Here is a 57,671-nt window from a genome sequence, read left to right as displayed (position 1 = left end):
GGAAGGAAGTTGATTTTCTTGAAGAAGCCGTTTGTTACACTAGAACAATTAAAAAAAATTACTGAAAAATACCCCACTCCATTTTATCTCTACGACGAAAAGGGAATTCGGGAAAATGTGCGAAGGCTGCAAAAGGCTTTTTCCTGGAATCCCGGTTTCCGGGAATATTTTGCGGTAAAGGCAACCCCAAATCCTTTTTTGCTTCGCCTGTTGAAGGAAGAAGGCTGCGGTACGGACTGTTCTTCTTTAACAGAACTGATGCTTGCGGACGCGGTGGGCTTCCACGGAAGCGATATCATGTTCTCTTCCAATGACACGCCTGCGCAGGAATTTGTGCTGGCAAAAAAGCTGGGCGGAATCATTAACCTGGACGATTTTACGCATATTGACTATCTGAAAGAAGCCACGGGTATTCCGGAAACTATCTGCTGCCGCTACAATCCCGGCGGAACCTTCCAAATCAGCAACGCAATTATGGATAATCCGGGTGAGTCAAAATACGGGTTCCCCTACGACCAGTTGAAGGAAGGGTTTCTCAAGCTGCGTTCGTATGGAGCGAAACGGTTCGGTCTGCATGCCTTTCTGGCAAGCAATACAACGGATGACGCGTATTATCCGACGCTGGCGGGTATTTTATTCCGTACGGCGGTTGACCTGTACAAGCAGACGGGAATTGCCGTGTCCTTCATTAACCTGTCCGGCGGAATCGGCATTCCGTACCGCCCCGAACAGAAACCGGCGGATATTGAAAAAATTGGCGAAGGCGTCCGAATGGCCTACGAAGAAATTCTGGTTCCGGCGGGACTTAAAAATGTGGATATTTACACCGAACTCGGGCGTTACATCCTCGGGCCATACGGCTGCCTTGTCACAACGGCAATCCATGAAAAACATATTTACAAGGAATACATCGGCGTAGATGCCTGCGCTGCAAATCTGATGCGCCCGGCAATGTACGGGGCGTACCACCATATCACGGTTATGGGCAAAGAAAACGCGCCCTGCGACCATCGGTACGATATTACTGGGAGCCTGTGTGAAAACAACGACAAATTTGCCATTGACCGTATGCTTCCGAAAATCAATAAGGGCGATTTGCTGGTAATACATGACGCGGGAGCACATGGGCACGCCATGGGGTACAATTATAACGGTCGCCTGCGTTCTGCGGAGCTGCTCCTGAAAGAGGACGGGCCTGTTGAATTAATCCGGCGTGCGGAAACCCCGATGGATTACTTTGCAACCCTTGATTTTTCGGAAACATTTCAAATATTGAAAAAGCGTGAGAAAGAACTGGGGATTGAATAGTGTGTTCAGATTGTCTCCGAAATACATTGACATTTTATTGGATTATGATAGAATACTTACTGGGAATGAAGTTCTCCCATAGCGAATGCTAAAATTGCTTTTAAAGCTGATGACTTCTGTGGCATACACAGCAGGCATCAGCTTTTTTGTTTACTCCGGGGAGGGGGAAAGAGGGGCGGCTTCTCGGCTCTCCGCTCAGACTAGCTATAATAGCCATACTCAAACCCCGTTTGAAGGGGGCATCGAAAAGAATATTGGAGGGGTATTTTTGAACATTTGGCACGATATCTCCAAAGAAAGAATCCAGACAGACGATTTTTGCGCGGTCATTGAAATTCCGAAAGGTTGTAAAACGAAATATGAACTTGATAAAGGTACGGGTACGCTCTATATGGATCGAATTCTTTATACTTCCGCGCATTATCCCGCAAATTACGGGTTTATTCCTCGCACGATAGCGGAAGACCGTGATCCTCTGGATGTTCTTGTGCTCTGTACTGAGGATATACAGTCTCTTTCTCTTGTTCGGTGTCGCCCGATCGGTGTCATTGCAATGCTGGACAGCGGGTTTGTGGACGAGAAAATTATTGCCGTTCCCTTTCATGACCCTACCTATAACGCCTATCACGATATAACGGAACTGCCGAAACATGTGCTTGAAGAAATGTCGCACTTTTTCTCCGTGTACAAGCAGCTCGAAGGAAAAGCTACGGCTGTTGAGCATATACAGGACGCGCAGGAAGCGAAGAAGATCATACGAGTATGCATTGAAAGATATGAAAAAGAGTATGGCGCAAAAGAATGAACGCAATTAAGGAACGCCTGCCGTTTTCGGCAGGCGTTCCTTAATTTTGCTTCATTAGACTGTTGAGCTGATCGGCAATATGAACGGATTCTTGTATCACGGCAGAAACCTCCTCCATTGCGCTTGACTGTTCCTGGGTCGTATGTAAAGTGATATTAGAGTTGTTTACGGTTTCTTGGATGGATTCCTTGATCTTCTTTGTTAGCTTCATGATATGTTCGGCCGTATCGTTGGAAGTTTGGGACAAGGTCTGAATTTCCTTTGCAACGACGTCGAATCCTCTTCCAGCCTCCCCGACGCGAGCCGATTCTATGGATGCGTTGATGCCCAGAATCTTTGTATAGGATGCGATTTGGGTGATGGATTTCAAAACATCATTAATTTCTTCCGTAATGGTTTCCACTTGCGAAATCTCTTCGTTCAGGTCCTGTTGCCGTTCCGTAATATTCTGCGCGGAGGACGCAAGTTCTTCCAGAGTGGACGAAATCTCGATGAATTTATTTGCCAAAAGCTTAGCGAGATGTTCAAGCTCAATTTTTGCATAGCCGTTTTTGGCGAGTGCATTGACGACAATAAACAAAACTTCCGCGGCGGCGCTGATGCTTTTCATATCCGTAACCTTGATCTTTTTTACCGCCTCGACCAACCCGTCCCCACTAACATCAATTTCATTTGCAACTTTGCGGTAATGCTCCTCCCGGGGGTTTTCCGAAAGTACCTGTCCGCCCAAAACGGTTCCGATCAGTTCGCCGTTAATGATGATCGGTGCGGCAAAATCAATCAGACCCGCGTGGCATTGTCCGACAAACGGCCTGCCGGAGCGGGCGGCCATTTCGCCCATGCGGTGGTGGGATTCGGCACAGCGGCGGTCACCAATTTGAGACTGGTGGACAAATCCGTCGCAAAATCTTGTATAGGAACTGGGATTTGTTACCGGGGTGCCGTTACGGTCTACGGTCACACTAGCACAATTCATACCGATTGCAAAATTATCCTGGAATTTTTGCAACAAAGAGATGTCGATGATATCGCTTATTTCGAGCACCTTCATGTCAAGCGTGCCGTCTTCGTTTGTTTTTATCATACTTTGTTCGTCCTTTTTTGTATTTTGTTTGGCGGTGAAATACGAGTATCTTAATCGTCAGATTTCGTATTTATGAATCCGGATAACGCTTTTCAAGAAGGGAAAGAAAAGCTTTCATATACCCCGGTAGATCCTGCGGCCGGCGGCTGGAAACGATATTGCCATCCACAACCACGGGCTTGTCCAGCCACTTTGCTCCCGCGTTTTCCATATCGTCTTTAATACCCGGCGTGCTTGTGACGTTCTTTCCATTCAGTATTTTTGCGGAAATCAGAACCCAGCCTGCGTGGCAAATCTGACCGATTGGTTTGTTTTCTCTGTCTATTGCGCGAACCATCTCGATCACTTCCGGAAAACGCCGGAGCTTGTCCGGAGCCCAGCCGCCCGGAACCAGAAGTGCGTCGTAATCCTCGATGGCGATGTCCCCAAACGCATAATCGGAAGTGGCAGGTACGCCGTATTTCCCGATGTATTTTTCGCCGGCTTTTTCTCCGACCAGATGAACGGTTACACCTGCTTCCCGAAGCCTTAGAACGGGGTACCACAATTCCAAATCCTCAAAATTGTTTGCAATGAAACAGACCACTTTTAATCCTTTTTTCACTAAATAATCCTCCTTTCATTTTGCTTTTATATATGATTTGAATTTTCTCGAAATTTTATAAAATTATTATATCATAATTCTAGGATGTGGTATTCTAATTTTACAATTTTTTTTATTGTATGATTTTTTATGAGGTTTTTACGCTGTTGCGGAGAAAATATTGCCTGTGTAAATACGGAGGTGCGTAAAGGAGCGCCTATCACAGAGAAAGCACCTTGTCTCCCCCGCAGAGCGCAGGAAGAAGTTACTTCAAAAAAAGATGGCATAAACCGGGAATTTTATAATAAATTCTGAAAAAATACAAAGTACTAAAAAAATTAAAAAAAAAACTTGCATTTTACTGCTGAATGTAGTAGAATATATCTCGCTGACACGTTAGCCCCCATTGCGATATAGGTTAGGTATTGACGGGGTGAACGGAATACAATATATGGTGTGACAAAGCCATAAAGTCATTATAAGTTGCCGATATTTTGATGCGGAATTGTGTAAGGGTAGCACGACAGACTCTGACTCTGTTTGTGAGGGTTCGAATCCTTCTTCCGCAGCCATGGCCCCAAAGAGGGCCGATTTTTCGAGGTGTGGCTCAGCTTGGTAGAGCGCTACGTTCGGGACGTAGAGGCCGCTGGTTCGAATCCAGTCACCTCGACCATGAATGATAAAGGGTAAAAGTATATGCTTTTACCCTTGTTATCAAATAATTTTTATGTATCACAAAGGATTGTTGGCGCAATCACATAGGAATAAAGATTCCTCTCCCAGGTTCTCTGGAAGCTGCCCCCAATACAGTAACGTTGGAAAAACAAAAATTGCAAGGAAAATTTAACAATATATCGTTTGAAAGACCGTATTTATTCCGGTCTTTTATTTTATTCTAGTGTTTTTGTATTCTCTGCATTCAGATATATCGCTATATCGAAAAATTTGATATTAGTGCTTTTAAATCATAATTGTGCTAGCAGCCGCACGTTCAAACAATAATAAAATAGCGCAAAAAGTGGCTGGAAACTGAAAATAAAAAGTAGCCTAATTCGACAATTTTTAGTGGCTTTGCAATGTGCAAATGAAAATCAGCACGAATATATTGCAATCTTTTTCGAACGTATGTATTTACTCAAGTACCAAGCATCCATCTTCAAATGCGGTCGGGTAAGTTAGTGGCATCATACGGTTTTTGAATACAATGATATAGGCATATACATAAAATCTACCTCCTGAATTCAACCGGCTTAGTCAGCCGGATAACGCGTATAAGGGTTACAAAAATCACAAGAGCCGTAATAGACAAGGAAATCTTCCCCTTGGTTGTGCAAAACAGAAACCCTTTCCAGTCATTATTCAAAGCGCATGCGGCCAGAATAATCCCTCCAATGATTGCAAGTACAGATAAATACATTTTTATTTCTTTATACATTTCATAGTCGAGTTCCCCGGAAACCGTACGCATTTTGGAGAGCTTCGCCACAATAGGATAGGTTGTTTCATTTTCTTCCAAACGATAGCCAATAAGACTGATCTCGTCCCCATATGGTACGGAATATTTTAAGATGTCTGTCTGGGAAATCCGGGACTGTGACAACAATTCACCTAAAGAGGGGTGATTCTGCTTCCCGGCAGGAGTCAGGACTGGAAGCATGGGCGTTTCTTCATCACAGGTGACGATCGCAACGCTCCGTTTTATTGCTTCCAGTCCTTTTGTGATCTTCACAGAAAGGGTGGTTTTTCCACTATCCGGGCTGCCCCAAATCGCAAGAACCTGATTATTGTTCATTTGTTTTTCCTCCCTGTTTGGATGCAAGGTACTGGTCCTGTGCGTCTATAAATTTCCGCGCTGTTTTCTTGTCTCCCCGGTAAACAAGGGATGCGTGGATGGTGCCGTTAGCGTTATAATCGATGAGGTTTTTTTCTGCTCCGGTGTGACCAATACGGTCAAGGTGGTAGGCATTTCATTCTTTGTGGAAGTACTGGTATTATCTTTTCTTCCTGTTTTTATGTATTTATGGATCCTGGCGAATAACCCGATGGCTAACCCGAGTTATACGGAACGGATTTCGGCTCTCGCTTTGCAAGGCAATTCTTATCGAGAACCAGACGAACGGGAATCCCATCCTGAGCTAAAAGAGCAGATCGAGTACGATTATTTTGAGGAAAACTTCCCTGATGACCTAGGCATCATTTCAGACATGATCATCCGCCTTCCATTCTGTGGCAGCCCACAATCCACTTTGCTGGAATAATACCGCGATAAATATACCATTTGTCGCTGCCATCCCATCCTGTCACAATCTGTTGAGCTTCTTCCGGCATATCTGCCACAAAATCAATCGCCCGTATAAGCTTTTTGCGATAGTTGTCTGGTATATTAACGGTCAGCCTATACGCGGTGCGGCTATAATCGATTAAGTTTCGGGTTGCCCAGCTTTGCTTGCGTGGGTCAGGCTCTGTAGTGAGCCATTGACAACGCGGTATGAGCTTATACACGCCGTCTACAAGTTTCGGAAATTGCCCCAGCGTAAGTCCCTCGTGCATGATGCTGTCTTTGTGCTGTGCCGCACAAAAATGATATATGTTCATTTTCGTCTCTCCTGCATTGACATTTTCATTTCTACTGTAAATTGTAATCCCATAACGGCTCCTCCTTTTCCTGCCCTAACTGGATGAAATAATTATGGCAGAAGGCCGGTTTTAATTTGTTTTCCCTGATAATTAACAGGGAAGCCTCTGTGTCATATTTTAATCCACCAGTTTAGGTCCGATATGCCAATCGTCGTAAGTTTCCGTATGCCCAGCGTACCAAGCAATACGGAACGGACCGCAAGCTCGTGGGGCATACTCCCGATCGACCTCCGCTTCGCGTCCCTCCTGCGTTATTGGTAAGTTGTACATGCAGGCGTGCAGAAATTCCTCTGATTCCGGGATATCAGTTGCGTCTAAACCGTCCGACCCGTAACATAGTCTTTCCTTTGCCATAAAAATCTCTCCTTTTTTAATTTGATATCAAGGTATAGAAAATTCGATGTAATAGAATTGCCTTGGCTCTGCGGATATCTTATGAAAGATACAGTAGGCAGAATTCGGACATTTCCTATACCGGTTAAAAAATAAACATTTTTGAATATGCTTTAAGTTTCTCTGATATGCCGGTTTGCTGGTAATAATCTTGATTTTTCCAATTTCCTGCATTCTTACATATTGTACCTTATGGAGCATAAAAGCTAACCGTTTAACGGACGATTCGCTTCCTGTGGCTGCTTTTTGTTTATCCGCAGAGACCCAGGCTTTGGCGATATGGAAGTACCGGGAGTTTCATACAATTCTTGTGCCGGGCAATTTGATTCCTCCTATTGTTTATTTTTTTTAGCTGCTCTATTGAAAACGATAAAACCTCTGCGACAGGGAAGACAGTCCCGTTACAGAGGTTTCATTAATTTCGTTGTTTGCTTTTTGTATCGTATAAAGTTTTGGATTTCAGGGCGCATTGTCCTCCCATAGGTATTCCCATCGAGGATTTTTTAACCATTAAGCACGGCAATAGAAAAGATGTGCCGTATTCAGCACCAAGCATACTATGGTTCACGATTTGACGGTGACAGAAATGCGGCTTTTATTATTTTGTTTTCCTCACAGTTCCAACAAACGGTCACCTTTGATATCCTCAGGATGCCATGAAATCAGTACGAATTTCCCATTTGCGTGTTCGTTGATGTGGTTGAGCCATTCTATTTCGCCAGCAGCCTTAGCTGTCAGTATGGGACTCGAAGTATCCGTGCCATAAAGTGACTGATTGACCACCCACCACTTGGCGGCAATGCCTGCACGCTTTAAATCCTCCTCAAGACGAAGAGCCTCATAGACCGGAGTTGCTTCGGGTAAGGTTACTATAATGACCTCAGTTTCGTCTGATTTCAGCCGTGGCAACAGCCGTGCTACCGATTCGGGTATTTCGCCTTTAGTGCGCTCAATTTCATGATTATAACTCTGCGTTGACTCCAATAGGAGCAGAGTGTGTCCCGTGGGAGCTGTGTCTATGACAACCACTCGATCGTCTGCCATGTTAACTATCTCCGCAAAAGCGCGGAAAACAGCTATCTCCTGCGTACAGGGTGAACGGAGATCTTCTTCGATATAGGCAACATCCTCGTCACTCATACCGGATGCGCGCGCTTTGGAGAGCACCTCCTGCTGATACTTTTTGAGTTCCTTGGTTTCATCAATATGGCTCATGGATATACCGCAGGTTTCGTCTATCACAAATTTTAGATGCGCAGCCGGGTCAGTAGTGGTAAGGTGGACTTTCTTACCTCGCTTTGCAAGGCCGAGCGCAACAGCAGCCGCAACGGTTGTTTTACCAACTCCGCCTTTGCCCATCGTAAATATGACGCGCTTGCCCTCTGCTGCCAGTTCATCGATCATATTGCTGAGTGAGGGAATATGGTCAGTATTTAACTTCCGTGGCTTAGTGGACACATAATTGGTAGTAAGCAAAGCACGCACATTTTCCAAGCCGGTTACGTTATAGGATCGCAACGGTACCATAAAGATTGGTAAAGTCTTTAATTTTTCCGGTATAGCCGAAATAGCTGTTTGCTGTTTTTCGTAAAGGCTGGAAGAAAGGGTATCTGTATGTTCCAACAATAGTCCATTGATAACCAGTATTTGATTGTTAACACCCAATGCAGACAATTCACCGGAAGCCCGTTCTGCTTCTTTAAACGGTGCGGTTTCGGGACGGGTAACAAGAATCAGAGTGGTCAGGTCCCCGTCTGCCAGCGTTTTCACGGCTTGCTTGTAGATCGCTTTTTTGCTCTCTAAACCGGAAAGTTGGCCGAGGCAGGATGCGCCATGAGTGCTTTCACTTATAAAATTGCTCCAAGCAGAAGGAAGCTGAAGCATTCGCAGGGTGTGGCCGGTAGGAGCAGTATCGAAAATAATATGGTCATACTCCTGCTGAACCTTTGCGTCTGTTATGAAATTGGAGAACTCATTAAACGCCGCTATTTCTATGGTGCAGGAGCCGGAAAGCTGCTCCTCCATATTTGCGATAACGGATGCTGGCAGCTTGCCCCGATAAGGTGCGATTACGCTCTCCCGATATTCAGCTGCGGCCTGTATAGGGTCAAGGTTGGCCACATATAAATTTGGTACACCGGGGATAGGAGTACCCTTGTTAGACAGTTCCATAGAGAACACGTCCTGCAGGTTGGAAGCCGGGTCGGTGCTGATAAGCAGCACACGTTTGCCGCTATCCGCAAGTGATACGGCGGTGGCACAGGCGACGCTGGTTTTACCAACCCCGCCCTTGCCGGTATAGAAAAGGTATTTCGTTAATTTGATCTTTTGCGGGTCGAATAAATTCAATTTAACAGCAACCTCCCTTGCAATTACAACCGCCGGAATTTTTCTTAGTAACCTTTACCTTAATAGGCTGGCTTTTGGCTTCCAACACATCTTCGGGAAGATCTAGCAGCTTCGTAAATTCTTTGTTAGTGGGGTATCGGCCTGTAATGACAATCTTGCCGTCAACTATTACTGCTGGCAATCCCCTTGTTCCTTTTTCATTGATATAGGCGTTAATGGTTTTGTCTTTGATAAATTCGGCAGGTGCGCTGTTAAGGTTGAAGCGATCAACAATTACACCATGCTTTTTTAACGTGTCAAGCACTGTAGAGATACGCATAAGTTCTGGGTCGACGCCCACACCGCAGAGTCCGGTTGGGCAGCACATGGCTGGTTCGAATATTTTCATTTTTTTCATAGTAAATAACTCCTTTAATATCATTTATTTGTTACCAACCGCCGGTCGGGAAACCAATGGCGGGTGATAAATGTACTAGCGTACATATTATCGGAACTTCCGTCAATACGCCAACCGCGCAGGCCAGCACAACAGGTGAATCGGGGCCGAACAGAATTCCTTGTGTTTTTTCTCAGCTCATATCATATTACCGCTTTTTTCATACAGTTCAGTTTCATCCTTATGTGCCTTGGATATAAAATATTTTTCAAGATTTTCAGGAAGCTGATAGGCTTTGCGCTCAGGCTCATGTTGTCCAGCGTTATATACCTCGCGCAGGATTGCGTCTACAATCAATTCCTTTGTAGGGGATGTGTATTCGACTCCATTATATACCCATACGCGGCAGTCAACATTCTCTCCACAAAGCGTTCCACAATCCTCGCAAAGTGATTCTCTAAGCTCTACAGCGATATCATTTCCATTTACGCGGATGGTCGGCGAACTGATAAATTGATATTGAATCGCCAACTCTTTCGTTGCAATATTTACTTTGTTTACCTTGACTTTATATCCCGCCGCATTAAGCACCACGGCTATACTGGAAACCGCTTCGTCCAGTACCTTTTCAGTATTCTGGCATCTGCCGCATATGGTCGTGGTCCAGATATAGAAAATCGATGTTAATCGGCTTTTTCGGTTGCGGCTGGCAACAGTTTTCGGATGAACAACAACATTTACTCATTTTCATTACATCCCTTACAACAGTTTGCGTTTTCTCTGCAAATACAATTCTCCTTATCGGATGTGATCGCACAGAAAAATTGCTTCGTTTTACGGATAGTATCATCATCCAGCGAGTAATACGTCCATTTACCTTCTTCCCGCGCTTTAACAATCCCACATCCACACAGAGTTTTCATGTGATGAGACAATGTGGATTGGGACATTTCAAACTTCTCCAGAATCTTGCAGGCACAAAGTTCCCCGCAGGAAAGCATATCTACGATCATCGCTCTTTTGGGATCTCCCAACGCTTTAAACACTTTTGTGTTATCCAAATAGTAGTCCATAGCACTTCCTCAAATCTAAAGTCTTCGATATGATACATTATATGCTTCAAATCGAAAAGTGTCAATATAAAATTGTAAAAATTTGTGACTTACCTGTCATTACGATTAGGCATGTACCTATTAGAATTTTATGTTCTGGTATTAATCTATCACTACAAGTTTGCTTGTCAATCAGGTATGTCGGAAAATGAACAGAAAGAATTCAGCCGCCTTCTTCGAATTGCTTTGGAAAACATGAATCATATTGGAAATAAATAACAGGTGGGATCAGCGTCTTCCTTAGTATTTCTGATAGGTAATGTCTACACTAGTAGCGTCAAAGCCTGAACACACATCTTCGGTGGTAGTGATACAAGGCATGTGAATACGAAAGCTCTTCTGACCTTATGGCACAGCCGGTGGTATTTGTTACACAACAAAAAGGGAAACTAACCGCAAAAGCAGGTAGTTTCCCTTTTTTCGGTAGTACCATTGTGCTGGTGAGCGAGCCGGGCACAATAAAAAGACTTATTAATTTAGCGAGATAAAATGAGCCGTTAAAAAGTCCTTTTATGGAAACCACGACTATTCGACTATGATGATTTACTCCTATCGATTTATATAACCCAATAGGACAAGACATGATCTTCGCTTAGGATACATTGCCAGGTTTCAATAGCCCCTTTAATTGAAAATATTGTTCCATCTCCTCTTTTATCTTCTCCGGGCTATCATTGACAGAATAAATAAATTCTTTTTGATCCGGCATATTGATCCAATTATTACCGTCGAACCGTTGCGGGACGGCTGATACCCAAATGCTGTAAGCTTGAAGTGTATCGTAATTGGCAAAAGCAACGAATCGCAATTCATAACCAAGTGTTTCTGTCAGGCTATAATGAAGCTGTGCGTGAAAATAAAAGGCTTTAGGATCCGGAGGATCCTGGTCAAAATAGGGAAGAACAGGATGTTCGATTCCGGCACGTTTGCTTGCCGCTCGGGCTGCTTCTTTCTGGGGTTTGCTATCGTCCAAAAGAGGCTTCATGCTCCACTTCGAAATTCCGTTCTGAACAGGGATCTCTTTCCATTGTGGTTGGGAAAATAGTTGGCGTAGCTTAATAGAATTCTCAGATTTGCTTTTGTTGCTTTGATTAACAACCATAGCAGCGATCCCTCCAATAGTTATAAAAAGACAGGTAAACACAACTAAGATTTTGCGTTTGTTCAAATGTACTATTATGAATCTCCCCCTTAATAAGTCGGCAGCATCTCATGTAAATATGATGATGAGAGCCAGACATAATTTTTCCATCCATCATTAATATAAAGCTGATTGTTACTAGGATCCCCATCATCCGCATACCCAACTGAGATCACATAGTGATAATTATACTTGGGTGTTCCGGGTTCAGTTGATAGTAATGTTGGTAGATTATCATCCACTCTTTTACAAACGCTAGCCCAATCATACGGGGAATCTACTGCATAAAGATAATAACCGTTTTGACCAACACTTTTCGAATATGCTGTTATTAATGATGCCATAAGTCTCTCACTGATTCCAGTAGTTGGGTACCCACTAGATATACATGTATTATAAATTGAACGTTTAATTTGTTTTTCTGAAGATAAACTACTTGGCAAATAATTGTTACTTACATATTTATCATACCATTTCTCAAGCATTGCCAAACCATTAATCCCACAGTCCCCATAGTAACTTCCGGCATTAAAAGCCCAAGAGGGATCCCCAGCGCCGGGTATAGATACTCGTGTAGCGGATCTGGGATTATTGGATAATTTTTCAATCATAGTTTGTTTTATTGCATTATCTATCGTTCCGGATTTAGTTTGTGGGCCGGAAGACAATTCCGCTAACGGTATAACGTGATTTGTTCTAATATTAACTCCTTTACCGCCTTTAACCTTGATATAATCTAACGGACCCATATAAATAATATCATCGGCAATGCTAAATGGTGTGCTATGGTTTAATGATAATTCTATGATTTTCAAGTCTGCTAAATTTACAATTGCATATCCGTCCTTTTGATTTGCCTTAAATGTTACACACAGAAATGCATTATGACCATTGCCATCTTTTAGTGTTTTACCACCAGAAATGCTAATATCGGTATTATGCATATGTTTTACAAAAGCTTTAACATAATCATTTTCGATTTGAAAGCTAGTATTATTAACCACCGAATACTTAGAATTCGTATCAACATCTTTTGTTGCAGCAAAAGCACTTGACGACGCCGACAGGAGAAGGACAGCAACCAAAACTAAGCTTAATAGTTTTTTCATAGGGGTAGAGCTCCTTTCAATATTTTATTTCTTAAGACTTCACGAAAGTGCTATCAATTTTCTAAAGATGGCAAGAAAAACAATGTTGGTACCAACCAACTTTATTCTATATTAAAATTCTAATTTGTCAATACTAAAATTGTAAATATTTTCCATCTATGTAATAGAGCTTTATCAAACGAACGCCTGACGTTATGAACACCACAATTAGGACAAAATTTAGTTTTTTTTCCACAATGTTTTTCTTTGCATACAGAACATTGAATTTCATGAAACCATTCATCGCTCCAGCCAACCCAGTACCATGCACTTGCCGGGCGAACGGGTCATACCGATAATTTGCACTCTGGAAATATCTTTTGTGTTATAGCGGAATAATCATTATATGATGTATAACATGTGGTAAAATAATGAAAAATGATTTTGAAATGAGGTAGGGGAAAATGATGGATAACGGATTTATTACATTTACCATTGGAAAACAAAAAAACATCGCGTTAATTGCCCATGATGGGAAAAAGCGCGAACTAATCGAATGGTGTGCGGAAAATCAGGATATCCTCAGAAACCATTTCTTATGCGGAACCGGAACAACGGCAAGGCTGATTGCGGAAAAAACCGGACTTCCCGTAAAGGGTTATAACAGCGGCCCTTTGGGTGGCGACCAGCAAATCGGGGCCAAGATTGTAGAGGGTGTAATCAATTTCATCATATTTTTTTCCGACCCATTGGAGGCACAGCCGCATGATCCGGATGTAAAGGCGTTGTTAAGGATTGCTCAGGTTTATGATATTCCTATTGCAAATAATAAGGCAACTGCCGATTTTATGATCCGTTCTCCGCTGATGAATCAGGAATATGAACATAAGGTCATTAATTTCAAACAGAAAATTATTGACCGTGTGAACGATAGCCAGCTGATTAAGTAGAAAAGTAGGGGATATAGTATGATTTCTGTAAAAATACGAATCGATAGCGTGGATAAAGTAAAAAAATTCTCCTCCATTATTACGAAGGAGAATCTCAATTGCGAACTCGTCGAAGGAGTTTATATTCTTGACGCAAAGTCTATTATGGGAATTTTCAGCCTGGATTTAACAAAGCCGATTCAACTAAATATTCACTCCGACGACAAGGAGATCCTGAATAAATTGCAAGATTTCATTGTCAATGAATGATAAGCCGTCATGGCTGGCGCAGAAAATACGGTACTTTTTGCTTTCATCCTCGAATGGTAATCGGCTGGCTTGTGTTTGGGCATTCCGCAGGAAAATGGTATAACGTTGCTTCCTGCTGTTATTAGAATTCAGATAGGCTTTTAAAAGGATTGTTTGCCCATGAATCCGTTTCCTATGGTTTCGATCAGGACTTTCTTCATATACCGATCCATTCCCCTGCCGTCGGAGTAGATAAGCGGCCAGGGGAATGTTGTGGATTAGTGAAGATTATTATAAGCCGCAGACAGCAGCGTGTTATTTCGGTCGTAGCTTAGTTCCCACGCCGCCACGCCTTTCAGACCGTGCGAAGCGGAATACTGCGCCTTTAAGGCAATTGAGGAAACATCGTCGTAGCTAATAAACGTACTGCCGCCGGACAGGGTCGGAACCTTCGCTTCGGACGGATAAAAACTCGACAGCAGTCCCTTTGACAGGTAATTCGAAACAATCGAATCATAACCGATTGCTTTCGCGCTTGTGAACCGGGAATAAAGCCCGTTGTTTTCTGCGCTTACTCCGTTGTATAGATAACCGTAGAACGGCAATCCCATGACAAGCTTCTTTGCGGGGAAGCCCGCGTTTTGCCACGCCTGTAGGGAAGAAACAACGCTAGCCTTATACTGCGGGGAGGAATCCGTCGGGGTATAGAGCGGTGCGTTCAGATCAGAGTAGGTATCCCACGGCCCGTGCATATCGTAAGTCATATCGACCGCGTAATCGACACAGCTTGCAAGCTGCGAAAGCTGAACATTGCGGGTATAACTGTCCGAGGAACCGCCCGCAAAGGTCAGGTAATAGTATTTGCCGTCGGTGGCCGCCTGGGCGTTCAGCGCGGAGCGCAGGGCCCGCATAAGCAGGGTGAAATTTGTTTTATCCGCAGCCCGGCCGGCAGCGCCGCCGCTAACTGGATATTCCCAGTCAATATCCACTCCGTCGAAACCGTACTCCTTAATAAAAGCTACACAACTTTTTGCAAAGGCTTTGCGCCTCGCATCGGTAAGGGCGGCATCCGAAAACCGGGCGGAGCCGTCCCACCCGCCAATGGTGATAAGGGTTTTCAGACGGGGATGTTTCTTTTTAAGAGCTGTGAGCTTTCTGAAATTCGCGTAGTCAACAGAAGGGTCATTCACCGCGATTTTCAAATTTGCGTCAATATCGGCAAAGGCATAGTGTACGACATTTATCATGGAAGCCTTGATTTTATCGGGTGTAAAGCCGCTGTGGGCCGACCAGTTGGCATAATAACCTGCCGTTATTTTTGACGGCAGCGCCGAAGCCGGCAATTTTGCCGCCGGTTTTGAGGAAGTAGCGGATGATCTCGATGTGCTTGCGGCGCCGCTCGATGTTGGTGCGGAGGAACCGGATGAGGAGGAAGAACCGGTTGCAGAAGAACTGGGAACGGAACTCGACGGGCTGTTCACCGCGTGAATATTTTTAAGGTATGCCCCGTAAACCCAGCCTGTTCCGTTGTTGAATGTAATTTTGTGCCATCCCTGGTAGCTGTTCATTATGTATGCGGTGACGCCTTGCGGAAGGGAACCAATAACCCTGGATGTTTCGGCATAGGTTTCGTGAACATACAACGGGTTTGCCGTAACGGTACCTGCGCGGGTCGTCTCGTTTGTCTTGGTGGATGTTCCGCTTTTCACCGCCCCTCCTTCGGCGAGCTGCGAACCGGAAGTGATACTTACCATCAACACAAAAATGAGTAAGGCGGAACAACCCTTTTTCCATTTTAGCACTACTGAATACCTCTCTGTCATCAATCATTCCATCTATTTTCCAAAGCTGGCTGGCTTGGCTTAGCGTTTTCCTAGTTATTATAAAAGATTTGTATCGCCGGAAACAATGAATAAATAATGGAAACCCGGAAGGTCAGGGAATGGGGGCTGTGGTATTGCCCGGTGTGTTCCCATGTGGAGTTATGGCGGTTGATGCGGAGATTTTGCTATAAGATAGAGTTTTATTTAAAGGCTGGATGTGAATCCGGCCTTTATTTTTTTAATTCGAAAACCCCTGGATATGCCGGAAATAAAAAAGTTTTAGCGTTGAGCGAAAATGCGGACTAAACCTTACCCGAAATTCTGTCATATCGGTTTCAAAGAGAAGCCAGACAGCTTCCGTGAACAATTGGTAGGGAGGGGGGAAGCCCCAAAATGCTTTCGATTTTTAATTTGCTTTTTGCGCGGGAGAGGGCAGGGGTGAGAAGGATTGTTGCAAGCGCATGCTCATATGGCATAATGAGTGATGAAAGTGGTTATACTGCCAGCGGTTTTAATGGTGTTCACATAACCGGACAATTTGATTGTTTTGAATTATGAAAAGAAGAATGTTATTTGTTTCATGAAATTACATGCGTTTTCTGTGTTATTTAACAAAAAATATTGTCGTTATTTATGCTTTATATCTGTTGACTACAATTGAAATCTGAGTATAATGAACTCGTAACTGGTTATGATGACATGATGTCATGATTAGGAGGAGCGCTTATGGACCAAATTATGCTTCCAAAATATTATATTTTGAAGCAAAAATTGATTGAAAAGATTGATCAAGAAGAGTTTAAAGCAAACGAGATGATTCCAAGCGAACGGGAATTAATCCAGCAGTACGATGTAAGCCGCATCACCGTTCGCAAAGCAATCGATGAGCTGGTGAATGAAGGATACCTGTACAAGGTGCAGGGCAAAGGAACGTTTGTGAAGTCGGATGCGTATAGCCAGGACTTAATTTCGATTACAAGCTGTACGCAGGATGTTATCAATCTGGGGATGACACCCAGCAGGAAAGTCATTTCGGCCTCTGTTCTTGAAGCGGATAACAAAAGATGCCGCAATTTGGAACTTGGAAAAAACGAAAAGGTATTCCGGCTGGAAAGGGTTTACTATGCGGACAGCGAACCCATCAACCATACCGTAACCTATCTTCCCTATAAGCTGTTCCCCGGCATTGAGAAGTACGATTTTTCAAAAGAATCCCTGTATAAAGTACTGGAAGAAAAGTATGATATTAAAATCACGAAAGCGAAGCGGTCCGTCGAAGCCATTCTGGCGAAAGACAAGATTGCCGAATATCTGGATGTGGAACCCGGAAAACCCATTCTTCTGTTTGGCTGTATTACGTATGGCATTTCAAATGGAAAAGAAATCCCGATTGAAAATTTTAAATGCTGCTATCGCAGCGACAAATTTAAATTCTATATCAATCAGGTAAAGTGAGCCCCTTTCATATGTCCCCCTATTTTTTTATTTAAATAAAAGGAGAATCGCAATGAAAAGAACATTGAAAAAGGTCTTATGTTTTGCAATGGCGGCAATGATGGGCCTGTCAGCTCTGACCGGCTGCGGCAGCAATACGTCTGTTTCAAGCGGCGTGGCTTCCACACCCGCAAAAAGCGACAAGAAAATCGCAATTGTCTGCGATGCCGCAGGGCAGAACGATAACGGCTACAATCAGGCCGCTGTAAACGGCGCAAAGGAAGCAGCAGAGAAGTTCGGCATTCAGTACAAGGTAGTGGAACCCACAAACGGTGTTCCGGCAGCCTTGGAAACGCTGGCGGACGACGGTTACAATGTAATCTTTAGCCTGGAATATGATTTCGACGCTTTAATCAAAGGCGTGGGCGGCGCGAAACCGATCGCGGAAAGCTATCCGGACACCACATTTGTTGTATTCAACGATAATCCGAATGTGACTTCGAGCGGTGATGTAAAATACAAAAATGTTATTTCCGTTATGTTCGACGTTCATGAAGCTTCTTTCCTTGCAGGCAGCTTAAGCGTACTGGTCAATGAGAATGCCAAAACACTCTTCGCGGACGGATACAAGTTTAAGGATCCGGCCAGCGGCGGTCGTGCAATCGGCTTTATCGGCGGCACAAACTCCAACGGTATTACCGTATTCTCCTATGGCTATATCCAGGGTATCAACTATATGGCCAAAGAGCTCGGTGTAAAGTATGACTATTATGCAAAATACGATGCGGGCTTTACGGATTCCGCGCTCGGTAGCACAGTAGCGGGCACGTACTATGATAAGGGCGCCAACATCGTTTACGGTGTGGCAGGCGGCGTCGGCGAAGGGATCACCTCCAAAGCAAAGGAAGTAGGCAGACTGGCGATTCAGGTCGATGCGAACAAAGACAATCAGCAGCCCGGTTACGTCCTTACAAGCGTTCTGAAAAATACCAACGTTCCGGTTGTGACAATCTGCACCGCGTTGGTTGAAAACAAACTTTCTTCTATGGAAAACTTACAGTCTTATTCCCTGTCTTCGGGTGCCACCGGCATTACGGATTTGTCCGAAATTAGTAAGCATATCGCTTCCACCGACGCGGCAAAAGCCAAGTGGGACGAAATAAAAGCAAAGATTGCCCAGATCGAAAGCAAAATCGGTTCGGAGATCAAAGTAGTCAACGCACAGGCCGGCGAGAAGTTTGACGCGTCCGCCTGCCCGAATGTAAATATAAAATAACGAAAACGATGCAAGGGGCGTAGATTGAAATGAGCATCATTAAGACGATCGATCTAACCAAAAAATTCGGTGATTTTACTGCAAATGACAGGATTAACATTTCAGTAGAAAAACAGGAGATTAAATGCATAGTAGGTGAAAATGGCGCGGGGAAATCCACTTTGATGAATATGCTTTATGGATTGCTACGTCCCACAAGCGGAAAAATATTGCTCCATGAAAAAGAGACTGTGATCAATGGGCCGATGGATGCCATTGCACACGGGTTGGGTATGGTGCACCAGCATTTTAAGCTGGTGCCCAGCCTTACCGTTTATGAAAACATCCTACTTGGCGCGGAATTGAAAAAATCTTCAAAATCACCAATTATTGATCGGAAAAAGGAAATTGACGAAGTCAAAAAGCTGATTGAAAAATATAAGTTTGAACTGGATCCTACTGATAAAATCGAGGATATCTCCGTTGGCGGAAGGCAACGGGTGGAAATCCTCAAGATGCTGTACCGTAACGTCGATATCCTGATCCTCGACGAACCGACCGCAGTATTGACCCCGCAGGAAGTGGACGAGCTTTTTGTAAACCTGAAGGAACTGCGCGCACAAGGCAAGACAATCATTGTCATCACCCATAAGCTTCGTGAAGTGATGGAATTGAGTGATAGTGTTACGGTTATCAAGCAGGGCAAGGTTGTAGGAAATGTGTTGACCAAGGATACTTCGGAAGAAGAACTGGCGCAAATGATGGTGGGCAGGGAAGTTGTTCTGACCGTACAGAATACGGCGGAAAACAAAGCATCGGAGGAAATTGCCTACCAGGTAGAGGATGTCTGCACGATTAACGATTATGGGAAGGAAGTTCTTCAGAATATTTCCTTCTGTGTGCATAAGGGCGAAATCCTCGGTGTGGCCGGTGTGGAAGGAAATGGCCAGTCGGAACTGGTGAAAGTGCTGACAGGCCTTATGAAAACGACCAAAGGTAAGGTTTCCATATATGGCAAGGATGTTACAGATAAGTGGCCGGACGAACTGCGGCAAAACGGTTTGGGGATTATCCCGGAGGACCGGTATGCACAGGGCCTTTGCGGCACAATGAGTATTGCGGATAACTGTATCGCCGGTTATCACAGCGTCCCGGATGTCTGTAAATTCGGTCTGCTGGACAGAAAGAACATAAGCTGCAAAAGAGATCGTTTTGTAAAGGATTTTGATATTCGTGTGGGCGATATCAACGGCAATGTTGGCCAGCTTTCCGGCGGAAACGCGCAGAAAATTATTATTGCGAGAGAGTTTGAAAGCAATCCAAAGCTTTTAATAGCCTGCCAGCCAACGCGCGGCGTCGATATCGGCTCTATTGAATTTATCCATAAACAGATTTTGGATTTCCGCAATAAAGGCAATGCGGTCCTGTTGATTTCTAGTGAACTGTCGGAGGTCATGAGCCTGTCCGACCGGATCATCGTTATGTACAAAGGCAGGATTATCGGTGAGCTTTCTCCGAAAGAGGTCAGCAGATCCGAAATAGGCCTGCTGATGGCGGGAATTCAAAATAACAAGGCAAAAGGGGCATTTATATGAAAAGAATGGATTTCGGGAAACGCCTTGTAAATTCGGTTCTGCCTGTTTTGTTGGCGTTTGTGATCGGCGGAATCGTAATTTTGATGATTGGCGAAAATCCCTTGGATACATATGGAATCCTGCTCGGTAAATCTCTGTTTACCGTAAAAGGTTTTCTGAACACGCTGCATTATGCTTCGCCGCTTATTCTGACCGGCCTTGCGATTGCTGTTACATTTAAGGCGAATATTTTTAACATGGGCGTAGAAGGTCAACTGCTGCTTGGAGCATTTTTCAGCGGTATCGTCGGTACCTCGCTGCCGGCCTCGCTGAATCCGGCGGCGGCTCAGCTTCTCTGCCTCGCGGTGGGCGTTATCTGCGGCGTTGTGTTTGCACTAGTTCCGGCAATCCTCAAAGCATACTGCCATGTAAATGAAATGGTGGTTACCCTGATGCTCAACTATGCGATGATCAAGGTGCTGGAATTCCTTGCGACCGGCGTGTTCCGTGACTACAGCTCCGGATACGTTTGCACGCCGATTATCAAGGAGAATGCAATGTTTCCCCGCTTTGGGAACTCCAAGCTTACTATGTTCTTTTTTATCGCGATTCTTGTATTCATCGTTATGTATGTTGTCATGAACAAATCAAAGCTGGGTTACGAAATCACCGCCATTGGGAAAAATCCGGAATTCGCGGAAGCAACGGGCATGAAAGTGCACAAAAAGATTATGATCATGATGATCATTAGTGGTGCGCTTTCCGGCTTGGCCGGTGCGGGCTACATGATGAGCGAGCAGTTCAAATACACCCTGAGCTTTTCCGGTAATCCGGGACTCGGCTGGGACGGTATGCTGATTGCCCTGCTGGGCGGCCATTCCCCCGTCGGCATTTTGGTTGCGGCAATTTTCTATTCCGCTTTGAAGACCGGTGCAGACCACATCAATCTTTACTCGACCGTCCCGAAAGAGATTGTTTCGGTTATTCAGGGGTTGATTATTCTTTTCCTTGCGGTGAAATTTGTGGATGAGCATACGAATATTCGGGAAAAGCTTTTCAGAAAAAAGACCGGCAAACCCGAAACGGCCATAAGTGAGGAGGCGTAAAATGGACATCATAGGAAATATTTTATATGATACCATTTATCATAGTGCCCCTATTATTTTGTGCGTAATCGGCGGTATCTTTGCCTATAAGGCAAATGTGCTCAATATAGCGCTCGAGGGCATGATGCTCATCGGCGCGTTTGTTTCAACGCTTACCGCGTTTATGACGCAGAATATCGCGCTCGGCGTGTTGCTCGCCGTGCTGGCGGCGCTGGCCTTTGGAGTGGTTTTCTCCCTTATGGGGGTTACTTTCAAGGGAAACGTGATTATTATCGGCCTGGCAATCAACCTGCTTGCCTCGGCCATTGCAAAATTTGTTCTGGTGCGGATGAATACCTCCAATATCACGCTGAGCTTTATGAATGTGGCTGATCTGAAGCTCCATATCCCAGTAGTCGAAAACATTCCGCTTGTGGGGAGCATTTTAAGCGACCATCCGCTGATCACGTACATCAGCTTCCTTGGTATCTTTTTTATGTGGGTTTTGATGTACAAAACGCGGTTCGGCATCTATGTCCGTGTGGTCGGTGAAAATGAAGACGCGGCCAAGAGCATTGGCCTAAAAACCGATTTTTATAAATATGCAGCGATTTTAATCGGCGCTGTGTGCTGCGGGCTTGCGGGTGCAAATCTTTCTACCGAACGCCTGGGCCTTTTCACCAATGATATGACCGCCGGGCGCGGATTTATCGCAATTGCCGCAATCTACTGCGGCCAAGGGTCCCCGACTTTATCTGCCATATATGCCGTTGTCTTCGGCTTGGCGCGCGCCCTCTCCGTTAATCTGAGTATTTATGCCGGTCCTGCGGCGGGGCTGTTTGACGTTATCCCGTATGTCATTATGGTGTGTGTGCTTACGGTGGTATCTGTTTTGAAACATAAGAACAACAAGGTAAGAGGTTTTAAGAATGAATGAGACAGCTCTTATTATTGTGGATATGGTAAAGGACTTTACGGATCCGGATGGTCTGGTGTTTTATCCGCAGAATCGCGAGATTCTGCCCAGGATTGTGCAGGTTTTGGAAAAATGCCGGGAAAAAGGAAAGCTGGTTATTTTCCTCCAGCACTGCAACCGCGCGGGCAAGCCGGACGAAAAGGCGGCGGCCATGCGCCCGAACTGTGTGGAAGGAACCAGCGGCATCGAAATCGACCCAATGCTGAAAGTGAACCCGGAGGATTATGTAATCCGAAAGCGCCGCTATAGTGGCTTCTTCGGTACGGATCTTGACCTTGTACTCCGTGAAAATCATATTAAAAATACTGTAATCGTCGGAACAAAAACCAACTGCTGCATTCGTGCCACCGTAACGGATGCGTTCTATCTGAATTACAACCCGATTGTTATCCGCGAATGTGTGGCGACAAATTCAGAAACAGTAAATGAAGTACACCTCAACGATATCCAGAAATATCTGGGAACGGTTGTGGACATGAAAACATTTTTTGAGAAATTGGATAACGGAGAATGGTAATGAAGAAATATGATGTAATTGTGAGCGGCTATGTGAGCATGGATCACATGCTGAAGATCAAAACGCCGGCGGCCGTTGGTTTTACCTCTCTCATCGAGAATAAGACGAATTCCAGAATTTATTACGGCGGCTGCTCCGTTAACATTGCATACGCGCTGTGCAGGCTTGGATTGAAAGCGATGCCGATTCTTCGCGTGGGCGGGGATTATGAGGAAATCGGGTTTAAGAAATTCATGGAGGACGGCGGCGTTCCGCTGGACGCCACCTCCGTTATCGAAGAGGAAACAACGTCCGTTTGTTACTTGATCCAAGATAATAAAGGGCAGCATATCACACTTTACTATACGGGCGCCATGGATGAGAAATATTCCTGCGAACTGAGCGATGACATATTTGAAAATACGAGCCTGGGCGTTATTACCGTCGCGGCACGTAAGGATAACGAGGAGTTTTACCGAAAGTGCCGCGCACATAATGTGCCGATTGTCTTCGGTATGAAAGCGGACTTTGACGCCTTCCCGGAGCCGTTCCTCAAGGAACTGCTGCTGCACAGCAAGATTATTTTCACCAATGAATCGGAACGCGAAACGATTGAGAAGCTTCTTAACCTCAAATCGATCACAGATTTGTTTGCCCTTGGCGAGATGGAAATTATTGTGACAACATATGGAAAACAGGGAAGTACTTATTATCAGCGGCAGGCGGACGGTACGATCGACAGCCAATGCATTCCGATTTGTGGCTGCACGGAGGTGGTGGACACCACCGGCTCCGGGGACGGTTATATGGCGGGATTCCTGTACGGCTACCTGCAAGGGCTGCCGATGGCGGATTGCTGCCGGATGGGCAGCACCCTCTCTTCCTTTATCATAGAAAAAGAAGGCTGCTGTACGAATGCGCCGACTGTGGAAGAGATCACAAAACGCTTTGAAAACTTTAAAAAATGTGTAATGTAAGGAGACAAAAAATGTCAACATTATATTTAGGAGCGGATACGTCAACGGTTGCCCCTTATGTTCTGTTTTCGGGTGACCCGTTCCGCGTGGAAGTTCTGAAAAAATATCTTGAAAAGCCGCAGCATGTTGCCTTTAAACGGGAATTCAACACCTACACCGGTTCCTACAAGGGGGTGCCGGTTACGGTAACTTCTACGGGAATCGGCGCTCCCTCCGCAGCGATAGCCATGGAAGAAATGTATGAATCCGGCATGAAAGTGGCTGTACGTATGGGTACGGTAATGGCTTTGCAGGATGATATGCTGGGGCATTTTATTATTCCGATTGCCGCCATGCGCCGCGAAAGCACCAGCAAAACCTATGTGGAAGAAAGCTATCCCGCGGTTGCCGATATCGAACTGGTCAATATCATGAACCAGACGGTGACTTTTTTTGGAAAGCGTTACCTCAACGGCGTCAACTGCACCATGGACGGCTTTTACAGCAAGATGCACGATTCCAAATTTTCCAAGGAATGCGGAATTAACATGCTCAAAACCTTTGAAGAATTAAAAAAGCTTCATGTAACCGGAATCGATATGGAATCCTCGTGTATGCTGACGATCGGGCGGCTGATGGGTGTGAAAACCTGCATTGTTACCATGGCTACCGTGCTTGAGAATTTGAAGGAAGTACTGGCCGGCCAGGATCGCATTGATGCGGAAGACTTGTTGTGCCGCGTTGTTCTTGAGGGATTATACCGATATCATACGCAAAATGTGGAGTGAATATCCGGTTTCTGTTTTTATTAAGAAAGGAAGAGATTGTTATGGACATCAGAGAAATTATTGCATGTAGAAAAAGATTTGTCATCGGTATGGTTCATTGCCTTGCATTGCCCGGAACCGCCGGGTTTGCAGGGGACTGCGATAAAATCTTAGACCAGGCGGTTCAGGATGCCGTCACGCTTGAAAAGGCAGGCGTTGACGCGATTATTGTTGAAAATATGGGGGACGACCCGTTTGCCGCTCTGCTGGATACTCCGCAGGTGGCCGCGCTTTCCGCCGCGACGGCTTTAGTGAAAAAAGCGGTAAAAATTCCGGTTGGCGTTGACGCGGCCTTTAACGACTGTGTTGCGTCTCTTTCCATCGCCAAAATCAACGGCTGTGACTTTGTGCGTATTCCGGTATTTGTAGATACCGTTGAATTTTACGGTGGGATTATTAACCCCTGCGCAAGGCTCTGTATGCAGACCAGAAAGAATCTGGATGCGGAAAATATTATGATTCTTGCCGACGTTCAGGTAAAGCACACGAATATGGTGCTTCCGCAGGTGACGATTGAAGCGTCTGCAAAAGCAGCGGCGAGCTGTGGCGCGGAGGCCATTATCGTGACCGGCTCCGCAATCGGTGTGGAAACTCCGCTTGAAATGATCCAACGCGTAAAGAAGGTTGTTAAACTTCCGGTTATCGCGGGCAGCGGCGTCAATGCGCACAATATCCGCGAACAACTGGAGATTGCGGACGGCGCGGTGATCGGAAGCAGTCTGAAGAAAGACGGTGTGCTGACCAATCCGATTTCTTACGACCTTGTACGCGAAGTGCTTAATGGGCTTAACAAATAAAAGGAGCAGTTAAAACCATGATGAGACCAATGAAATTAGCGGGCAGCGAGCTGATGTTCGGAGCGAACTGCCTTGCATATATTAAATCCGTTCCCTGTAAAAAAGCGTTCATCGTTGTGGGCGGCAAGAGCATGGAGCGCAGCGGAATTCTGGCAAAGGTCGAACGATATTTTCATGAAAACGGTGTGCAGACAACCGTATTTCAAGGTGTGGAACCGGATCCTTGCTTTTCAACCGTAAAGAGGGGCGCCGAGCAAATGAAGGAATTCCAGCCGGATATGATCGTTGCTTTGGGCGGCGGTTCGGCAATGGACGCGGCGAAAACCATGTGGGTGTACTATGAACACCCGGAGCTGACTACGTTAGAGGAAGTTCTTACCGCGAATCCGTTCCCGAAGCTCCGCCGGAAAGCCCGCTTTATGTGCATCCCGTCCACTAGCGGTACTGCAAGCGAGGTTTCCCGTTCGGTTGTTATTTCCGACGATGAAACAGGTATGAAGCACGGTTTGGGAAACATGGAAATGATGCCGGATATCGCGATCTGCGATCCGGAGGTTACCGCAACCATGCCACCTCATATTACGGCGGAAACCGGTATGGACGCATTGACCCATGCAATTGAAGCGCTGGTTTCCAACCGGGCGAATTACCTTTCCAACATCCTTGCACGCGCGGCGGCAATCGATATTGTCAATACTCTGCCAAAAGCATATGAAGACGGCCAAGACATGGCGGCGCGTGAAACCATGCTGAATGCTTCCATGACGGCGGGCCTCGCCTTCACGAATGTATCCCTTGGCATCGTCCACTCCATGGCACACACACTAGGCGGATTCTTCCATGTTTCCCACGGCCTTGGCGACGCGATCATCCTGCCGTATATCATTGACTTCAACAGCGGAAATCCGGAAGCAAAAGACGTGTATGACCGCTTGGCTGCCGACTTGGACGGTACGGATCTTGCGGAGATTGTCCGGAACTTGAATAAGAAAATCGGCATTCCCGCCTGTGTGAAAGAAGTTGTGAAGGATGAAGCTGCGTATACCTCTCAATTAGAAAAAATGGCCGAAACCGCCAAAGCGGACGGCTGCACCAAGACAAATCCGATCATCCCGACCATCCCGCAGTTCGTGGAGCTGTTTAAGAAAGCATATCATGGATAATAAGAATTATACAGAAGGAATGAAAATGCTATGAATTTAATCTGCTATCTATCAAATGGATATCCAACGATTGAGGACAGCATCGAGATGGCCAGGACCTACGTGGAGGCTGGCTGTGATATGATCGAAATTGACTTTCCCTCTCACAACCCTTTTCTGGAAAGCGAGTATATTTCTAACCGTATGGCAGAGGCATTAAAGAACTGCGATGATTTCGAGAAATACATGGAGGGCATGATTAAGGTTAAGAAGTTGCTCCCCAATACGAACTTTATCCTCATGGTGTATGAAAACACCGTTGAAGAAATCGGTGTGGAGAAATTTATCCGGTTCTGTCTTGACAATGATTACCGTGATATTATTCTTGTCGGTTTAAAAGATGAAGTAATCAAGAATCAGTTTATTAAAGAAGGCCTTCGTGTCAGTTGTTACGTACAGTTCCATTTACCGGAGCAGGAAGTGGAATATGCGCTGAAGTCCAATGGCTTTACCTATATGCAGGCGGTGCCGGCTCCGGGGCAGGCAACCGAGGAACACCCGACTTTGGAATCATGCATACAGTACCTGCGGGAACGCGGTTTAAAAAACCCGATTTACTGCGGCGTAGGAGTACATAATCCGAAAGATGCGGCAATGGTAAAGGCGGCGGGCGGCGACGGAGTGTTTGTAGGCAGCACCATTCTGAAACTGCATAACGATAAGCCGGCGCTCATGTCCCAAATCCGTGAGTTTAAAGCAGAATGCTGATTTTAATCGAATCCCTGCATGAAAGGGAGTCATCTATTTGCACCCATACGCTTTTTAAAAACAATCAATAACCGAAAGAAAAGCCGTACCGGTATTCCCTGAGGGATACCGGTACGGCTTTTCTGCGTATTATGGCCTATTTGATATTTCGGTAGAGAGTATAATCTTTTTCCTCTTTACGAAACTGATTGATTTTCTCTTTCAGCTCCATACATTGTTTATTCAGCGTTTCCCGGGCTGCTTTATCCAATGCGCCAGCCTTTTGGAGAATCTCCGCACAGTCGCGGGTAAGCTTCAAAATCTTTCGTTCTTCATTGCTGTTACATTGATCGTCTGAAAGATCCTGTCGGAATATACGGGTTAAATGCTCTTGCTGTTCGGCGGGAAAATTTTTCGTCAGCTTTTGAATCAGGCTGTTGCATTTATTTACCCTTTCTATGTATATACCGCGTAATTCAAGGAGTTGATCCAGTTCGACCTCCGGTTCCATGCAGCGAACTTCAATCTGCTTTGTTAAATTCCATATCTTTGTAAGCAAAAGAACCTTTTGCTCAAGACAGGCAATGATTTCATCCATTCTCAAAAAGCCCTCCGAAAAGGTGGAATTCTATTTCCAGCCTTTATTTTTTCATATGACAGAGTTTTTCGGCTTCCGACCATGTATCCCTCATATTTTCCACCAAAGGAACCAGTTCATCCAGATAGGAGGATTCACGTTTAACCTCGGCTTTTATGATTTGCTGGTTGAAAAAATAGTATAGATCATATAACTCCTTTGATATACTATAATTCCAATCCAATATGGAAGAAAGATAAGTGAAAATTTGCTTGCATTTATCGGTGCATTTCTCGGCGGTTTCATAATTTTTCTCTTTAAACATCATAGACCCGTAATGCAGATTCTTTAATGCCTCGTTGAACAGCATGACAAGCTGTTCTCCTTTGGACATTGTATTAATCGATTGCGTTTTATATTGCCTAATGGGATCAAATGGCATTTTAAGCTCCTCCTGAACTTGAATTATGCGGAAAATCACGAGGAAGTGCCGTAATCAAAGAACATGCTCGCCTGTGTATTCATCCGGCTGATATATTGTTCCAGTTTAGTGAATTTCGCGTAGTAACGATCCTGCTCGGTCTTCAGCCGTGTTTTCAATTCCTTTATTTTTTGCGTATAAGAGCTGATTTCCTGAGTAAGGGTACTGTTGTCATATTTTGTGCTGTTCTCAAGACCTGCTTTTGCAACCAGCAACCCGTCTCCTCCGGTTGTTTTAATGTTATCGTTGATTACGTTCTGTACTTTGGTCGCAACGCCGTTGGAATCCGTAAACAGAGAAGCAACTTTATCCGGATCATTCGTAAGGGCCGCTTTCAGCTTATCTTCGTCAATTGTAAGCAGGCCGTTTCCGGAATAGTCATTCGCTTTTGTGGAAATTCCAATTTCATAGAGAGAACTCTTAACGGAGTCCACCTGATCCGTCATTGCCTTGCGAAGGTTGAGGCAGAGATTCATCAAAAGGGAATCGCTGTTTAATATGCCAACCTTGGCCTTCTTTTCATATTCTTTAATCTGCGTTTCCGTCATTTCCGCTTTTTGGGCGTCCGTCAGCGGTAAATATTTGTCGTCCGCACTTTGGCGCTCGTTGATTTTGGTTGTGCAAAGCGTAATAATGCTATTGTAATCGTCTACGAAATCCTTTATTTTTTCATACAGTTTATCCGTTTCGCTGTTTACGGTAAACTTGATCGGGTTTGTGGCGGAAACAGTACTGTCCGTTATCCCGAGTAATTCAAAGTCGACCCCGTCAAGCGTGAATTTATTTTCCGACCGGGTGATTTCGATTGCATTGTTCGCGTTGCCGTCAAAGCTGACCGTCATCTTGGCGTCCTGGCCTTTTGTCAGGCTGTACGCAGAACTGTTTTCGATGTAATTCCCGTCCGCGTCCTTCGTCGGCACAGTACCAAAGAGAACGTTCGCAAGATTGCATTTGCCATCAATGTTTTGTACATCCACTCGGCTGGAGCTGCCGCCGCTTTTCGCCGTAATGGTGAACGAGTCGTTCACGCTGGAGTACGAAATATTCACGTTCGCGTGCGTATCGCTGTTGATTGTTTTGATAATCGTATCAATGGTATCCGTCTTTTTAAAGGTAAACTTCTGATCGTTAATGATGATGCCATACGTACCGTCATCCGATGCCGTGAGCGAGGTGCTAAGGTCAGCTTGGATATCTTCCAGCGTTTTATTGGTGTTAATGCGGTTTGTTTCGCCGGCATACACCTTCAGCGCACCGTTGATGCCAAGGATGCCGCTCTTGTCACAGGTTTCCAGCGATAGGACGGAGGTGCTCACAGCAATGCCGTTTTGCTTAGAATCCTTATAGGTTGAAAAAGACAACGACCCGGAATCTATGGATACCTGTACCTTGCTTACCGTATTCCCGTCCGCATCCTTTGCTGTTCCAAATTCAGCAGTCAGCTTTTTCTGCAAATATGCCTGAAGCTTTTCTGGCGTAGAATAATCATTGTCCGCAGAGTTTAAGTCGCTTATGTCGAACGTAATGTATTTTTTCACACCGTCTAGTGAAAACGTAAGGGTGGAACCTGCAAGCGTATCACCCAGATATTTGCTTACAAGTTTGGTGCGGTCAACCGTACCGGAGGTTGAAATCGTATCGCCCGACCTTAGGCCTAGTCCCTCCAGCAGATTCTGGCTTCCGCCGGTAATGGACAGGTTCTCGGATACGCCGTCTTTTGTGAAGAAGGAAACCGTGCCGTCTTCAGAAACAGTAACATCCAATTTGTCCTTCAAATCAGTTGCAGTTCCGCTTGAATCCGTATTCTTTTGAATCGCTTCTTTTAACACTTCCTGCAGAGTATTTGCCGCAGTCGCACTATCGGAAGGGATTTTGGTGTCTTTTGGAATGGTAAGCGTGTAGTCGGTGGAACCAATCTTAATATTTAGCGTGGACCCTGTTGTCAGCGTATTTTGAAAAAAGAAATCTGTGTCCGGCGCGGTGCTTCCTGTGATTTGCGTGGCGGCGGATGAATTTTTTTCAAGGCCTAATCCTGCCAGAAGAGTTGCAGTTCCGTCCTTAATGGTGATGTTTCCGGTTGCGGAACCAGTTTTTGTTAACGTTACTTTCCCGTCCGCGTCAACGCTGAACGAAACATTGCCGGCCAGCTCGTTTGTTCCCGCAATCGCATCGTTTAAGGCATCCGTGATTTTGCTGACGTCGTCGCCCGGGTTAAAAGTAAGGGTGCTGTCCAAGGTCAGTTGATAATCCTTGCCATCGTAATTGATCACCATTGTATTTCCCGCGACGTTGCTGGGCAACCACGAAGCGCTAATGCTTCCAGTTTTAATTGCCTGCTTTGAGACCTTGTGCATGGAAGTAAAGCTTGCCTGCTGTGCAAGCTGGGTTATTTGGGTTACCAGCATGTTTTTGGCAGCAGTTGCGCTTCCTGTTACATTAAGGAAAGTGGATGAATTTTTAATGGAAGTGGAAGTAAAGAAATTACGGTTCAAAATACTGCTGCTGGTAGTCGTTGATAAATATTTTGCTTGAAATTCTGACAGCGCTTTTATTACTTCCCGGTAAGATTCTTGCCTCCATTGCGCTATTTGTTTGTTTTGAAGTTGTTTATCTATTTTACTCTGTGTTCCCGATGAAAGCTGTTTTACCAGCTCGTCTGTGTCTAATCCGGAAACAAGACCGCTTAACCGTTTATTTGATGATGTTGTGGTAGCACTTGAAGAAGAATTCGACTTTGAAACGATCATGGTTATGTACCTCCTGACAATGAAATGTCAAATAATAAACCTCTTAATGCATATATCGTACTGATACGAGAAAAAATTAAGTAAATTACAATTAAAAAACCTATAAAATTAGAATTATTTATAGAATATACTTTGACGAAATACAGTTGCATATGGTATGATATACAATAATAATTCGAAACATGGGAAGAATATATTTAAATTGAATGTAAAGGGGATGGTGTGTGATATGGCCTTTGTCCCAATCAACAAATTAAAACCTGGCATGATATTAGACAGAGACATCTATTTATATAATAACGTAACCTCAAAGGTCATGATGCTGCGATCCGGCCAAGTTTTGTCAGAAGCTTATATTGAAAGGCTTCATGAGTTTGATATTCTCGGAGCCTACATTCGTACCAATGAAGAAAGGACCCGCATTCCTTCACTAAAATTACGATATCCTATTAAAAAGGAGTTAAGACAGGAAGCACTTCTAAGCCTAAAGCAGGTTTATAAAATGTTTAACCAGGGTGCTCAAAGAATCAACGTGAGAAGCATTAACCAAACCATGAATATCTCCAAAAAATTGGTGAATTCTTTAAAGTGCAACGTGGAAGCGAAAATCAGCATCGCAAATTTAAAATTATACGATGATTATACATATAACCATTCTCTTGGGGTTTCTATTTTGTCGATTGCAATTGGATTGGAACTAGGGCTGAAAACACAGGAATTATATGACCTTGGGCTGTGTGCTCTTTTACACGATATAGGGAAGATGGCAGTACCGATATCCATTATTTCTAAGCCGGCCAAACTTACCGAGGAAGAGTTTAATATTGTTAAGCAGCATCCCTCAAACGGGGCGCTATTTTTTCTCAAACATCATTTGGCAAATAAGTCGATTTGCGAAGGAATCCTCACGCATCATGAAAAATACGATGGCACCGGGTATCCGCGCGGGCTTTCCGGGGAAGACATCCCTTTATTCGGGCGGATTATCTCCGTAGCGGATGTTTACGACGCGTTAACCTCCGTTCGGCCCTACCGGAAACCGTCCACGCCCACGGAGGCAATCGAATATATTATGGGATCAAGCGGCATTGCGTTTGACCTTAAAATTGTTAAAGCTTTTTTAAATAAGGTTGCGCCGTATCCGATCGGCTCCTGCGTGAAGCTGAGCAACGGCGAAGTCGCAATTATTGTAAAACAGAACGACTTTAATCCGATCCGGCCTATTATCCGGCTTCTGAAAAAGCCGGACGTTTTAATGGATTTATGCTTTCAACGCGATGTGCAGAATATTGTAATCGAAGATATTTGCACAATTACAACTGAACCGTGAAAATAAAAGGATGGAAAATTCATTTCCATCCTTTTTTGACGGTATTTTAATTTTGCTCGATGTTTTCTACCATTGTGCTGTTAACAAGCTCGATTTCACTTTCATTCAGGATTTTGCTGGTGTCCAAAAGCATGACGACTTTATTGTCTACCTTGCCGATTCCGGTTAAGTAGGCATTTGTGCGGTCCTTGGACATTTTCGGCGGGGGAGAGATGTTGTTATCCGAAATAGTGGTAACTTCGTCAACCGAGTCAACGATAAAACCAATATGGCTTTCGTCAATTTTCGTTACAATAATGCAGGTGTGCTCGTCATATTCCACCTCTTCTTTGCCGAAACGCAGGCGTACGTCAATAACAGGAATAATGTCTCCCCTTAAATTAATGACTCCCTTCGCGTAATGGGGGGAATCGGGGACAGGCGTTATTTCCTGCTTGCCGATAATCTGTACAACATCGGCGATCGGAACGCCGAAAAGTTGTTTATCGGTCCAGAATGTTAAGTATTTTCCTTTCATTTCGCTCGTATCATTTTGCTCAGCGATAATCTCTTTATCATTTTCCACATTGATCACCCTATCATAAAAATTTTTTATAATACTGTGTAATTTAAAGAAGCCCTCTGGCAATCCTGATTTGCTCCCTTTGCAGTTCAAATAGATATCTGCAAAGCAAATCAGACTGATGCGTCGTATTATCCAGAAAAGAACACCCGTAACCATTCATATACGAGTCTCCTTTGATCCGCTCTACCTTGCAGTTGAAAGGAATACGATTTCCAAAAAGGCACAGGGTTACCGTAAAGTGCTGATTTATTTCCAGCTTCTGCGTTGTATTCATAAATAAGCCGCTTAAACTCAGATCCGTAATAATTGCGTCAAATTCCTTCGAGCCCGTTTCCCCGGTTGTTTTGTCCGGCAGCAAACGCGCCTTCACTTTTTTGGTAACTTTTAGCCGGAAGAAGCTTCTTTGTTCAAAATCAACCAGATTCTGAATATCTGTAATTTGCATTAATTCGGCAGTCGAAAGGAACACCTTACCAACCAGAACCTTAAACCCTGCAGTATTATTATAAATGTTCATTTTTACCGGTGTATTGCAATGGATAATAGGAAGATTATCGAAGTCATTGCAGATCTGAATCGCACCATGCAGAATATCGCTGATCAACCCGGTCGTAATCAATTCATTTGAGATTGTCTTTATTTCACACGGCGAATGAAGATACTGCGTTGATATGGGGAACATATTGAAAATACCTCCAAAAAACAAATATCCGGTAAAACTGAAGAAATGTTAATTTCAAGGTATTTGATCATCGTCTTCATCCGTCAGGATTCTTTCAATGTCGAGCAGCATGATGGCGTTATCGTTTAGTGTTGCGATTCCTTTTACGAAATTATTGACGGAATCTTTCGCCAGCCGTGGAGTTTCGCTGATTTGATTTTTGGCAATATTCGTTACGTCGTTAACACTATCGACAATAAGCCCCACGCTTAATTCGCTGACTTCCGCAACAATGATGCTGGTGTGGTCATCATATTCCCGCTTTTCTTTATTAAACTTCAGCCTTACGTCAACCAATGGAACGATTTTTCCTCTTAAATTGATAACACCAATGATAAAAGGCGGTAATTTTGGAACAAAAGTGATAGGCTGCATGCGGATAATCTCTACTACCTCGCTACTCGGGATCGCAAAAAGCTGTCCGTCAATAAAGAAAGTTAAATATTTTTCCGTAGGAACATTTTCAACTTGTGTATTATTTTTCATTAAAACGTCTTCTGCCATATCATTCACCATTTCTACCGTTGCCGTTTTCGGTAAGATCTTTTTGCACCGACAATGCCGGCTTTATTTTGTCAGTGCCAAAAACGATAAAAACCGCTATAAATATATATCGACCTTTTTTTAAATAATTAAAGGAAATCGAAATAAAAATATATTTTATTTTGTATTTTCATTGGTTTCAGGGGTTGTAAAATCCCTTTTCTCCGTTTTTTTTATGGAATAATTTAGGAAATAAATATAAATATCAACAATCGCCTGGTACAGCTCCGGCGGAATTTCCGACCCGACCTCCAGCTGGGTGAGCAGGGAAGCCAGAGAGTCGTCGTGATAAACAGGTACGTTGCTGTCCTGCGCGACTTCAATAATTTTTTCCGCGATATAGCCCGAGCCGGACGCAACCACGACGGGCGCGCTGTGGGGGGAGTCCAGCGAATATTTCAGGGCCGCGGCATGATTGTGGTCAAACTGTGACATCGATGACATTCTTCCTTTCGTAAACCCTTCTCAAGATCTGTTTTTTCGTGACTGCGCCGGGGCCTGTAAGCAGTTCAATTTTCTGCGCGGTCAGGCCGTTTTGTGCAAAGATATCCGCTATTTTCTCGCTGATTGCCCGTTTGTCTTTTTCTAGGGATTCAGGGCAGTTCAGCTGAATGTCCGCTTTGCCGTCGATAAAGGAAACAGCGGCCTCAAAATAGCCGAGCCGTTTTATGTCGAACGTCAGGTAAAGACGGACGGGCGAACCGCCGCTTTCCAGATTCCCCCTGCGGGACTTCTCTTTTTCGTTTTCTTTTTCAATCCAGATTTCCGTAAACATAAATTGCCCGTTATAATTGATCGGAAGGAAAATATGATTAAAAGGCATGTAAACGCTGTTATCCAGCAGAAGGGATGTCAAGGTATCCCGGCAAAGGGATTGGGTCACGCTCGAACTGCTTTGTTTCATGTTTTCCGAGAGCATCTTTATTATGGAATCAAAAAGCGGATTTTCCGGTTTCTGAGAAGCTTCTGTTACTGTCTTCAAAAACATGGATTTGATTTCATTCATTTTCGGTTCCGGCAAATTCAGCTCATATTTACAATAATCCAAAAGGGCCGTAAAGGTATCTACCAGTTCCTGATGAGAGCTTATGTTTAAGCGTGCAAGATTATGTACCAGAAGCGTAATGTTGTCTCTTGCTACTCCGTAGTCGTTCGAAGCCGCTACATACTTGCCCAAAAGCGGAATGACTTTTTCTTTTAAAACCGAAAGGTTTAAATCCAGACCTTTCACAGGCTGATCCGTTATCAATTCTTTTGTCAGCTCTTTAAGCTGTTTGCTGTACGGATTCGGAATTTGGGTGGAAAGTGTGTCCAGCTCCTTTGCAATCGCCTGCGTCGTGTCGGCAGTTGAAAAATACCCGTCATATGCTTTGAGGAAATTGGAGATGGTTTGTTTCAACTCCCGGTCGCCCGCGTGCGCATTTAATAGGTTTCGAAGAACGTCAAAGATGGGGCCGGTAAATTTTGTGCGGTTGTTGCTTTGAAAAGTCAGGTTCTTTAAAATATCCGCGGGCTCCATTTTCATAGCTGCGGTGAGCTCTTTCATAAAGGGAGCGTTTGTGCGGCTGTCGTGAACGTTTTCCGGCCTGCTGAAAGCCTCAAAAGTAACTTTTTGCAGCGTTTCAGACAAAGCAGGCGTCCGATTTAACTGTTCTAGGAATTTATTAAAAACAGAATTGCGATTTAACAGGAATTCAAAGCGCGCGTTTGTGTCGCCCTGCTTGTCGGTGTTTGGCTGAACGACCTTTGAGGGGTCAATTGGCGTTGTTGGCCCTGTTTGCTTCGTGGTGGGTATTTTATTGATGGTGTCGCTGTTCGGTATGGGAGGGGTAATTCTTAAATTATCGGGCATAAAAACACCTCAAATATAAAATTTGGCATTAATTTTATCGACATTGTTACGATATATAGATTATAAAGTATAATTAGGCGGTGAATTATCATGGATAACAATATGGAATCTATGTTGGAAGTTTATTTATTTGAAGCAAATGATTTGCTCGAACATCTTGATGAAATTTTAATCAATTGCGAAAAGGCAAATTCCTTTGATACAGATAGCATCAATGAAATTTTCCGAATCATGCATACAATAAAGGGTTCCTCTGCTATGATGCAGTTCAATGGCCTTGCGACAATTTCCCATAAGGTAGAGGATCTGTTCTACTATGTACGCGAACACGGGATTGATGAGAAATACAATGAGGAACTTTTTGACCTGATGTTCCGGTCGAGCGATTTCATTAAGGACGAAATCGCAAAGGTAGAAAATAACGAGCCGCTTACTACAGATATCGGCACTTTTGAGCAGGAAATTAATGATTTTCTTAAAAAGATTTCGACAGGCGAATCAAACGAAGGCGCGGCTGAGCCGGCAAAGCAGCCAGAAGGAAAACAGGTTGAACCACACCCGCAGGCACCGGCACAGCCGGAATCCGCTCCTAGCCAGGAGCTTCCAAAGCAGACGCAGGCCGCCGCAGAGCCAATTGTGTTTGATTCGGAATATCCATTTGCCGTCCGTGTGTACTTTGACGAAGAGACAGAGATGGAGAACCTCCGTGCCGTTATCCTGATTAATGCGATTAAGGACGTTTATCAATATGTGAAATACCAGCCGGATGATATTGAGACGAATCCGGCCAGCGCGGAGGAAATCATCAAAAACGGTTTCGTGATTTTTTTCAGGGACGAGCAGGGCTTAAAGAGCGTATTAAAAATCATTGAAAATTTTGTTTATACGAAAAATTATACCGTGATCAATAAGCCGGATGATACAGCGCAGGAAAAATCCGGCGAAAAGAACGCGAGCGAACAGGATGAATCAAATAAACAGCAGGCGCAAAATACGGCGCACTCGGTGGTTAAGCAGAATCTTATTAATGTAAACCTTTCAAAGCTTGACAATCTGATGGATCTGATGGGCGAAATCGTCATAACGGAATCCATGGTTACCACTCCTCCGGCCGGGCAGAGCGCCGCAGTAGACAATAATTTCACCAAGGCTTCCCGGCAGCTGCGGAAACTGACGGACGAGCTTCAGGAAATTGTAATGTCCATCCGCATGGTCCCGATTTCAGGTGTGTTTCATAAGATGAACCGCATTGTGCGTGATATGAGCAAAAAGCTGGATAAAGATGTCCAACTGGTCATGATCGGCGAGGATACCGAAGTCGATAAGACGATTATCGACAACATCGGCGACCCGATTATGCACGTTGTGCGCAATGCTATGGATCACGGTATTGAAACCAAGGAAGAACGCGCCCAGACAAAGAAACCGCCAAAGGGAACCATTACCCTGTCGGCACAAAACACAGGCGGGGAAATTATCATTTCCGTAACGGATGACGGAAAGGGAATTGACCGGAAGGCTGTCCTTCAAAAGGCAAAGAAGCAAGGACTTGTGAAAAGACCGGAATCGGAGTATTCCGCAAGAGAAATTAACAACTTCCTTCTGATGCCCGGTTTCTCGACCAACGAAGTGGTGACGGAGTATTCCGGCAGAGGGGTCGGTATGGACGTTGTTAAGAAAAATGTTGAAAAAGTCGGCGGTGACGTTTCAATTGAAAGCGTGTTTGGAAAGGGGACCAAAATACTCTTTAAAATCCCGCTTACCCTCGCGATTGTGAACGGCATGAAGATTTCCGTCGGCGAAACGGTATTTACCATTCCGATTAATAATATCCGGCAGTCCTTTAAGGTGGATCAAAGTGCAATTCATTATGACACGGATATGAATGAGATTATCATGGTTCGCAACCAGTATTATCCGGTTGTCCGCCTGCACAAGGTGTTTGGTATTGAGACGGATATTACGGATATCAGCAGCGGAATTGTTATCTTAGTTGAAACACACGAAAAGGCGTTCTGCATTTTTGCAGATGCGCTTTTAGGTGAGCAGCAGGTTGTTGTAAAGTCCCTTCCGTTATATCTCAATAAATATAATGTGAAGGAAACAGGCATTACCGGTTGCGCGATTCTGGGCGACGGCAGCATCAGCCTGATACTGGATGTACTCAACCTTTACAATAACAATTAATTACCCTTACCCGAAGGATTAAACGCGGAGGAAAACGATGATACGCCTGACAGATAAAGAATTTCAAGATATTGTAACTTATGTAAAAAGCAATTACGGTATTAATCTTACAAAGAAAAGGCAGCTGATTGAATCTAGGATGCAGGCTGTCCTGGTAAGCAGGGGCTTTACAAATTTTACGGATTATTTTAATCTGGTGAAGCAAAACAAGTCCGATGAAGTTACGTTGATGCTTAATAAGCTGACGACAAATCATACGTATTTCTATCGGGAGCCCGCTCACTTTGAATTCATGAGGAAAGTTTTCCTTCCAATGCAGGAAAAAACCAATACTCGTAAAGTCCTCCGTATCTGGAGTGCCGGCTGCTCTTCCGGGGAAGAAGCATACACGGCCATTATGACGATGATGGAATACTTCGGTATAAAAAAAGCAAGCTGGGATTTTCGGATTCTGGCAACGGATATTTCCCTAAAAGCAATGGAAGCTGCAAAAAACGGGGTTTATAGTGAAGAATCATTAAAAGAGCTTCCAAAAACGTGGAAAATGAAGTATTTTAATAAGCAGGGGGACGAATATTATGAACTGAAGGATGAAGTTCGGAACCAGGTTATTTTCAAGCGGCTGAATCTTATGGATCCTTTTCCATATCAACAGCCTTTTGATCTAATCTTTTGCAGGAATGTTATGATCTATTTTGATCAACCCACGAAAAACGCTTTGATCAATAAGTTCTATGATGCATTAAAATCAGGCGGTTATCTTTTTATTGGGCATTCTGAAACGGTTCAGAGGGACACATCCCCGTTCATATATGTTGAACCTTCAATATACCGGAAAGGATAATTTAGATGCCGATAAATCGTAGGGTGAGAGTTCTTATTGTTGATGATTCGCTTTTTTTTCGCACGGCGTTGCAGAAAGCGCTGCTGAATAATCCGGATATCGAGATTGTGGGAACTGCGGGAAATGCGATGGAAGCAGAGAAAAAAATAAAGGAATTATCTCCGGATGTCGTTACATTGGATGTAGAAATGCCGGATAGCAGAGGAACCGATTTTTTAAAAAAGCTGCTGCCTGCACACCCGTTGCCTGTCGTTCTTGTAAGTTCGCTGGATATTGGTATTTTTGAGGCGTTGAGCGCAGGCGCTGTTGATTTTGTTCAAAAGCCGAATTTGAAAAGCAGTGAGGATTTCGCTGCTTTTTCACAGGAACTAAGCCAAAAAATAAAAATTGCTTCATCTGCAAAGGTAAAGAAAACGCCGGCGCCGGCGGCTTCTTTACCTTTGCCTGCGCTTTCCAAAAGTGCAAATAGCGAACATATCATCGCAATCGGTGCCTCTACCGGGGGAACGGAGGCTACCGCTGAAATTTTGAAACAGTTACCGGCGGATATTCCGGGCATTTTAATAGTACAGCATATGCCGGTCGGCTTTACGAAAATGTACGCGGACAGACTTAACAAGCTGTGTAAGTTCACCGTATTGGAGGCGCAGAATGGCGATCGTGTGAAACAGGGGCAGGCTCTGGTTGCCGCGGGTGACAAACATATGACTCTTGAAAAAGATTACAAGGGCTATTATGTGAAGTGTGCCGCGGGCGAAAAAGTTAGTGGCCATTGTCCTTCGGTAGACGTTATGTTCCGTTCGGTTGCGAGAACGGCGGGAAAGGATGCTATTGGCGTTATTCTGACCGGTATGGGCAGGGACGGCGCCAGCGGCTTGCTTGAGATGCGCAAAAGTGGCTCCTTCACAATCGGACAGGATAAACAGACCAGTATTGTTTATGGGATGCCGATGGTTGCGTTTGATATCGGTGCCGTTGTGAAACAAGCGCCTATTAATGCGATTGCAGGAATTATTATTCAGAAATTGAATAAATAATGCATATAATGCATAAATTAACACAATTTTATGGATTTCACTTAATTTTATTGCAAATGTTGTCGATATAATTTTCGAAGAAAAGCGCTCGAATTTTGCTGCATGCAATCTTTTCTTGTATTTTTTGACGCAACGTGGAAGGAACGTGGAATAAATGGACAAAAGAAAAAGAAGAAGTTTAAAGAGAGCATTGCTTATGGGAATGGTAGGTCTTACCATATCGGTTAGCCTTGTATGCAGTATAGCAAACGGTTTTATGATCTATAAAAACTGTCAGGACAACATGGTTTCCATGGTACAGTCGAATGCAAATTCCTATAATGAAGCTGTAAAAAATGCAATCGAGGTATTTAAAGCCAAAGCGGAAGCCATTGCTAGTGAAACTACGATAACAGATGCAACGAATCCGGCCGCGCAAAAAAGCTTACTGGCAAAACTTAGCGAAAAATATGGCTTTGTAGATGTTAATTTAGCCGACGCAAATGGAAAAACAACAAATGGAACGGATATCAGCGACCGCGACTATTTTCAAAAGGCCATCGCAGGCCAGACATACATTTCCAGCACCGTTACACGGAAAACGGATTCTAGTGTTGTGATGTTTGTTTCGGCCAAAATTAACAACGGGTCAAACTATAACGGGATTGTCTACGCCTGCTTGTCAAGCGATACCTTTTCGAAAATGATTGACAACGTCTCAGTCGGGAAAAAGGGATATGGATTTATCGTCGACAAAAGTGGGAAAATCATAGCGCATAAAGATAGGAACAATGTCAACAACTTTGTCAACTATATCGAAAAGGCGCAAGAAAATCATTCCTATGATAGTGCAGCTTCCCTTGTCAAGGATATGATTGCGTGTAAAACAGGAAGCCAAACGGTTACAATTGACGGTGTCCGAAAGTTGGTTGCCTACTGTCCGATCGACGAAACAGACGGTTGGTCGTTGGGTATCAGCGCAGATTACAGCGAGATGATGAGATCTTATTACATATCCTTTTTCATTACGGTTATTCTGTTGATTGTGTTCATCCTTATTTCCTGTATTTTTGCTGTTCGGATCGCCAATCCGATTACCAAGCCTATTGAAAACCTTGTACATAGGATTGAGCTGCTTGCAGAGGGCGACCTGCATACCGAGATCCCCGTTATCCGCACCCGCAATGAAATCGGCGTTTTGGCGGATACTTTTTCAAATACAATTGAAACGCTCACGAGATATATTGGCGAAATTGCACTTGTGCTGGACAGCCTTTCATGCGGCGACTGTACGATTCGACCCGAGGAGGATTATAAAGGCGACTTTGTAACCATTAGAGATTCGCTGAATGCAATCTCTGTAAATCTGAACCGCATGTTTACGGAAATTAACCAGTCTGCTGATCAGGTAGCCAGCGGTTCCGATCAGGTTTCGAGCGCCGCGCAGGCTTTGTCGCAGGGGGCTACGGAACAAGCCAGCTCGATTCAGGAGCTTTCTGCGTCTATTACCGAAATTGCCCAAGAAGTCAATAATACCGCAGATCATTCACGACAGGCGAACCAGTATTCGCTCGAAGCTTCTGCGGAAGTGGAACGCGGAAATGAACATATGAAGCAGCTGGTTGCCGCAATGGCGGAGATTAACGAGGCCTCTCAGCAAATTGAGAAGATTATCAAAACCATTGAGGATATCGCCTTCCAGACCAACATTCTTGCGCTGAACGCTGCGGTTGAAGCAGCAAGGGCCGGTTCGGCTGGCAAGGGCTTTGCGGTTGTTGCCGATGAAGTCCGCAACCTTGCAAGCAAGAGCGCAGAAGCGGCGAAAGATACCACTTTGCTGATTCAAAATTCCATCAAAGCCGTTGAAAACGGCTCGAGGATTGCGAGTGAAACCGAAGAATCACTCCATGCGATTATTGAAAAAGTGAAGAATACAACGGATCTGATCCGGGAAATTTCCAAGTCCTCTCAGGATCAGGCATCTTCCATCAATCAGATTACATTGGGAGTCGATCAGATTTCTGCGGTTGTACAAACGAACTCTGCTACTGCGGAGGAAAGCGCCGCGGCTAGTGAGGAGTTAAACGGGCAGGCGCAGCAGATGAAGAATATTTTGTCTACGCTGAAGCTAATAGATGCATCCGGCGAAATCCAGCAGAATCCTGCTGTGGAATTTTCTGAACCGGAATCATCAGGCAATTTCGGGGAGGGCCCGTCCGATAAATATTAAGATCCCTTCTACCACCCCCCTGCGGTTCAAACCCGCAGGGGGATTCTTATAATTCCTTCATCCAGTATTTCCGATCCAAGCTTCGGTACTGGATTGCTTCCGCAATATGCCTTGGCTCAATTTCTTCGCTCTGGTCCAGATCTGCAATGGTTCTGGATACTTTCAGTATCCGGTCGTAAGCCCGTGCGGAAAGGCCAAGCTTTTCAAATGCCTGTTTCAGAAGTGCCCGGCCGAGTTCGCTGAGGTGGCAGATTTCATGAAGAATATCCGGTGTAATGCGGGCATTGCAGGCAATGGAGGTACCTTTGAACCGTTCGTTCTGTATCTTCCTTGCCGCATTAACGCGGGCTTTTATCACGCTGGAACTCTCGGCCTTTTCGTCCGAACTGATTTCATCAAATTCGACGGGCGGTACCTCGATGTGCAGATCGAGCCGGTCCAGCAACGGGCCGGAGACGCGGGAAAGATACCGCGAGACAGCGTTGGAAGTACAGGTACAGGGCTTTGTCGGATGCCCGAAGTATCCGCATGGGCAGGGGTTCATCGCGGCGACAAGCATTACCGTACAGGGATAGGATATGGTTCCGTTTACGCGGGAAATCGTCACTTTCCCGTCTTCAATCGGCTGGCGAAGAACCTCCATCGCGCTACGTGAAAATTCCGGAAGCTCGTCCAAAAACAGAACGCCGTTGTGCGCAAGGGACATCTCACCTGGGCGCGGGATGCTTCCGCCGCCGGAAAGCCCTGCGGGGGATACCGTATGGTGCGGTGAGCGGAACGGCCGGGTGCGTATTAAGGAAGTCCCGTCCGGCATGGTTCCCGCTATCGAGTGTATTTTTGTTGTTTCAATGGTTTCTTCGAAAGTCATATCCGGCAGGATGGAAGGCAGCCTTTTCGCAAGCATGCTCTTGCCGGCACCCGGCGAACCGATTAAAAGGATATTGTGTCCGCCCGCAGCCGCTATTTCCAGCGCGCGCTTAGCTTCAAACTGTCCGCGTACTTCCGAAAAATCCGGGAGTGGGGCGGAGGCGAAAGGGGTATCCGTATTTTTACCGGCGGGAAGGATCTTTTCCTGCCCGGTCAGGTGCCGGATCAGGGAGGGCAAATCCTTTACGGGGTAGACAGTAATTCCTTCAACAACAACGCCTTCGGGGGCATTGGACGCGGGAATATACAGCTTGTGGAAACCGCTTTTCTGCGCCTGTATTGCCATAGGAAGGATTCCGCGTACGGGCCGGGCCTCACCGTTTAAGGAGAGTTCCCCGATAAATACGCTGTCCTCTAAATCCGCTCCAAGTTGCCCGCTGGCCTGCATAAGGGCTATAAAAAGCGGCAAGTCGTAAATCGGCCCTTCTTTGCGCTTGTCTGCCGGTGCAAGGTTCACCGTTATTTTATGTACGGGAAACGCGAAGCCGCAGTTTTTCATGGCGGAACGCACCCGGTCGCGCGACTCTCTTACCGCGGCGTCCGGAAGGCCCACTACGTCGAAACCGGGCAATCCGACGCTTACATCCGCTTCCACCGTGACGACAAAAGCGTCCATGCCGTACAGCCCCATGCTGAAAGAACGAGATACCATTGCCTTTCCTCCTAATATCGAATAATAACATTATACTATCTTCGAATTGTAATCGCAAATTTATGTGAATGAAGAATAAAATTTTCTTATTTACAGAACATAAGTTCTGGTGTATAATTAAAAAATGAAAGAGAGGCGTCAGTCTTTCAATCACGAGCCCACGGCCCAAGGAGGCACACGACGCCACTCTTTCCCATACGGCTATTATCTCCCATAATGGCCATGCTTTCAAGGGTTATGGGTACCCTTTAAAACCCAAATACATTATACAAGGAGGCGGAAAGGTGGAACGGATAATCCTGCACTGCGATCTGAATAATTTTTTTGCTTCCGTTGAATGCAGGGATCATCCCGAACTGAAAGAACGCCCTGTTGCGGTATGCGGTAGTGTGGAAGACCGCCACGGGATTGTCCTTGCGAAAAATGAATGCGCAAAGCGGTTCGGCATAAAAACGGCCGAAACGGTTTGGCAAGCAAAAAGGAAATGCCCCGATCTTTTTATTGTTCCGCCTCATTTTAATCGGTATTATTATTTTTCTAATTTTATCAAACAAATTTACCTTTGTTATACGAATCAGGTGGAATCCTTTGGAATTGACGAGTGCTGGCTGGACGTTACCGGAAGCACCCGGCTTTTCGGCAGCGGGATGGATATCGCCGAGGAAATCCGGGCGCGGACAAAAGCGGAAGCCGGTTTGACGGTTTCCATCGGCGTAAGCTTCAACAAAGTGTTTGCAAAATTAGGGAGCGATCTGAAAAAGCCGGATGCCGTAACGGAAATCAGCCGTGAGAATTTTAAGGAAAAAATATGGCCTCTGCCTGTTGACGCTATGCTGGGCGTAGGGAAAATAACGAGCAAGCGTTTGAACGGGCTGGGGGTACGGACAATCGGCGATCTTGCGGCACTAGATTTGAAGCAGGCGGTTTCCATTTTCGGGAAAGCGGGAGAAGACATGTGGCGGAATGCAAACGGCCTTAACCAATCCGAGGTTTTGGCAGCCGACGCGGATCCGCCGCCCAAAAGCATAGGGAACAGCGTTACCTGTGTCCACGATTTGTTTGATATGGAGGAAGTCTGGCCGGTGCTTTTGCATCTGTCGGAAAAAATATCTTGCCGCATGCGCGACGCCGGTGTGATTGCTTTGGGGCTCCAGCTTTCTGTGAAAGACAATCGTTTGCATGTTACACAGCACCAGATGCATTTTCCGACCCCGACACGCCTTACCATGGATCTGGCGTACGCCGCGAAGGATCTTTTCCGGAAAAATTATCCCTGGAAAGCCCCGGTTCGTGCGCTGGGGCTTAGTGGCTTTGCTTTGGTTCCCGATTCGGAAATGCAGCAAACGTCCCTCTTTGAGAATATCCTCGAGAAGGAAAGAAACGAACGGCTGGAAAAGCAGTTGGATGCCCTGCGCGATAAATTCGGAAAGGCGTCCATTACACGCGCCGCGTTAATGCAGCCTATGCCTTTACCGAGTGAAAATGATGGAAAAAAATAGAGAACTTGTTAAAAAAATAATGGCTTTAAAATATATTTTTATAAAATAAAACAAATATTTAGCTCCAAAAGCAAAATATTTATTGACTTAATCGTCGGAATGCTGTATGATATATACAGCTTTTAATTTCATGTTGCCATGAGGTGTTGGGCTTGGTTGTTCATGACCATTGTAATGAGATGGCAGATTGTACTGACGATCAGCTTGTTAGCCTTGTGAGCGATGGGAATTCAGATGCTTTTGTTGAACTGACCGCGCGTTACATGTCGTTAATTCGGGCGAAGGCGGCTCCATTTTGCAGTACAATGCTTGAAGCGGATGATTTGTATCAGGAAGGATTAATGGGCCTTTTAAATGCGGCGCGTACATATGACGCGTCCGGAAAAGCCGGTTTCAGAACGTATGCCGGTGTTTGTATTCAAAATCGAATCATTATGGCGTATCGTACATCTGGACGAAAGAATTTGCCTCTTCATAATTCGGTTTCTCTAAACGACGACGGAGCGCACGTGGATATATCGAACTGTGCCATGGACCCGGAAACGTTGCTGATGGACAGCGAAAGTTTCAAGGCAACGCAGCAGTATATTAGACAATTGCTTTCCAAATTGGAACAGCAGGTTCTGATGCTTTATTTAGGCGGTTGTAGCTATGGCCAAATCGCTGAAAAACTCGGGGTGACCTCTAAGGCGGTTGATAATGCTTTACAGCGAGTTCGTCTAAAATTAAAACAACTGCTTTAGTAAAAACTAAATATGCCCAGGTAGCTTAAGTAGAGCGTTGGTAATCAAAGGCGTCGGTGCGAATCCGTCTATGGGCAAATATCTTTATCCAAAGCGAGGTAAATTAAATGTACGAAGACAAGACTCTCATCTGCAAAGAATGTGGCGCTGAATTTGTATTCACCGCCGGTGAGCAGGAATTCTATGCTTCCAAAGGCTTTGTAAATGAGCCGCAGAGATGCAAGGCCTGCCGCGATGCTCGTAAGAATGCCGCTAAGCCGGAGCGCGAGATGTTCACAGCCATCTGCGCAAGCTGTGGCAAAGAAGCAAAGGTCCCCTTTAAGCCGCGTGAAGACCGTCCTGTATATTGCAGCGAGTGCTTTGCAAAGATGAGGGAAGAATAAGCATATATTTCTTATTCAAGACCAGGGTACCCCGGATGGAAATCCGGGGTATTTTTTGTAGAAAATAGAAATGTATTGCATTGCCGTATTGCATTGCCGCGGCGCGGGTATTATAATAGACATGAAAAATATGCAGAATGCTGGAGGATTAAAGTTATGGCAGTTATAACAAAGGATACAATTATCGGAGATATTCTTGATATTGACAAAACTACGGCACCGTTCTTTCTGGAAATGGGCATGCATTGCCTTGGTTGCCCTTCTTCCCGCGGGGAAACTTTGGAGCAGGCCTGCATGGTGCATGGCGTGGATGTAAATGAGATGGTGGAAAAGCTGAACGCGCATATCGCTTCTAAGTAATCCTTGCTTTGCAATATCCGGAAATTTTATTTAATGTATGAATATGGCCGTCCGTCAATCAAAATTGCCGGGCGGCAATTCGTTTTGAATTGAATTTTAAGTGCTTTAATAGGAGGTTACATCTGTGGGTTTGCATCCCTTATTTACTCTTGGCGGAAGGCTGCAGCTTTGCGCTTCCATGGTGCGCGACCAAACCGCTTTGGCGGATGTCGGAACGGATCACGCCTATCTTCCGATTTGGCTTGCAAAACAGGGGCGCATTTCAAAGGCGGTTGCCTCTGACGTCCGGCCCGGGCCGCTGCAGACAGCAAGGGTGAATATCATCCGGTACCGTGTGCAGGATATCGTTACCACCCGCCTGTCGGACGGCCTGAAAGCGATCCTTCCGAATGAAGCGGAGGATATCGTAATGGCGGGGATGGGCGGCGAGCTGATCAAACAGATCCTCTCCGCTGCGCCATGGGTAAAGGAAGGGCAGAGAAGGCTGATTTTGCAGCCGATGACCTCGATCCTCCCGCTTCGCTGCTTTTTGTCGGAGCAGGGCTTTGCCATCCTGCGGGAACAGGCGGTTATGGAGGAAAATCACGTGTATACCGTTATACTTGCGCAGTATCAGCCGCAGGAAGTAGCTACCGGTGAACTGTATCCTTATATTGGCAAACTTGACGCCAAAACTGCGGACAACCGGGAATACATGTATCGGCTGGTTGCAGGCTTAGAAAAAAAAACACGCGGGCTTTGTCTCTCCGGCAAAAATAAGGATGCAGATGAATTAATCGAAATCATCCGCCAGATTCGAGAAATCGCGGACAAGGGGGAACAGCAATGATTTTCGTGGGGGACATATACGATTTTATCGACGGCATGGCGCCGTTTCATACGGCAATGGACTTTGATAATCCCGGCCTGCTGGTAGGCGGGCGTAATATGTCGGTTCAATCGGCGCTTCTTTCTTTGGACATTACCCCTGCGGTCGTCCGGGAAGCCAAAGAAGTGCAGGCTGATCTGATCATCAGCCACCATCCGGTCATCTTCCGTCCTCTGAAGCGTATCGATACGGATACCGCGCCGTATCTGCTTGCCAAATATGACATTGCGGCAATCTGTGCCCATACCAACCTTGACATGGCTGCGGAAGGGGTCAATACCTGCCTTGCGAAACGGCTGGGACTGAAAAACATCCATATGCTGAAGGAATATGGAAATACGGGTCTGCCGGAAGGCTTAGTTGGGGAAACGGAGCGGGAATATTCCCCCCGGGCGTTTGCCGAATTTGTCAGGGACGCACTCGGCTGTGACGGGCTTCGCTATACGGACGGAGGACGGGCCGTTTCAAAAGTAGGGCTTTGCAGCGGCGGCGGTGCCGATTTGGTTTATGATGCGGCGGAATACGGCTGCCAGGCTTTTGTTACCGGCGAAAGCAAGCATAATATTTTGCTGGATGCCGAAAATATGAGGGTGACTATGGTGGACGCGGGCCATTTTTACACGGAGGATGTCGTGATCGAGCCTCTCATGGAAAAGCTGCAAAAACAATTTCCTCAAGTCCGGTTTGCGAAATCAAAGCGGATGCATAGCCCGGCAAAAACCATCGGATGTACCCGTACAGGAGGAATTTAAATGGCTCTTGACGGAGCTTTTTTAAGACATATAAAAAAAGAAATAGAAGAAGCGGCTCTCGGCGCGAAGCTGGATAAAATTTATCAGCCGAACAGGGAAGAAATGGTTTTAACCTTCCGCACCCGAAGTGATACCATGAAGCTTCTGATGTCCGCAAGGGCGAACAGCGCACGGATTCACTTTACGCAATACGTGCCGGAAAATCCGAAGTCCCCGCCGATGCTCTGCATGCTTTTGCGCAAACGCCTGCTGGGGGCACGCCTTGCGGAGGTTCGCCAGCCGGGATTGGAACGGCTGCTGTGCCTGGATTTTGACGCGGTCAACGAGTTGGGTGACCCGGTCCGCCTGACGCTGGTCATGGAAATCATGGGGCGTTACAGCAATATTATTTTTGTGGATGAGAACGGAAAAATCATTGACGCTTTAAAGCGTGTGGATGCGGAAATGTCTTCCGAACGCCTTGTCCTTCCGGGGTTAACCTATCAGCTTCCCCCGCCGCAGAACAAGCTTTGCCTTTTACAGGCTTCCATGCGGGAAATTGAGGACGGATTACAGAGCATTCCGTCCGATATGGAGCTTTCCAAGGCGCTGCTGAATCATTTGCAGGGCCTTTCGCCGATAGTCTGCCGAGAACTTGCCTATTTGACCGGGCGGGGTAGTGACGTTACCGCCAAAACAATGACGGCGGAGCAGCGCGAACGACTCTTTTACTTCCTTAGAAGAATGGCCGAAACGGTGAAAAACAGGGATGGGAAGCCTTATATGGTGGTCAGCCCGGCGCAGAAGCCGATTGATTTTTCTTTTTTCAATATCGAGCAATATGGCCTGACCGCTGTGGTAAAATCGTATACGCGCTTTTCCGAGCTGTTGGATGCTTTTTATACGGAAAGGGATCGCATTGACCGTATGCGGGTGCGTTCCCAGGATTTGCTGCGCGTTTTAACGACGGCTTCGGAACGGCTCAGCCGGAAAATCAATCTTCAGCGCGCGGAGCTGTCGCGCTGCGCGGAGCGGGACACATTGCGTATTTACGGCGATATTCTCAGCGCCAATTTATATACAATCCCTAAGGGGGCCAGTTTCGTCGAATTGCAGAATTTTTATGAGGAAGATCTGCCGCTTGTAAAAATCAAGCTGAATCCTGCGCTTTCCCCGTCGCAAAATGCGCAAAAATATTATAAGGAGTACCACAAAGCCAGCACAGCGGAAAAAATGCTTGCGGTTCAAATCCAGCAGGCACAGCAGGAGCTGGAATATCTTGACACGGTATTTGATGAGCTTAGCCGTGCGGCAACGGAACGGGATTTGTCCGAAATTCGGGAGGAACTGACCGAGCAGGGCTACATCCGCGCGTCGAAAGGCCGCCAGAAACAGCTCGCGTCCATGGGGCCGATGGAGTTTGCGTCCTCCGACGGCTTCCTGATTCTGGTTGGGCGCAATAACCGCCAAAACGATCGCCTTACATTAAAACAGGCCAATAAAAACGATATCTGGCTTCATACCAAGAACATACCAGGATCGCATACCATTATTGTAACGCAGGGGCGCGATGTGACCGAAACCGCGATCTTCGAAGCGGCGAATCTGGCGGCTTTTTACAGCAGGGGGAAAGAATCCTCCAAGGTCCCGGTGGATTATACTGAGGTTCGCCATGTCAGCAAGCCGCAGGGGGCGAAACCCGGAATGGTCATCTACGTGAATTATAAAACCATCTACGTAACACCGGATTCCGGTTTAGTAGATTCTCTCAAGTCAAATTTTAATGGCAAACGAATGGAATCCGTGCTATAATATGGGACAAGTACGTTAGGGAAGTGTGCCAATGATAAAAGTGAAATCAGAGGATTTATTACGAGATACAATCCTTTTCGGTATAACAATTCTATTGATGTTAGCCGCCAATTTTTTAACCGTATTGGGCGGGGATTTTTGGAAAACCGCGGTTGACGTTTTGTTTTTTGCCATCATTTCTTTAAATATTGCAATTGCCGCCAGTTTGATTCGCAACGTCAGGCGTGATTTTGCGTTACTGATCTTTCTTCTCACTTATAACGTCCTGCTTATGGGGCGTGTGTATACCTCTTGGTTTGGGTATCATCATAAGCTTCTTCTTCTTTTGGAAGCGGACGATTTCTCGAAGCTGTTTCAGTCGCTGCAACTGGTGGCTCTTTCTTTGTTCTGCGTTTATTTTGCCTACCGGCTGGCAGGGCCGATTTTTCACAAACGCGAGTCCGCAATCGAGAAGCTCCACACGAAAGCGGTTTATAAAGACCATTTGCTCCCCCTTATCCGCCGGCTCAGTACAATTGTGCTGTATATCAGCTCGGTTCCATTCTTTTATATTCTATTTAAAACGGCGCTGGACGTTGTAAGGCATGGTTACCTGCAATCCTTTACAAATACATCGGATGTACCGTCCATTATCAGCCGGCTTTCCATGTTTTTTGTCCCTGCTTTTGCGGTTTTCCTTGCGACCCTGCCGAACAAGAAGCAGATGAAACTGCCGCTTGCGGTGTACAGCGTTTATATGCTGGCGTCCCTCTTTACGGGCAGACGGAATACCATTGTCTGCGAAGCGCTGATGCTTACCTTTTACTTTGTAATGCGCGATTCCCTTTTGGAAAAAGGCAAGCGGGTTATAAAAAAGAGAATGGTAGCCTATGTCGGGGTATTTGGCATAATTGCCATGTACTTTCTGCAGATGTTGGCGCTGGTTCGTTCAGGGGCTGAAGATACCCACCGCGGGCTGGGCGAAATGCTGGTCAGCTTTATTGATTCCCAGGGAGCGAGCTTCCGTGTGATCGTACAGACCGTGAACCATATCCAATCGTTTAACCCGTCTACGACCTATTTGTATTTGTTTTATCCTTTCGAGCTGTTCGTACACAATAATGTTGTTACCCGCACGTTGTTCGGGTTTACTCCGATTATCGAAGTGCAGAATTCCGAATTCGTCCAGACAACGCATAATTTTGGTCATGCGTTAACCTATATGGTCGATCCGGACCGTTATCTTTCCGGCGGCGGCTTCGGTACCTCCTATGTGGCGGAGGCGTATGTTGCTTACGGTATTCTGGGCGTTATTTTCGTCAGTGCAATGATCGGGCTGATCTTCCGCTTTTTTGCTTCTTTATTAACGCACAACTGGGTTGTTATCACCTGCGGTTTGCTTGCCGTTAAGAGCTTCGTGTATATCCCGCGTAATTTTGCGTTTTTATGGGTTACCGATGTGTTCAATATCACGTATATCTGTTTCTATGCTGCGATTTATCTAGCGGCGCTGTTTATCGCAAAGGGAACGCATGTCCGGCGGACGCATAGGGATGTTCCCGACCCTCTTGTACTGGAGGAACGAATTTGAAACTGCTGCTTTTACTTACGACTTCTTTTCCGTATGACAACGGCGAAGAATTTTTACTCAATGAAGTAAATTATATCAAAGGCTTTGATAAAGTGCTTGTATGCCCTTGTAACTTAAAAAAGGATTCCGCAGTCACGAAAAAACTGCCGGATTCCATATCCTGTTATTCTCTGAAAATAAGCGACAGCGGTAAGGGCGCGTACGCCTCGCTTTTGTGCAAGCCCTATATATGGTGCGAGCTGAACCATTTATGGAAATCCGGCTCGTTTACCGCCGCGAAAGCGCACGAAATGCTTTACTTTATGAAACGCGCGTTTGAAATTTACGGTGCGCTCTCCAAGATCGAGGAGCTTCGTGCCGCGGATGAAGTGACCATTTACAGCTATTGGCTGTTCGACGCCGCAGCAGCCGGCGTGCTGCTCGCGAAGGATTTGAAGCGCCAGGGGAAAAAGGTGCTGCAGATTTCCCGCGCCCATCGTTTTGATATATACAACGAATTTGCGAAATATAATTATATTCCGATGCGGGAATTTATTTTGAGCCATATTGACCGCGTCCTGCCCTGTTCGGCTTCCGGTACAGAGTATATTCGCGGCCAGTTTCCGCAGTATGCCGAAAAAATCCGTCCCGCCTTTTTGGGAACCTCTGATCACGGAGAAAACTACGGCAGTAGGGAAAACGGTTTCCACATTGTTTCCTGCTCTTTTATGGTGCCGGTCAAACGCCTTCACTTAATTGTTGAAGCGCTTCAAAAGGCGGATTTCCCCATTTTGTGGACGCATATTGGATCCGGGCCACTCAACGATGAGATAAGGGCAATGGCTTCCAGGCTTCCCTCCTGCGTCCAAACGGAATGGAAGGGGCAGATGGATAATGCCTCCATTATGGATTATTATAAAACCACCGCGATTTCCGCCTTTGTGAACGTCAGTGCCAGCGAAGGTATTCCGGTTTCTATTATGGAGATCAGTTCGTTCGGCGTACCGGTGATTGCAACGGATGTCGGCGGCACAGGGGAAGCGGTCATAACTGGCGAAAACGGGTATATTTTGCCGGCGGACTTTTCCCCGGAAATGCTCCTGTCGCGCCTGCGCGCGTTAAAGGAGCTTCCCAACGGGGAATACGCGCGGCTTTGCCAAAACGCGCGCAAGTTGTGGAATGAAAAATTTAATGCGCAGCGAAATTACGAAAAATTTTATAAGGAGATCAGTCAATGGATTTGATGTATCTCACTTTTCAGGAGGATGCTCCGCTGTATTTGGGCGTAAAAAATAAGATTGAAGGCCAAATCAGCGCGTTCGAAAAGCTGGGTTATCGGGTAACCTGTTCCATGTGGCAGAACAGCCGTTTTCGTTTCTTTGGTGCGGATTCCTTTGAAAAACCGCTTGACCCGGCAAAAAGGCTTATGAAACAGATGGCTGCCATTGCGAATGAATATATCGGCAGGCATCCATTTGATGTTTTATATATGCGGCTCGACCGTATCAGCTTCGATGTGATTCGAATCTGTAAAACCGCACGGGCGAATCATGTGAAAACCATCGTGGTGGAAATCCCGAATTATCCTTATTTGGCGGATTATGTACGCAATATAAAATATGCCAAGTCGCTGGGTGGGAAAGTCAAAACGGCGGCAAAGGTTGCGGTGACGGTGCTGGACGACCGGCTGTCTGGCAAAGAGCTGAAGAAGTATATTGACGCGGTTGTACTGTACGGAAACAAGGCGGATTCCTTCTTTGGCGTAAAAGCCATGAACGGCGACAACGGGATTAATATTGATCGGATTGAACCGATTCCACATTGTGCGGACACCGCCAAGGATATTGCGATCCTCGGAGTGGCCGGTACGCTCTGGTGGCAGGGCTATGACCGGATTTTACAAGGCATGAGCATATACAAACAGAAGCATACCGACGATCTGGCGCTGAAATTTGTGCTGGTCGGCGGGGATAAGACGGAGATGCCCGAATTCCACGCGTTGGTGGAAAAACTGGGCTTGTCCGATGACGTTACCTTTTGCGGATTTAAAAAAGGAAAAGAGCTTTCCGATATTTACAAAACAGTAGATGTCGGCGCTTCCTCGCTGGGGTGCTACCGCAGGGGGCTGACGCGCTGTTCATCCTTAAAGGCGCGGGAATACTGCGCAGCGGCTCTCCCGTTCCTGTACGCCTATGACGATGCAAAGCTGAGGGACGATACGCCCTTTGCCCTGCGCCTTCCGAACGATGAATCACCTGTCGATATGGATAAGGTGGTTGAATTTGTCCAGCGCTGCAGGAAGGATGCCTCTATTGCAAAGAAAGAGCGTGAATTTGCTGAAAAAAACTACGATTGGAAAACAATTATGAAGCAGGTTCTTGAATTTGCCGGTGCTTCAATGAAATAAAACAGAATTTTATTTGGAGGATAACATATGGAATTATTCGTAAGTTTTTCAGAAGTAATGGACTTTTTTAAGAAAACCAGGCTCCGATTTTTAATTGTAGTGGCTGTGTTCGGCATTGTATTCGGCCTGATGCCGCTGAAATTTGTAAAGCATGTGTATACTTGTGATACGACAATCGTGATATCCTGTGAGGTGCCGGAGGATGCTAAAACCGATTACCGGCTCCAATATACCAGTATTTTAAACAGCCGCGTGCAGACGGCGATCGCGATGGCTTCCGGTAAGGAAATTATTACGCAGACCGCACAAAAACTTGGAATTGACGAAAAAGAAATCAATTCGATTTCTGCTACACAGGTGAATACCGCACCGGTCGTAAAGCTGACGGCGAACACCCCGAACGCAGATATTGCGGACCGCGTTGCGAATACCGCTGCGCAGGTTCTTTCGGAAAGGTTGACCGCCGCTTTCCCGTCGCCGAAGTTATCCGCTATTGTCAGCGACAAGGCGATTCCGGCGGAGCACCAGTCCTATAAGGCACAAATGATTAAGGCCGGCTTTTTGGGACTGATTATTGGCTTTATCTTGTATGTTTGCTATGGAATTCTGAAAATATTGACCGACAAGACAATCCGCAACAGCCATTATGTAAGCGAGGCTTTAAATACAAAGCTGCTGGGTACGGTGCCGCAGGACAAGGAGGAATCGAAAAAGGATGACAGCTACCGAAAGCTGCGTGCTGCGGTGGAATTCAACGCCGCCGGCAAAAAGAGTTTTCTTGTTACCGATGTCTGCGAGCACGACGGCGCCGCTTCCGTTGCGGTGGGCCTTGCCCGCGCCCTGAGCTTTTCCGGGAAGTCCGTACTTTTGATGGATGCGGACCTGCGTGACAGCGGAATAACGGAAATACTGAAAACCAAGCCGGAGCATACCATTTCGGATGTTTTGAAGGGGACCTGCACAGCGGAACAGGCTGTGACAAAGACCGCGATTACCGGATTAAGCCTTGTTTCCGGCGCTGACGCGACACAGAACCCGGCGGACTTATTGTTCTGCGATGAATTTAAAACGCTTGCAAAAAAATTCGAACAGCAATTTGATTATGTAATTATCCATACGCCTTCCGAAGTGAGTTATCCGGACGCGGATAATATTGCGGCGCATGCCGGGTCCGTTATCATGGTTGCAAAATATGGTTCCACGCCCTATCAGGAATTTAAGGATTCCTTTAAGCGCCTGGGGGCGGCCGGTGGACATATTATCGGCTTTGTCACTACGGATGTCTAAAATTTCTATTCCTGAAGCAGAAATAGAAATAGAATAAATGTTGAGAGCCTGAAAATCACTCAATGGTGCTTTTCAGGCTCTTATCTTTGTCATAAAAAATCCCCCGGCGAAGCGGGGGATGGGTATTAGGATGAAAGTGTTATAGGATCAGGCTTCAAGACTAAGGATATTTTTAATGGCGTCCTGCTGCTCAAATAGGGTACAACCGCCCAGGTGGCCCGCCTGTAAGAGGTTTGCCGATTGCAATTTCTGAAACAATGGGGATTGTAGGGCTTCCATAAGCGAATGGTCTTTCAGGCTGGTGTCGGAGAAGGGGGAAAACGGACAGGGTTCCGCCCCGCCTGCAGCATTAATATGGAAAAAACCTCTGCCCGCTGCAAGGCAGCCGCCGGTGGATTTTTCATCCCCGGGGAAAGACAAGAAAACCATTTTTCCAAATGCCGTTTTCAGTTTCTTCTGGCTGGCGGCAAGCTGTTCCCGCTCTTCGGCGCTTAGAGTAAGCGATTCAGTAGATTCCTGTGCGGGGACATATTCAACGAATAAGACCAGTTTGCAGTCCTTGCGGGAAAGGGAGGCTATAAAATCATCACTTGTGACCGTTTGCAGGTTTTGGGAAGTCACGGTGATGGAAACGCCGTAAAAAATCCCTTTTCTTTTCATTTGCTCGATCGAATCGTTTAAAAGGGAGAAAATTCCTTTACCCCTGCGCTTGTCCGTTTGAACGGAATCACCTTCCATACTGAAAATGGGGATCAAATTCCGCCTGAATTCGAAAAGCCCGATCGCCTTTCGGTCAAATAACGTTCCATTCGTAAAAACCGGAAAAATAATATTGTGAAACAGGGATGCCTGCTGTAAAACATCTGTCCGCATCAGCGGTTCTCCGCCGGCTAAAAGGATAAAGGAAATCCCCAGCTCCGACGCTTCCCGAAAGATTTGTTTCCATTGTTCCGTGGTTAGCTCCTCTTGTTTGAAATTTTCGCCGCAGGCGTTGTTTGCCCGGGCGTAGCAGCCCTTGCAATGTAAATTGCATTGCGATGTAATGCTGGCAATCAGGAAAGGGGGGATATGGTGCCCGGCTTCTTCCGCTTTCCGCCGTTTTTTTGCGTTCTCGCTCTGCGATAATATAAATTTTGCAATAAATGCGCTTTCCAGAGGGTTCTTTACGGAGGCTTTCAATGCCTGATGGATGATACCTTCCACCGCGCTACTTAAGTATTCTGTTTGTTCATTCATCTGTGTTTCCTTCTTTGAAAAGTAGTTTGAATTCTGTTTCCAAAAGCACCTTCCGCTCGGACGGATTTTCAAGATGAATCCCCGTGTAACGATAAAAGGAATCGGAACGATAGAAAATGAGCTGTAAAAAAGAGATCAGCTGATAGGCGATGATCCTGCATTCCGCTTCGCTTTTTTTGTTCCCGTAATATTCCCGGATGGTTGGGAGAATATGGTTAGGTATTTCAATTTCGCTCTGCAGCAGAAGATAGGGGATGTAGATTTTTGTAAAACGACGGAATTTAACGACCAACTCACAAATTTCCCAGAGCATGTTCCACAGGCGGTTCAAAGGGGGAATATTTGTGTTGCTCGCTGCAAAAATATCCCCGGCCGAATCCTGCATTATTTGGTCGATTGCCGTTTTTAACAGCTCATCCTTGGATTGGAAACAGTAATTAATCATGGCGACATTTACACCGGCTTTGGAGGCGATTTTCCGGGAAGTTATTTCTTCCGGTGTTTCCGATTCATTTAAAAGCTGTATTGCTGCCTGAACAAGAACCTGCATTACTTTTTCCTTATGCATGAATATCACCACTCGAAAATGAGTTTAAAACATGTTTAATATTTGCTTAATATACTATATTTCCTTTTTTTAGTCAACTTGAAAAGAGAGAATTCGGGGAAAATGAAAATTGCGTAATTGCTGAAATTTTTGTGAAAATCTGTAAAAAAAGGGAAATAGTTACCCCCGCACAGCAGGGGTAACTATTTTGACCGAAAGGCAAATCGCCAAACGCTATTAACGATCTGATAGATAAAGTGATAAGCGAAATTAAGCAAATTTTGGATAGAGTACAATAAAGTTCGCAATTTCGAGAAGGTATAGAAAAGCCATTGGGACTCCTTTAAAATGAATGGTGTCAAGACATTCAAAAAGGAGTTGGTCCCAATGACTCAAGGAAAGAATAACACA

At 45.5% G+C, this 57,671-nt stretch carries 54 protein-coding genes, 2 tRNA genes, 1 pseudogene and 1 riboswitch (1 of these 58 running past the window's edge); of the genes and pseudogenes, 35 read left to right on the top strand and 22 right to left on the bottom strand.

The window, feature by feature from the left end; translation table 11 throughout:
- From CAGA_RS08300 to CAGA_RS08290, 3 genes are all read left to right on the top strand, one after another.
- A protein-coding gene (locus tag CAGA_RS08300; RefSeq protein WP_135659734.1) for a TrmB family transcriptional regulator crosses the window boundary here: on the top strand, positions 1-13 show its 3' portion. The gene continues 683 nt to the left of window position 1, outside the view; the window shows 13 of its 696 coding nt (coding positions 684-696); its start codon lies off the left edge, out of view; its stop codon occupies positions 11-13.
- 5 nt (positions 14-18) lie between these two features.
- A complete protein-coding gene (locus CAGA_RS08295) occupies positions 19-1,308 on the top strand; it encodes a diaminopimelate decarboxylase (protein ID WP_135659732.1) in 1,290 nt (429 codons plus the stop codon).
- A 52-nt stretch (positions 1,309-1,360) separates the two neighbouring features.
- Positions 1,361-1,434: riboswitch (Fluoride riboswitch) on the top strand.
- A 142-nt stretch (positions 1,435-1,576) separates the two neighbouring features.
- Positions 1,577-2,113, top strand: a complete 537-nt coding sequence (locus CAGA_RS08290; RefSeq protein WP_135659731.1) for an inorganic diphosphatase — start codon at positions 1,577-1,579, stop codon at positions 2,111-2,113.
- A 40-nt stretch (positions 2,114-2,153) separates the two neighbouring features.
- Here CAGA_RS08290 and CAGA_RS08285 read toward each other — a convergent pair whose 3' ends face one another.
- Together CAGA_RS08285 and CAGA_RS08280 are read right to left on the bottom strand one after the other, a co-directional pair.
- Positions 2,154-3,197, bottom strand: coding sequence for a PocR ligand-binding domain-containing protein (locus CAGA_RS08285; protein WP_135659729.1), 1,044 nt, complete (start codon positions 3,195-3,197; stop codon positions 2,154-2,156).
- A gap of 70 nt (positions 3,198-3,267) precedes the next feature.
- The gene (locus CAGA_RS08280; RefSeq protein WP_135659728.1) at positions 3,268-3,801 is read right to left on the bottom strand and encodes a type 1 glutamine amidotransferase domain-containing protein; all 534 of its coding nucleotides are present in this window, start codon (positions 3,799-3,801) and stop codon (positions 3,268-3,270) included.
- Between the two features lie 477 nt (positions 3,802-4,278).
- On the opposite strand from CAGA_RS08280, the gene CAGA_RS08275 reads away from it, so the two are divergent.
- Positions 4,279-4,352 (top strand) — tRNA-Gln (locus tag CAGA_RS08275).
- 24 nt (positions 4,353-4,376) lie between these two features.
- Positions 4,377-4,453, top strand: a tRNA-Pro gene (locus CAGA_RS08270).
- Positions 4,454-5,008: 555 nt separating this feature from the next.
- On the opposite strand, the gene CAGA_RS08265 is transcribed toward CAGA_RS08270, so the two are convergent.
- Entirely contained in the window at positions 5,009-5,572 is a 564-nt protein-coding gene (locus CAGA_RS08265) for a hypothetical protein (protein ID WP_135659727.1), read from the bottom strand.
- A gap of 94 nt (positions 5,573-5,666) precedes the next feature.
- Here CAGA_RS08265 and CAGA_RS08260 point away from each other — a divergent pair, with 94 nt between their 5' ends.
- Positions 5,667-6,038, top strand: coding sequence for a hypothetical protein (locus tag CAGA_RS08260; RefSeq protein WP_135659725.1), 372 nt, complete (start codon positions 5,667-5,669; stop codon positions 6,036-6,038).
- On the opposite strand, the gene CAGA_RS08255 is transcribed toward CAGA_RS08260, so the two are convergent.
- The 7 genes from CAGA_RS08255 to CAGA_RS08220 all read right to left on the bottom strand — a co-directional run bounded on the left by CAGA_RS08255 (position 5,989) and on the right by CAGA_RS08220 (position 12,897).
- Positions 5,989-6,375 (bottom strand): beta/alpha barrel domain-containing protein, encoded by a 387-nt coding sequence (locus CAGA_RS08255; RefSeq protein WP_135659723.1) that lies wholly within the window; start codon positions 6,373-6,375, stop codon positions 5,989-5,991. The genes CAGA_RS08260 and CAGA_RS08255 overlap by 50 nt on opposite strands.
- A gap of 1,047 nt (positions 6,376-7,422) precedes the next feature.
- Positions 7,423-9,159, bottom strand: a complete 1,737-nt coding sequence (gene arsA / locus CAGA_RS08245) for an arsenical pump-driving ATPase (protein ID WP_135659719.1) — start codon at positions 9,157-9,159, stop codon at positions 7,423-7,425.
- 1 nt (position 9,160) lies between these two features.
- Positions 9,161-9,556 carry an arsenite efflux transporter metallochaperone ArsD gene (gene arsD / locus CAGA_RS08240; RefSeq protein ID WP_135659717.1) on the bottom strand — a complete coding sequence of 132 codons (396 nt, stop codon included), beginning with the start codon at positions 9,554-9,556 and terminating at the stop codon, positions 9,161-9,163.
- Between the two features lie 177 nt (positions 9,557-9,733).
- Entirely contained in the window at positions 9,734-10,189 is a 456-nt protein-coding gene (locus tag CAGA_RS08235; RefSeq protein WP_461949989.1) for a DUF2703 domain-containing protein, read from the bottom strand.
- Between the two features lie 83 nt (positions 10,190-10,272).
- A complete protein-coding gene (locus CAGA_RS08230) occupies positions 10,273-10,608 on the bottom strand; it encodes an ArsR/SmtB family transcription factor (RefSeq protein ID WP_135659715.1) in 336 nt (111 codons plus the stop codon).
- A gap of 631 nt (positions 10,609-11,239) precedes the next feature.
- Positions 11,240-11,749: a hypothetical protein gene (locus CAGA_RS08225; RefSeq protein ID WP_135659714.1), complete on the bottom strand. Its 510-nt coding sequence runs from the start codon at positions 11,747-11,749 to the stop codon at positions 11,240-11,242.
- 89 nt (positions 11,750-11,838) lie between these two features.
- On the bottom strand, positions 11,839-12,897 hold the full coding sequence (locus CAGA_RS08220; RefSeq protein ID WP_135659712.1) for a C39 family peptidase: 1,059 nt from the start codon (positions 12,895-12,897) through the stop codon (positions 11,839-11,841).
- A 443-nt stretch (positions 12,898-13,340) separates the two neighbouring features.
- On the opposite strand from CAGA_RS08220, the gene CAGA_RS08215 reads away from it, so the two are divergent.
- Both CAGA_RS08215 and CAGA_RS08210 read left to right on the top strand, forming a co-directional pair.
- Positions 13,341-13,826, top strand: coding sequence for a methylglyoxal synthase (locus tag CAGA_RS08215; RefSeq protein WP_461949988.1), 486 nt, complete (start codon positions 13,341-13,343; stop codon positions 13,824-13,826).
- 18 nt (positions 13,827-13,844) lie between these two features.
- On the top strand, positions 13,845-14,075 hold the full coding sequence (locus CAGA_RS08210; RefSeq protein WP_135659710.1) for an HPr family phosphocarrier protein: 231 nt from the start codon (positions 13,845-13,847) through the stop codon (positions 14,073-14,075).
- 257 nt (positions 14,076-14,332) lie between these two features.
- Here the strand turns inward: CAGA_RS08210 and CAGA_RS08205 are convergent, their stop codons facing one another.
- On the bottom strand, positions 14,333-15,856 hold the full coding sequence (locus tag CAGA_RS08205; RefSeq protein WP_167875188.1) for a glycosyl hydrolase family 18 protein: 1,524 nt from the start codon (positions 15,854-15,856) through the stop codon (positions 14,333-14,335).
- A gap of 747 nt (positions 15,857-16,603) precedes the next feature.
- Between CAGA_RS08205 and CAGA_RS08200 the strand changes: the two genes are divergently transcribed.
- The 11 genes and pseudogenes from CAGA_RS08200 to CAGA_RS08150 all read left to right on the top strand — a co-directional run.
- Positions 16,604-17,332, top strand: coding sequence for a GntR family transcriptional regulator (locus CAGA_RS08200; protein WP_135659707.1), 729 nt, complete (start codon positions 16,604-16,606; stop codon positions 17,330-17,332).
- 52 nt (positions 17,333-17,384) lie between these two features.
- Positions 17,385-18,587 (top strand): BMP family lipoprotein, encoded by a 1,203-nt coding sequence (locus CAGA_RS08195; RefSeq protein WP_135659705.1) that lies wholly within the window; start codon positions 17,385-17,387, stop codon positions 18,585-18,587.
- Between the two features lie 29 nt (positions 18,588-18,616).
- Entirely contained in the window at positions 18,617-20,161 is a 1,545-nt protein-coding gene (locus CAGA_RS08190; RefSeq protein WP_135659703.1) for an ABC transporter ATP-binding protein, read from the top strand.
- Positions 20,158-21,246, top strand: coding sequence for an ABC transporter permease (locus CAGA_RS08185; RefSeq protein ID WP_135659701.1), 1,089 nt, complete (start codon positions 20,158-20,160; stop codon positions 21,244-21,246). Before CAGA_RS08190 ends, CAGA_RS08185 begins: the two co-directional genes overlap by 4 nt.
- A gap of 1 nt (position 21,247) precedes the next feature.
- Complete coding sequence (locus CAGA_RS08180) at positions 21,248-22,162, top strand: ABC transporter permease (protein ID WP_135659699.1); 915 nt, start codon at positions 21,248-21,250, stop codon at positions 22,160-22,162.
- On the top strand, positions 22,155-22,718 hold the full coding sequence (locus CAGA_RS08175; protein ID WP_135659697.1) for a cysteine hydrolase family protein: 564 nt from the start codon (positions 22,155-22,157) through the stop codon (positions 22,716-22,718). Before CAGA_RS08180 ends, CAGA_RS08175 begins: the two co-directional genes overlap by 8 nt.
- Positions 22,718-23,674 carry a carbohydrate kinase family protein gene (locus CAGA_RS08170; protein WP_135659695.1) on the top strand — a complete coding sequence of 319 codons (957 nt, stop codon included), beginning with the start codon at positions 22,718-22,720 and terminating at the stop codon, positions 23,672-23,674. The genes CAGA_RS08175 and CAGA_RS08170 overlap by 1 nt, the downstream gene beginning before the upstream one ends.
- A gap of 11 nt (positions 23,675-23,685) precedes the next feature.
- Positions 23,686-24,441, top strand: a complete 756-nt coding sequence (locus CAGA_RS08165; RefSeq protein WP_135659693.1) for a nucleoside phosphorylase — start codon at positions 23,686-23,688, stop codon at positions 24,439-24,441.
- A gap of 41 nt (positions 24,442-24,482) precedes the next feature.
- On the top strand, positions 24,483-25,277 hold the full coding sequence (locus CAGA_RS08160) for a BtpA/SgcQ family protein (RefSeq protein ID WP_135659691.1): 795 nt from the start codon (positions 24,483-24,485) through the stop codon (positions 25,275-25,277).
- A gap of 17 nt (positions 25,278-25,294) precedes the next feature.
- On the top strand, positions 25,295-26,440 hold the full coding sequence (locus CAGA_RS08155) for an iron-containing alcohol dehydrogenase (protein WP_135659689.1): 1,146 nt from the start codon (positions 25,295-25,297) through the stop codon (positions 26,438-26,440).
- A gap of 27 nt (positions 26,441-26,467) precedes the next feature.
- Positions 26,468-27,187, top strand: a pseudogene (locus CAGA_RS08150) (tryptophan synthase subunit alpha); the annotation flags it as partial.
- Between the two features lie 136 nt (positions 27,188-27,323).
- Here the strand turns inward: CAGA_RS08150 and CAGA_RS08145 are convergent.
- From CAGA_RS08145 to fliD, 3 genes are read right to left on the bottom strand one after another with little or no spacing between them, the layout of a single operon-like run.
- Positions 27,324-27,764, bottom strand: a complete 441-nt coding sequence (locus CAGA_RS08145) for a hypothetical protein (protein WP_135659684.1) — start codon at positions 27,762-27,764, stop codon at positions 27,324-27,326.
- A 43-nt stretch (positions 27,765-27,807) separates the two neighbouring features.
- Positions 27,808-28,185, bottom strand: coding sequence for a flagellar export chaperone FliS (gene fliS / locus CAGA_RS08140; protein WP_135659682.1), 378 nt, complete (start codon positions 28,183-28,185; stop codon positions 27,808-27,810).
- Between the two features lie 35 nt (positions 28,186-28,220).
- Positions 28,221-30,971, bottom strand: coding sequence for a flagellar filament capping protein FliD (gene fliD / locus CAGA_RS08135; protein ID WP_243112995.1), 2,751 nt, complete (start codon positions 30,969-30,971; stop codon positions 28,221-28,223).
- A gap of 502 nt (positions 30,972-31,473) precedes the next feature.
- Here fliD and CAGA_RS08130 point away from each other — a divergent pair.
- The gene (locus CAGA_RS08130) at positions 31,474-32,301 is read left to right on the top strand and encodes an HD-GYP domain-containing protein (RefSeq protein ID WP_243112994.1); all 828 of its coding nucleotides are present in this window, start codon (positions 31,474-31,476) and stop codon (positions 32,299-32,301) included.
- Between the two features lie 46 nt (positions 32,302-32,347).
- On the opposite strand, the gene CAGA_RS08125 is transcribed toward CAGA_RS08130, so the two are convergent.
- From CAGA_RS08125 to CAGA_RS08105, 5 genes are all read right to left on the bottom strand, one after another.
- Complete coding sequence (locus CAGA_RS08125) at positions 32,348-32,866, bottom strand: chemotaxis protein CheW (protein ID WP_243112993.1); 519 nt, start codon at positions 32,864-32,866, stop codon at positions 32,348-32,350.
- A 43-nt stretch (positions 32,867-32,909) separates the two neighbouring features.
- Positions 32,910-33,548 (bottom strand): PilZ domain-containing protein, encoded by a 639-nt coding sequence (locus CAGA_RS08120; protein ID WP_135659676.1) that lies wholly within the window; start codon positions 33,546-33,548, stop codon positions 32,910-32,912.
- 54 nt (positions 33,549-33,602) lie between these two features.
- The gene (locus CAGA_RS08115; RefSeq protein ID WP_243112992.1) at positions 33,603-34,091 is read right to left on the bottom strand and encodes a chemotaxis protein CheW; all 489 of its coding nucleotides are present in this window, start codon (positions 34,089-34,091) and stop codon (positions 33,603-33,605) included.
- Positions 34,092-34,247: 156 nt separating this feature from the next.
- A complete protein-coding gene (locus CAGA_RS08110) occupies positions 34,248-34,574 on the bottom strand; it encodes an EscU/YscU/HrcU family type III secretion system export apparatus switch protein (RefSeq protein ID WP_407932262.1) in 327 nt (108 codons plus the stop codon).
- Positions 34,552-35,982, bottom strand: coding sequence for a hypothetical protein (locus tag CAGA_RS08105; protein WP_135659674.1), 1,431 nt, complete (start codon positions 35,980-35,982; stop codon positions 34,552-34,554). Before CAGA_RS08105 ends, CAGA_RS08110 begins: the two co-directional genes overlap by 23 nt.
- A gap of 90 nt (positions 35,983-36,072) precedes the next feature.
- On the opposite strand from CAGA_RS08105, the gene CAGA_RS08100 reads away from it, so the two are divergent.
- From CAGA_RS08100 to CAGA_RS08085, 4 genes are all read left to right on the top strand, one after another.
- On the top strand, positions 36,073-38,169 hold the full coding sequence (locus CAGA_RS08100; protein ID WP_207669564.1) for a chemotaxis protein CheA: 2,097 nt from the start codon (positions 36,073-36,075) through the stop codon (positions 38,167-38,169).
- A gap of 37 nt (positions 38,170-38,206) precedes the next feature.
- Positions 38,207-39,013: a CheR family methyltransferase gene (locus tag CAGA_RS08095; protein ID WP_135659672.1), complete on the top strand. Its 807-nt coding sequence runs from the start codon at positions 38,207-38,209 to the stop codon at positions 39,011-39,013.
- Between the two features lie 5 nt (positions 39,014-39,018).
- Positions 39,019-40,050 carry a protein-glutamate methylesterase/protein-glutamine glutaminase gene (locus CAGA_RS08090; protein WP_135659670.1) on the top strand — a complete coding sequence of 344 codons (1,032 nt, stop codon included), beginning with the start codon at positions 39,019-39,021 and terminating at the stop codon, positions 40,048-40,050.
- A gap of 196 nt (positions 40,051-40,246) precedes the next feature.
- Positions 40,247-42,259, top strand: coding sequence for a methyl-accepting chemotaxis protein (locus CAGA_RS08085; protein WP_167875187.1), 2,013 nt, complete (start codon positions 40,247-40,249; stop codon positions 42,257-42,259).
- Positions 42,260-42,305: 46 nt separating this feature from the next.
- Here CAGA_RS08085 and CAGA_RS08080 read toward each other — a convergent pair whose 3' ends face one another.
- Positions 42,306-43,838 (bottom strand): YifB family Mg chelatase-like AAA ATPase, encoded by a 1,533-nt coding sequence (locus CAGA_RS08080; RefSeq protein ID WP_135659666.1) that lies wholly within the window; start codon positions 43,836-43,838, stop codon positions 42,306-42,308.
- A 284-nt stretch (positions 43,839-44,122) separates the two neighbouring features.
- Here CAGA_RS08080 and dinB point away from each other — a divergent pair, with 284 nt between their 5' ends.
- The 11 genes from dinB to CAGA_RS08025 all read left to right on the top strand — a co-directional run bounded on the left by dinB (position 44,123) and on the right by CAGA_RS08025 (position 55,477).
- Positions 44,123-45,337 (top strand): DNA polymerase IV, encoded by a 1,215-nt coding sequence (dinB, locus tag CAGA_RS08075; RefSeq protein ID WP_135659664.1) that lies wholly within the window; start codon positions 44,123-44,125, stop codon positions 45,335-45,337.
- A 152-nt stretch (positions 45,338-45,489) separates the two neighbouring features.
- The gene (locus tag CAGA_RS08070) at positions 45,490-46,080 is read left to right on the top strand and encodes a sigma-70 family RNA polymerase sigma factor (RefSeq protein ID WP_243112991.1); all 591 of its coding nucleotides are present in this window, start codon (positions 45,490-45,492) and stop codon (positions 46,078-46,080) included.
- 107 nt (positions 46,081-46,187) lie between these two features.
- Positions 46,188-46,463: a zinc-ribbon domain containing protein gene (locus CAGA_RS08065; protein WP_135659662.1), complete on the top strand. Its 276-nt coding sequence runs from the start codon at positions 46,188-46,190 to the stop codon at positions 46,461-46,463.
- A gap of 156 nt (positions 46,464-46,619) precedes the next feature.
- The gene (locus tag CAGA_RS08060; RefSeq protein WP_135659660.1) at positions 46,620-46,823 is read left to right on the top strand and encodes a DUF1858 domain-containing protein; all 204 of its coding nucleotides are present in this window, start codon (positions 46,620-46,622) and stop codon (positions 46,821-46,823) included.
- 124 nt (positions 46,824-46,947) lie between these two features.
- Entirely contained in the window at positions 46,948-47,652 is a 705-nt protein-coding gene (locus CAGA_RS08055; RefSeq protein WP_243112990.1) for a class I SAM-dependent methyltransferase, read from the top strand.
- The gene (locus CAGA_RS08050; RefSeq protein WP_135659658.1) at positions 47,649-48,443 is read left to right on the top strand and encodes a Nif3-like dinuclear metal center hexameric protein; all 795 of its coding nucleotides are present in this window, start codon (positions 47,649-47,651) and stop codon (positions 48,441-48,443) included. The genes CAGA_RS08055 and CAGA_RS08050 overlap by 4 nt, the downstream gene beginning before the upstream one ends.
- Positions 48,444-50,234, top strand: a complete 1,791-nt coding sequence (locus tag CAGA_RS08045) for an Rqc2 family fibronectin-binding protein (protein WP_135659656.1) — start codon at positions 48,444-48,446, stop codon at positions 50,232-50,234.
- 31 nt (positions 50,235-50,265) lie between these two features.
- Entirely contained in the window at positions 50,266-51,804 is a 1,539-nt protein-coding gene (locus CAGA_RS08040) for an O-antigen polysaccharide polymerase Wzy family protein (protein WP_135659654.1), read from the top strand.
- The gene (locus CAGA_RS08035) at positions 51,801-53,027 is read left to right on the top strand and encodes a glycosyltransferase (RefSeq protein WP_135659652.1); all 1,227 of its coding nucleotides are present in this window, start codon (positions 51,801-51,803) and stop codon (positions 53,025-53,027) included. Before CAGA_RS08040 ends, CAGA_RS08035 begins: the two co-directional genes overlap by 4 nt.
- Positions 53,018-54,190: a glycosyltransferase gene (locus CAGA_RS08030; protein ID WP_135659650.1), complete on the top strand. Its 1,173-nt coding sequence runs from the start codon at positions 53,018-53,020 to the stop codon at positions 54,188-54,190. Before CAGA_RS08035 ends, CAGA_RS08030 begins: the two co-directional genes overlap by 10 nt.
- 27 nt (positions 54,191-54,217) lie before the next feature.
- On the top strand, positions 54,218-55,477 hold the full coding sequence (locus CAGA_RS08025; protein ID WP_135659648.1) for a tyrosine-protein kinase domain-containing protein: 1,260 nt from the start codon (positions 54,218-54,220) through the stop codon (positions 55,475-55,477).
- A gap of 147 nt (positions 55,478-55,624) precedes the next feature.
- On the opposite strand, the gene CAGA_RS08020 is transcribed toward CAGA_RS08025, so the two are convergent.
- Both CAGA_RS08020 and CAGA_RS08015 read right to left on the bottom strand, forming a co-directional pair.
- Entirely contained in the window at positions 55,625-56,713 is a 1,089-nt protein-coding gene (locus CAGA_RS08020; protein ID WP_135659646.1) for a radical SAM protein, read from the bottom strand.
- Positions 56,706-57,281, bottom strand: coding sequence for a TetR/AcrR family transcriptional regulator (locus CAGA_RS08015; RefSeq protein ID WP_135659644.1), 576 nt, complete (start codon positions 57,279-57,281; stop codon positions 56,706-56,708). The genes CAGA_RS08020 and CAGA_RS08015 overlap by 8 nt, the downstream gene beginning before the upstream one ends.
- Between the last annotated feature and the right edge of the window lie 390 nt (positions 57,282-57,671).

This window comes from Caproiciproducens galactitolivorans (genome assembly GCF_004768785.1).
GTDB lineage: Bacteria > Bacillota > Clostridia > Oscillospirales > Acutalibacteraceae > Caproiciproducens > Caproiciproducens galactitolivorans.
The sequence above is the reverse complement of the archived record's forward strand: the minus strand, read 5'-3'. Positions and strand labels throughout refer to the sequence as shown.

What these genes read in the sequence shown, in the direction of transcription:
- CAGA_RS08285 (WP_135659729.1), bottom strand. Translation starts at nt 3,197, where the DNA reads ATGATAAAAACAAACGAAGACGGCACGCTTGACATGAAGGTGCTCGAA.
- CAGA_RS08265 (WP_135659727.1), bottom strand. Translation starts at nt 5,572, where the DNA reads ATGAACAATAATCAGGTTCTTGCGATTTGGGGCAGCCCGGATAGTGGA.
- CAGA_RS08255 (WP_135659723.1), bottom strand. Translation starts at nt 6,375, where the DNA reads ATGAACATATATCATTTTTGTGCGGCACAGCACAAAGACAGCATCATG.
- arsD (WP_135659717.1), bottom strand. Translation starts at nt 9,556, where the DNA reads ATGAAAAAAATGAAAATATTCGAACCAGCCATGTGCTGCCCAACCGGA.
- CAGA_RS08230 (WP_135659715.1), bottom strand. Translation starts at nt 10,608, where the DNA reads ATGGACTACTATTTGGATAACACAAAAGTGTTTAAAGCGTTGGGAGAT.
- CAGA_RS08225 (WP_135659714.1), bottom strand. Translation starts at nt 11,749, where the DNA reads ATGGTTGTTAATCAAAGCAACAAAAGCAAATCTGAGAATTCTATTAAG.
- CAGA_RS08220 (WP_135659712.1), bottom strand. Translation starts at nt 12,897, where the DNA reads ATGAAAAAACTATTAAGCTTAGTTTTGGTTGCTGTCCTTCTCCTGTCG.
- CAGA_RS08215 (WP_461949988.1), top strand. Translation starts at nt 13,341, where the DNA reads ATGATGGATAACGGATTTATTACATTTACCATTGGAAAACAAAAAAAC.
- CAGA_RS08210 (WP_135659710.1), top strand. Translation starts at nt 13,845, where the DNA reads ATGATTTCTGTAAAAATACGAATCGATAGCGTGGATAAAGTAAAAAAA.
- CAGA_RS08200 (WP_135659707.1), top strand. Translation starts at nt 16,604, where the DNA reads ATGGACCAAATTATGCTTCCAAAATATTATATTTTGAAGCAAAAATTG.
- CAGA_RS08195 (WP_135659705.1), top strand. Translation starts at nt 17,385, where the DNA reads ATGAAAAGAACATTGAAAAAGGTCTTATGTTTTGCAATGGCGGCAATG.
- CAGA_RS08190 (WP_135659703.1), top strand. Translation starts at nt 18,617, where the DNA reads ATGAGCATCATTAAGACGATCGATCTAACCAAAAAATTCGGTGATTTT.
- CAGA_RS08185 (WP_135659701.1), top strand. Translation starts at nt 20,158, where the DNA reads ATGAAAAGAATGGATTTCGGGAAACGCCTTGTAAATTCGGTTCTGCCT.
- CAGA_RS08180 (WP_135659699.1), top strand. Translation starts at nt 21,248, where the DNA reads ATGGACATCATAGGAAATATTTTATATGATACCATTTATCATAGTGCC.
- CAGA_RS08175 (WP_135659697.1), top strand. Translation starts at nt 22,155, where the DNA reads ATGAATGAGACAGCTCTTATTATTGTGGATATGGTAAAGGACTTTACG.
- CAGA_RS08170 (WP_135659695.1), top strand. Translation starts at nt 22,718, where the DNA reads ATGAAGAAATATGATGTAATTGTGAGCGGCTATGTGAGCATGGATCAC.
- CAGA_RS08165 (WP_135659693.1), top strand. Translation starts at nt 23,686, where the DNA reads ATGTCAACATTATATTTAGGAGCGGATACGTCAACGGTTGCCCCTTAT.
- CAGA_RS08160 (WP_135659691.1), top strand. Translation starts at nt 24,483, where the DNA reads ATGGACATCAGAGAAATTATTGCATGTAGAAAAAGATTTGTCATCGGT.
- CAGA_RS08155 (WP_135659689.1), top strand. Translation starts at nt 25,295, where the DNA reads ATGATGAGACCAATGAAATTAGCGGGCAGCGAGCTGATGTTCGGAGCG.
- CAGA_RS08145 (WP_135659684.1), bottom strand. Translation starts at nt 27,764, where the DNA reads ATGGATGAAATCATTGCCTGTCTTGAGCAAAAGGTTCTTTTGCTTACA.
- fliS (WP_135659682.1), bottom strand. Translation starts at nt 28,185, where the DNA reads ATGCCATTTGATCCCATTAGGCAATATAAAACGCAATCGATTAATACA.
- fliD (WP_243112995.1), bottom strand. Translation starts at nt 30,971, where the DNA reads ATGATCGTTTCAAAGTCGAATTCTTCTTCAAGTGCTACCACAACATCA.
- CAGA_RS08130 (WP_243112994.1), top strand. Translation starts at nt 31,474, where the DNA reads ATGTTTAACCAGGGTGCTCAAAGAATCAACGTGAGAAGCATTAACCAA.
- CAGA_RS08120 (WP_135659676.1), bottom strand. Translation starts at nt 33,548, where the DNA reads ATGTTCCCCATATCAACGCAGTATCTTCATTCGCCGTGTGAAATAAAG.
- CAGA_RS08115 (WP_243112992.1), bottom strand. Translation starts at nt 34,091, where the DNA reads ATGGCAGAAGACGTTTTAATGAAAAATAATACACAAGTTGAAAATGTT.
- CAGA_RS08110 (WP_407932262.1), bottom strand. Translation starts at nt 34,574, where the DNA reads ATGTCATCGATGTCACAGTTTGACCACAATCATGCCGCGGCCCTGAAA.
- CAGA_RS08105 (WP_135659674.1), bottom strand. Translation starts at nt 35,982, where the DNA reads ATGCCCGATAATTTAAGAATTACCCCTCCCATACCGAACAGCGACACC.
- CAGA_RS08100 (WP_207669564.1), top strand. Translation starts at nt 36,073, where the DNA reads ATGGATAACAATATGGAATCTATGTTGGAAGTTTATTTATTTGAAGCA.
- CAGA_RS08095 (WP_135659672.1), top strand. Translation starts at nt 38,207, where the DNA reads ATGATACGCCTGACAGATAAAGAATTTCAAGATATTGTAACTTATGTA.
- CAGA_RS08090 (WP_135659670.1), top strand. Translation starts at nt 39,019, where the DNA reads ATGCCGATAAATCGTAGGGTGAGAGTTCTTATTGTTGATGATTCGCTT.
- CAGA_RS08085 (WP_167875187.1), top strand. Translation starts at nt 40,247, where the DNA reads ATGGGAATGGTAGGTCTTACCATATCGGTTAGCCTTGTATGCAGTATA.
- CAGA_RS08080 (WP_135659666.1), bottom strand. Translation starts at nt 43,838, where the DNA reads ATGGTATCTCGTTCTTTCAGCATGGGGCTGTACGGCATGGACGCTTTT.
- CAGA_RS08065 (WP_135659662.1), top strand. Translation starts at nt 46,188, where the DNA reads ATGTACGAAGACAAGACTCTCATCTGCAAAGAATGTGGCGCTGAATTT.
- CAGA_RS08060 (WP_135659660.1), top strand. Translation starts at nt 46,620, where the DNA reads ATGGCAGTTATAACAAAGGATACAATTATCGGAGATATTCTTGATATT.
- CAGA_RS08050 (WP_135659658.1), top strand. Translation starts at nt 47,649, where the DNA reads ATGATTTTCGTGGGGGACATATACGATTTTATCGACGGCATGGCGCCG.
- CAGA_RS08045 (WP_135659656.1), top strand. Translation starts at nt 48,444, where the DNA reads ATGGCTCTTGACGGAGCTTTTTTAAGACATATAAAAAAAGAAATAGAA.
- CAGA_RS08040 (WP_135659654.1), top strand. Translation starts at nt 50,266, where the DNA reads ATGATAAAAGTGAAATCAGAGGATTTATTACGAGATACAATCCTTTTC.
- CAGA_RS08030 (WP_135659650.1), top strand. Translation starts at nt 53,018, where the DNA reads ATGGATTTGATGTATCTCACTTTTCAGGAGGATGCTCCGCTGTATTTG.
- CAGA_RS08025 (WP_135659648.1), top strand. Translation starts at nt 54,218, where the DNA reads ATGGAATTATTCGTAAGTTTTTCAGAAGTAATGGACTTTTTTAAGAAA.
- CAGA_RS08020 (WP_135659646.1), bottom strand. Translation starts at nt 56,713, where the DNA reads ATGAATGAACAAACAGAATACTTAAGTAGCGCGGTGGAAGGTATCATC.
- CAGA_RS08015 (WP_135659644.1), bottom strand. Translation starts at nt 57,281, where the DNA reads ATGCATAAGGAAAAAGTAATGCAGGTTCTTGTTCAGGCAGCAATACAG.